The following is a 57,274-nucleotide window of genomic DNA, read 5'->3' as shown; positions in this document are numbered from 1 at the left end:
GATGTTTTTTATGGGCTAAATGAGCAATTTTAGAGGCTTTATCATAACCGATACTAGGGCTAAGGGCGGTAACTAACATCAAAGATTGATTAACTAATTCTTCAATTCTGGGGAGATTAGGAGTCATATCCTTAACGGTAAAGTCGGTAAAGTTATTACAGCTATCGGCTAAAATTTTGATAGATTGCAGAACATTGTAAACCATCATGGGTTTATAAACATTCATGTCTAAGATACCACTAGCACCAGCAAAACTCACCGCTGTATCATAACCCATAACTTGCACCGCCACCATAGCTAAGGCTTCGCACTGGGTGGGGTTTACCTTACCCGGCATTATAGACGATCCGGGTTCATTTTCTGGTAATTGTAGCTCATTAAATCCCGCCCTAGGTCCACAAGCTAACAAACGAATATCATTAGCTATCTTATACAATGAACAAGCAAGGGTTTTAAGGGTGGAGCTTAACATCACCATAGCATCATGAGCGCCCATGACGGTAAATTTATTTGGTGCTGTAACGAAGGGTAAACCCGTTAATTTGGCGATACATTCAGCAGATTTCGAGGGAAAACCCACTGGCGCATTGATACCTGTGCCTAAAGCTGTGCCCCCTAAGGCTAATTGATAAATGTGGGGTAAGGCTTGATTTATTCTAGTTAAATTATCGTCTAACATCCCTACATAGCCCGAAAATTCCTGCCCTAAACTTAGGGGTACTGCATCTTGTAAGTGAGTTCTTCCAATTTTAATAATTTCTTGCCATGCTTGGGCTTTTTCCTGCAATGCGTTTCTTAATTTTGTGACTTTGGGGATTAAACGCTCATGAATTGCGATCGAAACTGCTATATTCATGGCAGTAGGAAAGACATCGTTAGAAGATTGTGACTTATTGACATCATCGTTAGGGTGAATGGGGTTTTTACTGCCCAACTCTCCTCCTGCTATTTCAATGGCACGGTTAGCGATGACTTCGTTAACATTCATATTCGATTGTGTACCGCTTCCTGTCATCCATACATAAAGGGGAAAATGATCATCTAATTTTCCTGCGATAATTTCATCAGCGACTTGGGTTATCAGTTGGGTTTTTTCTGTGGATAATACTCCCAACTCGTTATTAGTCATAGCGGAGGCTTTTTTGACTATGGCAAGGGCTTTGATTACTTCTAGGGGCATTTTATCTTCCCCTATAGAAAAATAATGTATCGATCGTTGCGTTTGTGCGCCCCAGTATCGATCGCATTGTACCGCAATTTCCCCCATGCTATCTTTTTCGATACGAGTATTTTTATTTGTCTGAGTCATAATCTTGTTAATAAGGTAATAATTAATCCACTTATTTTAATTAATTATGACTTTTTAGTCCTTATATTGTTAAGTTATCATCGGGAATAGTAATAATTACCGTAATCGATCGACTTAGTATAATTAGCCTTAGCCTCCCCTAATCTTTTCTTCCCACTCAACCTCTGAAACTATTAATATCTCTTTTGACTGTGTAACATCAGTTAACAGAATAAATCATCAATAGTCACCTCATCAAAAACTCTTATAAATGTGTTCTGTAATTAAACATACATTCAAAAAAATACTGAAAAAAAGTAAAGAATTGTAAAAAAAAACCTTTAAATACGAAGATAAGTTTAAATTCAGTTCCAAAATCGAATAATGATCTTACTATGCAAATATAAGAGTAAAGAAGAAAGCAAACTTTGTAAACCTTGTAAACCTTTTGCTCCTGTGCGTGAAAAAATAAATCAAAATAAGAAAAGATTATGACAGCAACTCTCACCAACGAGAAACAAGAAATATCAAAAGTAACATCATTAAAAATAGCGATTCCCAAAGAAATTTACCCTAACGAGTGTCGAGTATCGGCAACTCCAGACACCGCCACGAAACTGCAAAAACTAGGTTTTACCGTGTTAGTAGAATCAGGCGCAGGGGAAAAAGCTAGTTTTGTCGATCGAGCTTACGAAGAAATAGGGTGTAAAATTGTTCATAATCGAGAAGAATTATGGCAGGAAGGGGATATTATCTTAAAAGTGCGCCCCCCCGAACCAGAAGAAGTAAACTTATTAAATGAACATAAAACCCTGATTAGTTTCATATATCCTGCCCAAAATGGAGAATTATTGGCACAATTAAAGGAAAAAGGCGCAACAGTTTTCGCTATGGATGCAGTGCCTCGTATCAGTCGGGCTCAAAAACTCGATGCTTTATCTAGCATGGCAAATATAGCAGGATATAGGGCAGTCATCGAAGCGGCTAACAACTTCGGGAGGTTTTTTACCGGGCAAATTACGGCAGCCGGAAAAGTGCCTCCCGCCAAAGTCTTAGTCATTGGTGCAGGAGTTGCAGGTTTATCCGCCATTGGTGCGGCTAAAAGTTTAGGTGCGATCGTACGAGCATTTGATACTAGACTGGTAGTAAAAGAGCAAATTGAGAGTTTAGGGGGAGAATTTTTAGAATTGGAATTTGCCGAAGACGGCTCAGGGGAAGGCGGTTATGCTAAAACCATGAGTAAGGAGTTTATCGAAGCGGAAATGGCTCTTTTTGCCGAACAAGCTCAAGAAGTTGATATAATTATCACTACCGCCCTAATTCCGGGGAAACCAGCACCCAAACTCATCACAGAAGAAATGGTGCGTAGCATGACTCAAGGTTCGGTAATTGTTGACTTAGCATCAGAACAAGGTGGTAACTGTGAGGTGACAAAACCCCACGAAATTTATAAATATGAAGGAGTAACGATTATCGGCTTAACGGATTTACCCAGTCGCATGGCAAGTCAATCTAGTCAACTTTATGGTACAAATTTATGGCATCTCCTCAAGGATATGGGAGGTAACGACAAGTTTACTGTTAACCTTGAAGACGAAGTAATTCGAGGTGCATTAGTCACCTATCAAGGAGATATTACCTTCCCCCCTCCCAAAATTGCGCAACCTTCTCCCACCACAACGGTAACTCCAGAAGCGAAAATCGTTACTTCTGAGAGTAAACAGAAGAAAAAAAGCAATAGTGGTTTATTATGGGCAATTTTAGCGGTTTTAGCTTTAATCGGAGTGGGTATTGGTGCGCCTGAGTCTTTCTTGTCTCATTTTACCGTGTTTATCCTTGCGGTTTTTGTGGGTTGGCAGGTGATTTGGAATGTAAGCCCTGCTTTACATACTCCTCTTATGAGTGTTACTAATGCTATCAGTGGCATCATTATCATCGGGGGAATGTTGCAGATTTCGGGGGAATCTGGCTCAATTACCAGTATCTTAGGTGCGATCGCCATTTTAGTTGGTACAATTAACATTTCAGGAGGATTTTTAGTAACCCAAAGAATGTTAAAAATGTTCCGCAGATAACCCAGAATTGAGAATCCTATCAAAATTCACCTCTCCCACAGGAGAGGGGTGAGTTTAAAATAGCTTTTACTCATTGTCCAATATTTTATATCGAACTCAGGTTAAGTTAATGCGAATAATGGGAATAACATTGTGACGCTCCATACACTCACATTCGTAGAGTGTAGGCTTCAATCAGTATAGTTTGTAATTTTCATTAAAAAATCTCTCCTTCTGGGGATATAACAATTTCAATATTTTCTTGATGCGCGATCGAACCTGATAGACTAATTACACCAGAAATATTGAAGCTCGATCGTTATAAGGTATTTTCTGATCGCTTTAAGAAAACATTTGAACTAAAATATCTAAAACTATTTGTAAATTGTGAAAGAAGTCTTAATTTTTGTAATAATCTGTATTTATCAACAGCCCGAATTTGATCTAATGTAATACTATACTTGGCGAGGGTATAACTTGAGTTTGGTGAAGGTAGGCAAAAGGCAAGTAGGCAAAAGGCAACTGTACATTTTGCAACATCAGATTATAACCTTGATGAGTATACCTTGTCGTGATTGAAAAAAAATTGAAACTCTCGTAGGATAATTTTTAATAGTACTGGTGAGTGGTGCAATAATGACAGTTTTGAGTAACCGATTAGTTTCATTGGGCGAAACAATAACACCGGGGCGAGTTTTTCTAATTTCTGAACCAATTGTAGGCTCTAAATTAACCAACCATATTTCTCCTGTTTTCGGATAAGCTACCAAGTCCATTCCTCCTCATCCCAACTATTTTCTAAAGCATCTTCTATTAATATTTCATCATCAACCCCCTCCCTCATAATTGCTTCTTCCCATCCCTGACGGGGATTTTGAGGAGAAACTAATAAACAATTATCTCTCACTTCAAGGTTAACTATGTCTTTGAATTTACACTGTTCAACAATATTTTTAGGGATAATAATTCCTTGAGAATTACCAATTTTTGTAATTTTTGTTTTCATTCTCAATTTACTCATAACTGTTATAACATTATAATAACAAAATACCATCAACAATGATGGATATATTAATTACACCAGAAATATTGAAGCTCGATCGTTATTTAGGTAGAGATATTTTTTCTATTCAAGTATCTACAGAAATTATTTTCATTGATTAAATAAATTTAAACAAAAACTTTATTTTCTGTTGATTTTTCAGTAACTAAAGATATTTGAGACTCAGAGACTTCTACAGTATCTTGATAAATTAATCCTTCAATACTATAGCCATCTTCCTGATTATCTCCCATGGGATAATGTTCGACAATGATACCAACACTACCTTTTTTTAAGTTATATTCTGGTATATCTTCCGTTAATTCTACTTGTGCAAATAATGGTAACAACATTCTAAAGCCTCCTTTTATGCTGGAAATAAAGCTACAAATTGAGTCAAAGATTCCCTAACTATCCAAATAGTTTTTATTTCTAATTGCTTTCCATTCAGACAATTTAATATCCCAACAATTTCATATTTTTGTCCATAGTTTGTCTTTTTTGTTGGATAAGCATTTAAAGTTAAAATTTGCTCTTTTAAATCTTTTTCTAATTGTTGCCAATTGTTTAAATTATAACCTCCTTTCTCTAAATATTTAGATTTATCATCTTTCGGTAAAAGAATTAATAGGTATTGAGTCGGTTTTTCTCTGGCAATAATTGCGTTTTTGTCTAATTGCATCGATCGTCAAACTCACCGATAATTATGTATGATATGATAGATTTCGTTATTTTCTTTGAGTATTCAAAGAATTTACATGATATTTCTGATAATATTTAAACCCCAACACTTTTTCATATTACATTTTAACAAGTTTATATAAATCTTTTAAACACAATTATATTATGTCGATCGAACCTAATCTACTAATTACACCAGAAATATTTAAACCCGTTCGTTATTTAAACATGAAATATATTAATAAAATCATTCATGGAGACTCTCTTAAAATTTTACAACAAATACCTGATCGAAGTGTTGATTTAATAATATTAGATCCTCCTTATTGGAAAGTAGTACAACAAAAATGGGATTATCAATGGCGTACAGAAGAAGATTATTTACAATGGTGTTTACAGTGGTTTCCTGATATAGCGAGAATCATTAAATTATCAGGTAGTTTATATTTATTTGGTTATCTAAGAAATTTATTTTATTTATACGAACCATTAATAAAATTAGGCTTTAATTTTAGGCAACAAATAATTATTGATAAAGGTATTCAAGCCATTAGTGGTAGAGCAACAAAAGGTTATAAAATGTTTCCTAATGTTACCGAAAGTTTGTTATTTTTTATTTATGATAGTCGTCCTTTTATTAAGAATCTTTTGAAAGAAAGACAAAAAAAGTTAGGTATAACAGCATTAGAAATTAATGAAAAATTAGGTGTTAAATCTAATGGTGGTGGTATGTGGTCACTTTATACTGGTAATAATATTTTAGCTCAAGTTCCGACGGAAGAAATGTGGGAAAAGTTACAAAAAATTCTTAAATTTGAATGTCCTTATGAAGATATTGCTCAAGTATTTAATATTGAAATGGGCATAACAGATGTTTGGAATGATTTGAATTTTTATCAAGAAAAACGCTATCATCCTACTCAAAAACCGATTAAATTAATGGAAAGAATTATTAAGGCTAGTACAAATAAAAATAACATAGTTTTAGATCCTTTTATGGGTTCAGGTTCGACGGCTTTAGCTTGTTTAAATCTTGAAAGAAATTATATTGGCATAGAGAAAGAAAAAAAATATATTGATATTATTAATCAAAGAATAACTGAACATAAATTAATTTTAGGACATGATCTTAATCAACAGGAAAAAAGCCAATTTATAAGTAATAATAATCAGCTAATCTTAGATTTTTCTGGTTAAATTGTAAATTTTATTGTTGATTTTGATTTGATGATCTTGAATATCTATCTTTTGGACTTTGACGAGTGAGTAGTTATCATCTTAAAGGTAAAATGTTTCTAGTATTCTCATCAATAAAAGAAGGTAACTTTTGACTATTCAAATAATTTTTAACTAGCTGTTTTTCCTCTTTACGCCATAAAAGTTTAATGGGCATCATCACTGAATCTAAATTACTTCTATCTACTTCTGGCTTGATATAATGATCGACAATAATTTCTGGATTAGTTGATGCTTTTTGTACGATACAAGAAAAAGTTAGAATAGGATTGCATAAATAAAATTGATAGCTATAAGGCCAAAAATTTTTGGGTGCGGGTGTTTCTTCAGGTTTTTTATTTTTATTCACCAGATAAATTTGATAATAATAATTAGTCATAATTTCTTTAAATCTTTTATGCCTATTACTATTTGTCCAAATCTCAAATGATTGAAATCTTAAGGTCTCATAATCTTGTTGATTAAAGTGAGGATAATCAGCTAATATTAAAAATACTCTTTTGACATCTTCCGTTAAAACTTTTAAGTCATTTTCATTTTTAATTGTGAATAACCATTTAGAATCTTTTTTTCTATTGATCTTATTTGAACCGCAATTAGAACAAGTTATTTCTATTCTAGCTACTGGTGAGTTACAATCTTTACACTTGTCCATTTGATCAATTCTAGAGCAAGATTTTACTTCTGTACCATCTTCTAAATCATCTCCTCTTGCCCCTGTTTTTCTCCCCCTAATTCCCGTTATTAAAGATGCTAAATGTTGCCCTGGATAACCGATTCTTAAATTAGGAGTTTGATGAGTAATTTTTGACCATTCTAAAGCCTTCATTCGAGGCTGTAAAACTAATTCTTCTAATAACTCTTTGATTAATTTTTCGTTATCTTTTATAGTAATTAAATTTAAATTAGGTTGCATTATTTTACATCAATAAATAAATCATATATATTCACTTCCAAAGCCTTCGCAATTTTTTCAATATTAATTAAAGTGATGTTTTTTTCAGCTCTTTCAATCATTCCGATATAAGTACGATGTACATTCGCTTTTTCGGCTAGTTTTTCTTGTGAAATATTCTGTTTTATTCTTAATTCTCTGACTTTTTTTCCAAATTGAATTAATACTTTTTCTTTCACAATGGACTTGGATAGAATACTGAACGCTAGTCTAAAAAGTTGTTAACCTTAAATCTACATACTATAGTTAGCATTTGTGGTTGATAAAATTTTGGGTTAAACAAGGAAAGTCTATAATGAAGGTTTAAGATAATTTTTATTGAGAAAATAATGGTTATTGCAACTGATACACTAATTACACCAGAAATATTTAAACCAGCCCGTTATTTAGGTAACGAATTAGGGGCAAAACATAAAGACTTCGACACCGCTAACGTTAGATGGGTGTTGACTTACCCCGAAGTTTATGAGGTGGGAGCGTCAAATTTAGGGCATATCATCCTTTACAATATCATTAACGCTCAACCAAGGCAAATGTGCGATCGAGCCTACTTACCTGCACCAGATTTAGCGATGAAGATGAGGGAGACGAATACCCCCTTATTTGCCCTTGAAACGAAAAAAGATGTTAAAGAATACGATATTTTAGGGTTTAGCTTGAGTTATGAATTGGGAGCGACTAATATCTTAGAAATGCTCAGTTTAGCTCATATTCCCTTAACTTGGCAAGAAAGAAAAGATACCGATTTCCCCTTGATATTTGCAGGAGGACAAACTGCAACATCAAATCCTGAGCCTTATGCAGACTTTTTCGACTTCGTGGCATTAGGTGACGGGGAAGAATTATTGCCCGAAATTGGTTTAGTTATTGAAGAAGGCAAACGAGACGGGTTAACGAGAACAGAGTTACTATTAGATTTAGCTCAAGTGCCGGGGGTATATGTGCCTCAATTCTATGATATGCAATCCGATGGTAGTGTTAAGCCTAATCGCCCTGATGTGCCTGAAAGGATTTTGCGACGAGTAGCTACACCAATCCCAGCTTATTCTATCGGTTTAGTGCCTTATGTGCAAACAGTCCACGATCGACTCACCATCGAGATTAGAAGGGGTTGCACGAGGGGATGTCGTTTTTGTCAACCGGGGATGTTAACGCGCCCTGCACGGGATGTTGAGCCAGAAGAAGTGGTAAATAGCATCATTGAGGGCATGAAACAGACAGGATTTAACGAATTTAGTCTATTATCTCTCAGTTGCTCTGATTATCTCTCTTTACCTGCCGTGGGCATCGAAATTAAAAACCGTCTCCATGATGAAAATATCTCCCTTGCGCTTCCTTCCCAAAGAGTCGATCGATTTGACGAAAACATTGCTAATATTATCGGAGGCACTCGAAAAGGCGGTTTAACTTTCGCTCCCGAAGCTGGTACACAGCGAATGCGTGATATAGTCAACAAAGGCTTAACTAATGAGGAGTTATTGCGCGGTATCCAGACAGCAGTAAGAGAGGGTTGGAATCAAGTTAAACTCTACTTCATGATAGGCTTACCCGGTGAAACCGATGAGGATGTTATCGGTATCGTGGAAACTGTTAAATGGTTGCGTCAAGAATGTCGTCATCTCAGCAATAAACGCCTAAATTTTAATATCACCATCTCCAATTTTACCCCGAAACCCCATACTCCTTTTCAGTGGCATTCCGTTTCTACTTCCGAATTTTTGCGTAAACGTAACATTTTGCGCGATGAATTTTACCCCGTTAAAGGCATTAAGGTTAACTATACCGATGTCCGTATTTCAGCTATAGAGGATTTTGTGGGGCGTGGCGATCGCACTTTAGCCTCCGTAGTGCGTCGGGCATGGGAATTGGGTGCAGGGATGGATTCATGGTGGGAAAGCATCGACAAGGCTTATAAAGCGTGGCAAACCGCCATTGACGAAGCAGGGTTAACTTGGAAATATCGTCAGGTTGAGAATGGAGAATGGAGAAGGTCGAATGGAGAAGGTCGAATGGAGACAATTGACTATCAACTACTAGCTAATATGTCGTTACCGTGGGATCATTTAGATACGGGTATTGACAAACAATGGTTGCTAGAAGACTTAGAAAGGGCGTTACAAGAAGCAACTGTGCCTGATTGTGCTTTTGATGGTTGCAGTAGTTGCGGTGTTTGTAGCCCTGATTTTGGACATAATATCGTAGTCACTCCTCCCCCAATTCCTGATTACTTGGGTGACTTTAAGCCTAATCAAGAAAAAGCCCAAAAGTTGCGCGTCTGGTTTGGTAAACAAGGGGATATGGCTTTAGTTAGTCACCTCGACTTAGTGCGTTTGTTCGATCGAGTTATCAGAAGGGCAGGGATACCTATATCTTATACGGGTGGATTCCATCCCGGTCCTAAAATTTCCATCGCCCTTGCCTTATCATTAGGCATGACGAGTAACGGGGAAATTGTGGATTTTGAAAATCATACTCGTATGGATATTGATGAGTTTACCGAAAAATTAAAAGCAAATTTGCCTCTCGAAATCCCCATTTTTAAAGTGGAAGAATTGCCAGTTAAATCTCCGAAAGCCACCCAAATTTTAGATACTGCTGAATATATAATTACGGTTTCAGCTGATAATAAATATAGTCTCAATCAGTGGAAAAATTGGATTGATAATGTTCAAAATACCTCAGAAATTTTAATGCAAAAAACTGCTAAAACTGGGAAGAAAAAAATGGTTAATCTTCGAGAAAACTTACTAAATATCTTGTTAGTTGATGATCATTTTGAAGAATCTAACACGGTGAAAATTAACTATGTTGGCAGTGCTAAAAACGATGGTAGTTTATTGACTCCTGATCATGTTTGCTTTATGTTAGAGCAAGTTAGTCAAGAGAAAATTAATTTAGTAAAAGCTCATCGAGAAAACATTATTTTAGCTGATTATATCACTCAGTAAAAGTGTGTAAAATTTGAATAATATTTAACTTTTACAGGCTTTACCTTTTTTTTTCATCTATAGCGATTGGTGGGCAATCCCCACCTTACATTAATAATAACCTTAATTAATGGCTTTATTTATATCTTCTAAAGACAAATCTAACGCCTCAGCAATTTGTCCATTGGTTAACCCTAAATTCTTTAATTTCTTAATAGTTTTGATGCTAACTTTTGACTCAAAATCTTCTTGATTATTACGGTTATTTTTATTAAAATCTAAATCTTTATTCTCATTTGTAGCGATATTTGAACAAAGATTAATTTCTGCAATTTGTACTGGATTAAATAATTTGCTATTATTATTTGCTATTCCTAATCTTTGAATAGTTGCCTTAAAATTGGACTTATTTAGATCTTCTCCTAATGCCTCAGAAAGTATTTTCCACAACTCATAAGCCTTATCTTTGGCATGATCATTACTACAGTGATAATCCTCAGCAATATCAGCATATTTTTGACCATTTAAAACACCTTTGAGAATCGATAATTGTAAATTGTCCAGATGTTTTCCTGTTTGAGAAAGCAATAACTCATCTAAATAATTAATTAAATCTTCTGTTTCCATAAAATACTTAATAAAAATATCAAAAAACAACCGTCTTTTTCCGTCTAAATCCGCTATTTATTCACAAAAATAACCGACTTTTTCCGCTTTACATATATTCTATTTTATTTCATACTAGATATAGTAAATCTTAAGAAAATATTAAATTTTAAGAAATCAATTATGAATACAGACAAAACAGTCACACGATTATTAATTATTGTAGTTGGATTTGGAGGGGGATATGTAGTGTTGGGATATTTCTTAGGATGGTTGAATTGACAAGAAACATAGATGAATACTAAAATACTTTTCGAAAAAAAGATTTTAATAAGAATTATTATTGTTATTTCATTTTTTTTATGTTTAATAAAACCTGTAAATGCTATGACAACAGAAATAACTGGTATCAATAATAACACAACCTCTATTATTTCTAAAACGATTGATAATTGCCAAAGATTAAATGATGAAATACAAGAAGCAAATACAGAATTAAAAGCTGAATTAAAAAGAGCAGACAAAAGGATAGATAATGTTATATTTTTTACTGGTTTTAAGTATGGAAAAGTACATAAAAGACAATTTCAAAAAATATTTATTTACAAATGCAAATAAAAAGTAATAAATAATTATCAATCAAGATTAATATGGAAAATATTATACACTTTCAAAATATATTTTTGTTTTTTATCCTATCAATAGTATCATCTTTTATTACCGATATTTATTCAATTAATATATTTGATTTATTTAAAAACAAAAAAAATAAGCTGACTATTTTCTACACTTTCTACTTATTAAATACTTATAATAATCCTCAAATAGCATTTTACTTTTTAAAAGATTATTTTGTGGTGACAAAATTTCCTCAATATGATTTTAGTGAGAAAAGACGTTTATCATTAATAGAAATAGTAAAAGAATCTCTACCTACATTTTTAATTTTATCAGCTTTATATTGGTTATTGACATAAATATTTTGTAAATGTTCACTCAATTTATACTCCAATAAGGAAAAAATAATCATCATGGAAAATAATAAGACTGACAATATAGAGAAAATAATTAGCTACCTACTTTTGACTATAATATTAATAGTTTTTGTTATTTATTTAATATTTTATTTTATACTATTTTTTTATAGTCCTTATAGTATTTTAATGAGAGATGCTTTTGGTATTGACATCTTTGTAAATTTTCAATTATCAGAAATTGTTAATCAGTTAAATGGCATATTTACAAATTTTCAATTATCAGAAATTTTTAATCAATTATCAGCAATTTTTAATCTGTTATTGGAAAATTTCACGAATTTCATCTTCTTTTTCATTAGTTATATATTGGCTATATTGGTGGTAAATCTTATCTATGGCTTTTTCTTCAATTTATTATTATTTTCTCGTTCTCATATAATTTATGATAATAAATTGGATAATATTAGTATAATAAGTCTAGTTTTTTGCACACTTTTTTTCTTTATAGCACCTACTCCCGATTCATTTTTTACTTATGAAAATTTTTTCTTGAACTTTTTAATATATTGTTTAGTAGCATTGTTTCAATCGTTAGCAATCATATATACAAAAAAGAACTATTACTTTATACTAATTGTTTCTAAATTTTTATCTAATCGCAAAAAATTAAATTCATACGCAGAAGAAGAATATCATCAAAAATCTAGTATATTTGACCTATTGATAGTATTATTATGTACCCCTATATTATTTTTTTTGGTTATATATTTTATGTTTATCCAAGATTTAAAACCGCTATATGAAGGCATAAAAGAATCACTAAAAAAAATAAGTTAAATGTATTTTTACATAGTATTTTATCACGGTTTATACAGATAATAAATATAGTCTATCTCAATGGCAAAATTGGCTTAATGAGATAGAAAAATCTAGCGAAATCTTAATGCAAAAAACTGCTAAAACTGGGAAGAAAAAAATGGTTAATATCAGAGAAAACTTAGAAAGAATTTCTTTAATAAATGATAACTTTGAGGAGTTCGATCGAGTTAAAATTAACTATGTAGGCAGTGCTAAAAACGATGGCACTTTATTGACTCCTGATCATGTTTGCTTTATGTTAGAGCAAGTTAGTCAGGAGAAAATTAATTTAGTAAAAGCTCATCGAGAAACCATTATTTTAGCCGACTATATTACTCAATAAAAAATGATTAAACAATCACTCTCTTAATTACTGGTATCGTGTATCTGCAAAAAATCTTTTTTAAGTTGAACCTTTTTTAATTATTGAAAGTCTAAAGGTATGAGTACAACAAAAAATAAAGATGATGAATGTCTTAGCAAATAATCCTGCGGAGATTACTGATTTGGAGTTAGTGCAAAAATGCCAACAGGGAGATACCAATTCCTTTCGTTTACTATACCAACGGTATGAACAAAAAGTGAGAGGAACTTTATATAAGTTGTGCGATCGAGAATTACTAGACGATTTACAACAGGAAGTTTTTTTGAAGGCTTGGAAATCTTTACCAAAGTTGCGCCATTGTCAGTATTTTTCCACTTGGCTTTATCGCATTTGTTGGAATGTAGCTTATGACTATAGTTTAGCCAAAAAGCGCGATCGAACTAAAATTTTACATCAGGCAAAGGAATCTCTACAGGATTTAGCAAGGGTAACAAATCACCATCAAACGGGATTATTACAATTACATTATCAGGATATAATCCAAAATGCGTTGCAAAATCTCAGTTTAGAACATCGTGCTGTCATTGTACTTCATGATTTAGAAGATATGCCTCAAAAGGAAGTCGCAGAAATTCTCTCTATTCCAGTAGGTACAGTGAAATCCAGATTGTTTAAAGCACGGAAAGGGTTACGTCAATTTTTGGAATTACAAGGAGTAAATTTATGAAACAAAATCAATCTAATACTCATGATGAAGAATTAGTCAATTTTTTGAAAACCTATTCTCCTACTCCTCCCCAAGAAAATAAGCCCTGTGAAGCATTGGTGATGAAATCTATTGAAACTACTTCACTTTCTTTAAATCAAGGATGGTTGAAAAAAGGATGGTTATTATCTGGCACACTCATCACTACTTTATTGATTATAGGGGGTTATTTCTGGAATGTAAACCTTCGATCGAACTCTCAGTTTGCCTCCGATGACGTAGAAAAGTTAGAAATCTTTATGGTTGAAACTTGGCACGGCTCAATGGGGACAGAATCAGAATTAAATTTTGTAACAAACAACGATTAAAATTAGAGTATATGACATCATGAAAAATCAAATTAAGTTTATTCTTTCTTTTGTCACCTTAGCGACACTTTCCTTTAGTGGCAATGTTATGGCATCAGAAACCCTCAAACAAGACTCTTTAAGTTTTGAAACTTCAAAACCTACCTATTTAGCACAAATGGGACAAAGAGGAAAACGGAAAGGAGAAAGAGGAGATTTTATGGAAAAACTCAATCTCACTACCGAACAACAACAAAAAATGCAGTCTATCCGCACTAAATATCAACCGCAAATGGATAGTATTCGACAAGAAATGCGCACAGAAAGAGAAACACTGCGTCAAATGATGACTAATAATAACTCCTCTGATAGTTTACGATCGCAACATAACAAAATTGCTTCCTTAAATCAAAGAATGGCAGATTTAAGATTTCAAAGTATGTTAGAAATGCGAGAGGTTTTAACTTCTGAACAACGTCAGCAATGGAATCAAATGATGGAGGAGAAAAAAGCCAACTGGCAGGAGAAAAAACCAAAAAATTAACAACTACCAATTAACAATTAACAATTAGTAGTTAAAAAATTTCTATTATTCATTATTTATTTGTTTTTGTGATTAAGATGAAGAATTTATTTAATACCATTGATAATAATTGTTGATTTAAAAGTATTATTGAGCCAACAACCAACTTCTATTTGCACATAAATATCTTGTCCAATTTTTTCTGTTTTATCAGCGATACGATACCAATAAGTTTCTTGTATTAGTTTTTTATTCTCATCTCCCACTGAAGCAAAACAACTATACTCAAAATCTAACATTCCGCCTAAATCCATATTAGAAATTCCCACTTGAATTTGATCAAAAGGAAAATATATCCAAGGGTGCCAACTACTCCAACCTTGTTCATTTTTCAGAGGAGGAGATAATTTTTCCTCTGTTATCTCCATCGAAAATATAGGAATATTTACCCCTATATTTAAAGTTAATAAGCCAAGCAAAAATAAATATTTCATCTAAACATAAATTAGGCTTTAAGTAAGGGTTTAAACCCTTATTTTATCAAATACAAAATTATTGAAGAAAAGGCGAGGGTAGTAAAAAAATAGAACTAATAATCCCTAAAAGTAAACCTACAACTACTTGAAAAGGGGTATGGCCTAATAATTCTTTTAATTTTTCCTCGCTAAAATCCTCATTATTAAGTAATTCATCCATGATTTGATTTAAAATTTTTGCCTGTTTTCCTGCCGCCTGTCTCACTCCTGCTGCATCATACATCACGATTCCTGCAAATATAGATGCGATCGCAAACTCAGGAGAAGACCAACCCAAAGTTTGACCTACTCCCGTAGCTAAAGCTCCCACAAGAGCCGAATGAGAACTAGGCATTCCTCCCGTACTAACAAGGTAGCGAAAGCTAAATTTCTTATTAGTAATAGTATCCACAGAAACTTTAATTACCTGTGCAAAAATACAAGCAAATAGGGGAATGGCGATTAAACGATTGGTGAATATTTCGATCAAAACTTGCATTGGTAATCACCTGTCTTCTAATTTTTACGCTGTACAATATATTGAGCAATGGCTTGTAAAGGTAAGGCTTTTTCTCCATATACCACTAACTGCTCGATCGCATCTTTCACTAATTCTTCCGCTTTAGCTTGAGAAGTTTCGATGCCCCAAAGTTTGGGATAAGTCGCCTTTTGAGCGGAAATATCTTTTCCTGCGGTTTTGCCTAATTCCTCACTGGTAGCGGTAACATCAAGAATATCATCAATAATCTGAAAAGCTAAACCAATATTTTGAGCATATATTGATAAACGAGTTAAATCATCGGAAGATGCACCTGCTAACACAGCACCACAAGACACACAAGCCTCTAATAAAGCACCCGTTTTACGGCGATGAATGAAAGTCAATGTTTCTGCGGTGACATCAGATTTACCCTCACAATCTAAATCCATTACCTGCCCCCCCACTAAACCTTCTGCACCAACGGCTTTACCTAAAATTGCCAAAACTTTAACAATTCTTTCGGCAGATATATTTTTAGTATTTTCTGCCACATATTCAAAGGCATAAGCCAGTAAACCATCTCCCGCCAAAATAGCTATATCCTCTCCATAAACTTTATGATTAGTTAACCTACCTCGGCGATAATCGTCATTATCCATAGCAGGTAAATCATCATGGATAAGTGACATGGTATGAATCATCTCTAAGGCACAAGCCGTTGGCATGGCGATTATTTTCTTTTCTCCTAATAATTGCGCCGTAGCAAGACAAAGAATGGGGCGCAATCTTTTTCCCCCAGCAAGGAGAGAATAGCGCATTGCTTCGTAAATTTTTTCGGGTTTTCCTAAAGGTAAAGATTCATCTAAAGCCTTTTCGACTAACTCTTTTTCCGTTGTTAAATAGGTTTTTAAATCAAAGTCGCTAATGGATGTTAAAAGGGGTTTTAATTCAGTTTGTATCATAATATTAATGTTACGATCGCTTATTATCATGGATCAATTATCAATGATTTATGAACAATGAGCAATGAACAATGAACAATGAACAATTATCAATAAACAATTAAGAGAATATTCCCTTGTCTTCCTGTCTTCCTGTCTTCCTGTCTTCCTGTCTTCCTGTCTTCCTGTCCACCTGTTTCCCTAACATCCCCTCTTAACCTTGATAATTTTCCTGATTGTTAATTGTACCTTATTAATGTTAGAGTAGATAATTGGCTGTTGTTAATTTGTGCTGTGTATAACAGACAAGGATAACAATAACAAATTCTTGATGCAAATCAAGAAAATCACCTTATTAGTCCACTTTTGTAACGATAGAGTAATATTATATAAAATAATCTATGTCTATCTAGTCAGTAACCTGAATCAACTTCAAGTTATTGAGGAGGGATGAAGAATTATCAAATTAACTAATAAAATTAATACAATTAAAAATAATGCCTATGGTCACTCAGACAGAAACTCTAAATAGTAATATTGGTTTTACCCATGAAGATTTTGCCGCCCTCTTAGATCAATATGATTATCATTTCAGTCCCGGTGACATCGTTGCTGGAACTGTTTTTAGTATGGAACCCCGTGGCGCACTTATTGACATCGGTGCAAAAACTGCCGCTTATATTCCCGTACAAGAACTCTCTATCAACAGAGTTGATGATCCTCAAGAAGTCTTACAAGCCAACGAAACTAGAGAGTTTTTTATTCTCACCGATGAGAACGAAGACGGACAATTAACTCTATCCATTCGCCGAATTGAGTATATGCGCGCGTGGCAAAGAGTTCGTCAATTACAAGAAGAAGATGCTACCGTTTATTCTAACGTTTTCGCTACTAATCGTGGTGGTGCATTAGTCAGAGTTGAAGGTTTAAGAGGATTTATCCCCGGTTCTCATATTAGTGCAAAAGATACCAAAGAAGATTTAGTAGGTCAAGATTTACCCCTTAAATTTTTAGAAGTTGACGAAGAACGTAATCGTCTTGTCTTAAGTCATCGTCGTGCTTTAGTGGAACGTAAGATGAACGGCTTAGAAGTAAGCCAAGTTGTCATCGGTTCTGTTCGTGGTATCAAGCCTTACGGTGCATTTATTGACATTGGCGGTGTTAGCGGTTTACTACACATTTCTGAGATTTCTCATGATCATATTGATACCCCTCACAGTGTATTTAATGTCAATGATGAATTAAAAGTGATGATTATTGACTTAGACGCTGAAAGAGGACGTATTTCTCTCTCTACTAAGCAATTAGAACCCGAACCGGGTGATATGCTCAAAAATCGTGATTTAGTCTTTGAAAAAGCCGAAGAAATGGCTCAGAAATTCAGAGAAAAATTATTAGCTGGGGAAAATGAAATTCCTCCTGTTGATCCTGCTGAATTAGAAGGCATTACAGCAGAAGAAGAAGTTGAAGTTACTCTCGAAAATGTATCTCCTGATGAAGATAACGTTTCTGAGGTAGATTCTGACACCGTAGCGGAAGAAAATCTTGTTTCTACTAATGCGTAGTTAACAATTTTCGCCATAAATTTATAAACGAGGGGTAATGTATCTATCCCTCTTTTTTTATTAGTTTGTAGTCAGGGTTTTAACCCTTCTTAAACCAAATATGGTCGAAGTCTAATGGCTAAAGCCATCACTACAAACTTTTTTAATATTTTTCATTTATATTTTGATTTCATGTCGAATAAAATAGGTACTCTTTTTGGGGTTAGTGTGGGTACGGGTGATCCAGAATTAATCACTGTCAAGGCTTTAAGAATTTTACAAAATACGAAAATAATTGCTTTTCCTGCGGGGATTAATGGCAGGTTGGGGGTAGCACAAAGGATTATTGAATCTTATTTACAACCTCATCAACAAATATTGCCTTTATGTTTTCCCTATACTTTCTCTGAGGAAATGTTAAATCAAGCATGGCATCGGGTGAGTTTGGAGGTGTGGGAATATCTAAAGAATGGGGAAGATGTGGCTTTTGCTTGTGAGGGAGATATTAGTTTTTTTAGTACTTTTACTTATTTAGCTTTAACTGTTGAAAAATTATATCCTGATGTCAAAATAGAGCGTATTGCGGGGGTTTCTTCTCCTATGGCTTCGGCTTCGGCTTTGGGTTTACCTTTGACGATACAAGGGGAGAAGTTGGTGGTTTTACCTACGGTTTATTCTCTGAAACAGTTTGAGGAGGCTTTGGATTGGGGGGATACGATCGTACTAATGAAGGTGGCTTCTGTATATGATCAAGTATGGCAAATTTTAGCACAAAGAAATCTGCTCGATCGAGCTTATGTGGTGGAAAAGGCGACTACAGATGAAGAAAAAGTTTATCATGGTTTACATGATTATCCTCATCTTAAATTAAGTTATTTTTCGATCGTGATTGTTTTTGTTAATCGGGATAACCGAAAATAAATCTGTCGGTGTGAATTTAATTAAAGTGGAAAAATATCAGTGATTAATTTCGGTGAGGGCATTATTAATAACCGTTTCTTCTACCCCTTGACGTTTCAAACTATCAATTAATGCCAAAAAATTACTTTGTTCAAGTTTCTCTAAATCTTGTCGTAATCCTTGCCCTATATAAGCCCTAATTAGAGATTGATAACCTGAAAATCCTAAGAGGGGTGCGGTCGTCTTCAAATCTTCCACTACATCTTCAGGCATATGGAGAGTAACGCTTTTCATGGGGCGATTTTTGTTTAGTCTCTGTTTCAAAGTCTCAATTTTCATAGTAATTACGTTCTTGATACTGAAGTTACTGAAAGAAAAAAAGATACAATATAATTGCTATAATCATATTATCATTATTGACATTTTAAAATATTATGGACGGTATTCAATATATTATTAATGAAGAAGGGGAAAAAAAAGCCGTTATTATTGACTTAGAAAAATGGGGTAATTTATGGCAAGAATTATCAGAAAAAATCCTCAAATCTAGTGATCAAATTGAAGAAAAAAAGAGAGAATGGCATGATTTTATTGAACAAACTTATGGTTGTTTAGCAGATGATCCTATTGTCAGACATTCTCAAGGAGAATATATTCAAAGGGAGACTTTAGAATGATTTATCTATTAGATACTAATTGCTGTATTGTTTATCTAAATGGACGTAATTTAACTTTAAAATCAAAGCTAGAAAGTCATCAAGATTCTGATATAACTGTTTGTTCCGTAGTAAAATCTGAGCTATTTTATGGATCACAAAAAAGTAAAAATCCAGAAAAAAGTTTGGCTAAACAACAATTATTTTTAAATAGATTTTATTCTTATCCTTTTGATGATAAATGTGCAGAAATTTTTGGAATTATTAGAAAAAAATTAGAAGAGAAAGGTACACCCATTGGGGCTTATGATTTACAAATAGGTTCGATAGCACTCAGGAATAATTTAATTTTAGTCACTCATAATACTAAAGAATTTTCTCGCATTGAGGGCTTAATTTATGAAGACTGGGAAATTTAATCTGTCGTTAAGAAACTATAGTAGATGTTGATAAAATCCTAATTATGATAGATCACGATCGACTCTTTAAAGAACTAATACAAACATTTTTTTGGGAATTTATCGAACTATTTATTCCCGAAGTTTTGCAATATGTATCAAAGGAAACTTTAACCTTTTTTCCCGAAGAAGTTTTTACTGATGTTACCGCAGGAGAAAAACGAAAAATTGATCTTTTAGCCCAAGTAAAATGGCAAGAAGAAGAAGGTTTTTTCCTCATTCATATAGAAAATCAAGCCTATAATCAAAAAGAATTTGAACGGCGAATGTTTCATTATTTTGCCCGTTTAGATCAAAAATATCGTTTACCGATTTATCCGATCGTTCTTTTCTCTTATGATAAACCAAAAAGGGAAGAAAAAAATCAATATCAAGTGGTTTTCCCTGACAAAAAAATCCTCGAATTTAACTTTACCACTATCCAATTAAATCGACTGCCTTGGCGACAATTTTTGTCTCAACCCAATCCCATTGCATCGGCTTTAATGGCAAAAATGGACTTTAAACCAGAGGAGAGAGTTAAGGTAAAATTAGAATGCCTGAGAATGTTAGCAACTTTAAGTTTAGACCCTGCTAGAATAAAGTTAATTTCAGGATTCATTGATACCTATTTAAAATTAAACCCAACGGAAAAACAAGAATTTGATACCGAATTAAAACAAACAGAAATAACCAAGGAGGAAAAAATTATGGAAATAGTCACCAGTTGGATGGAGGAAGGTATTGAAATAGGAGAAAAAAGAGGAAAAGAAACGGAGGGGAAAATACTAATTAAGCGTTTAATAAAAAGAAAATTTAATAGTCTTTCTGAGGAATTAGAAGAAAAAATTAATGGTTTATCTCTATCTCAAATTGAGAGTTTTGCGGATGCTATTTTTGATTTTCAATCTTTGAATGATGTGATTCATTGGTTAGAAATTAACACTTAATTTACTAAATCTTATGTAAGAAATTTCAATTAAATTCCCCCTTTTTTTAGAGGATGAGGGGGGATCGATCGGGTATAATTTCCAATTTTACTTATTCTTGAATAAAGATTTTGTAATAAATTAAAATTACGCATTAAACAATCATCTATTCTAATAGCTTAAATCTTTAATGTAAAAAAGACATACTTATTATGCAATAATTGCCAGATCGATAGGTTTCGGTATAAAAAATTACAAAAGGTAAAGAGTAAAATCAATAATCTGTTGTCAAAGTAACTAAGAAAAGTTTGAAGTTATCCATAACAACAACAACTTTTGAAAAAGTAATTAATTTTAATTCCTATTGTAAAGTTTTATAAAAAGAGGTTAAACCATGACGGTGGCAACGGTCAAAAAAGTTAAATTAAATAAGATAGAAAAAGTTAAAGCCGAAAAACACGGTTTAGATATTAAAGACGAGTTAACGAAATTTGCCGAAATGGGGTGGGAGGCAATGGAGGAGGATGATTTGATTGTCCGCTTAAAGTGGTTTGGCATCTTTTTTCGCCCTGTCACTCCGGGTAAGTTTATGTTACGTTTGCGCATCCCTAACGGGGTTTTTACTAGCGAACAAATGCGCACTTTTGCGGATATTATCGATCGATATGGCGAAGATGGTAGCGCAGATATTACCACCCGTCAAAATATCCAATTAAGAGGAGTCCATTTACAAGACATTCCAGAGATTTTCCAACGGTTAGAAGATGTGGGCATTACCTCCATTCAATCAGGCATGGATAATGTGCGTAACTTAACAGGTTCTCCCACGGCTGGAATTGATCCTGATGAATTATTTGATACTAGGGAATTAAATCAAAAATTGCAAGACGTTATCACCAATAAGGGTAAAGGAAGCTATGAATTTAGTAACCTGCCCCGTAAGTTGAATATTGCTATTGACGGCGCGAGGGATAATTCTATTCATGCAGAAATCAATGATATTGCTTTTATTCCAGCCTTTAAAGAAGGGGAATTTGGTTTCAATGTTTTAATCGGCGGTTATTTATCCGCACAACGATGCGCTGAGTCTATCCCGATGGATGTATGGGTAAAACCTAATGATGAAGTAATCGAACTTTCCACAGCAATCCTTTCTGTATATAGTGAGTGTGGTTTAGAGGAAGGTTTAAGGGAAAATCGAGGTAAAGCGCGGTTAATGTGGTTAGTGGATAAATGGGGGATGAATCGTTTTCGTTTGGAGGTGGAGAAAAAATTAGGTAAATCTTTACAATTTGCAGCGCCGACGGATGAAATTACCCAAGATAAAAAGGATCATTTAGGGGTATATCCTCAAAAACAAGAGGGTTATAGTTATATTGGCATTCATATTCCCGTAGGACATTTAGACGCTCAAGGAATGTATGAAATCGCGCGTTTAGCAGATATTTACGGTAACGGCGAAATTCGGGCAACGGTAGAACAAAATTTTATCATTCCCTATGTGCCTAATGATAAGGTTGAAGCATTTTTAGCTGAACCAATTTTACAAACCTATTCTATCAATCCTAGTACTTTAACTCGATCGCTTATATCCTGTACAGGTTCACGTTATTGTAATTTTGCCCTTGTGGAAACTAAACAAAGAGGCTTAAAATTAGCTCAAGAATTGGATGCTGAATTAAATATACCCGATCGAGTGCGCATTCACTGGACAGGATGCCCTAATTCTTGTGGACAAGCCCAAGCCGGAGACATTGGTATAATGGGTACAAAAGCCAAAAAAGACGGGCAAGTAGTGGAAGGAGTAAACCTCTTTTTAGGGGGAAAAGTCGGTAAAGATGCTCATTTAGGGGAAGTGAAACAAAAAAGTATCCCCTGTGATGATCTTAAAGAAGTACTAAAAGAGTTATTAATAACGGAATTTGGTGCGATCGTCAAATAATAAATTCGTAGGTTGGGTTAGCGACAGCGTAACCCAACAAAACACCCTCTACTTGATTTATAACAAATTTAACGAACCTGATAGAATTTAAGATTGCTTTAATTACGAGCAAAATAACTATTTATCAATTCATCTTGTTGGGCAATACGCTCATCTCTGGTGATTTTTATATATTCATCTAAAGGTGGCTCAAATACTTTTCCTTGTTTTTTGGTAAAACTTTTATCTTTAACTGGCTCAGGGATTTTTTGAGCGTTTTTATTTTGTTTATTAAGTTGTATTTTTAAGTCTAATAATTCTTTTTCTTCTGGAGTTAAAGAATCAATAATTGTTACAATAGAATCCACTAATTTTATATTCATAAATTTATTTATTTACAGCTATAAATATTTTGTATTTCTAGTATTTATATTTACTATTTATACATATCTCTTAACCAATAGAAGCAAAATTATTAGATGATTTATGGGGGAAAAATACCGATGGAGAAACATGAAAAAACTCTGCTAATTCTTGGATATGACGATTAGTAAATTGGCGTTTTCCTTTTAAAATATCCGAGACTATTGATTCAGTTTTAAAGATCGGCACGAGGTCTTTTTGTCTTAATTCATGCTCTTTCATTAGTACTTTTAACAAATCAACTCCATAAATATCAGGAATTAAATTTTCTTGTTTTTGCTCATAATCATAGACTAAAGTACCTAAAACGTCTAAATAATCCTCTTCATCTTGGGTAAGTTGAGGTTTATCAATTAGTTGATTAATTATTTCTTGAGTAGATATTAAATCGGCATCAGTAACAATAGGGCGAGGAGGAAATTGATAAAGAAGTTCGAGATATTGTTTAGTTATTTTCATAGATACTAATATTATAAATATTCAGAAAAAATTGAGTAATTTCAATGGTACTGAATTAAGGCATAAAGGAAAACAAAATGATAAATTTAGATATAACTTAATGTTTATCTAACTGGATTTTTACTTGGAAAACCAAGAATCTTTTTTCCATAGATTCCTATCATATTCTGCATGAGTTAACACTGCTCTAATATAGACTTTTCCTGTCCTAAAATTAATTTTAGTGATCAATCTATAATTGTTTCTACAAATATTAAAAACCGTTAGTTGCCCAACAAAATCAGCTTTATCAAAAGTTTGACGAACATCTTGAAAACATTGCCATTGACTTTTGCTTGTAATTTTGTACCAAGATATTAAAGCGTCTTTTGCATAAGGATTTTTTTCCCAAAATTCCTTCAAGGCGGTTTTACTAATAATGTGCATAAGCAAGTTAATTTGAAGATAAGGTTTACTATTATCATTTGTTTTCCTTTATTGTTGATTAACAACCCTTCAATCTTAGCAATTTGCGAAGTCGATCGTCAATAAGCTAAAACGCATTTAACTTGCATTTTTTACTAATTTTTAAAATGGCTACAACTCTTAATTATTGCCTCTTGCCTTTTGCCTACCGTTATCAGTAAACTTAGATGCGTCCTAGCTTAGACATTGGGAGAATGGGAAAATAAGGGTTAAAACTCCTACTACGAACAAGAGCTTTTAACTGTTAACTAATAGTTTATTATAGTTGTTTATACCTACTCACGGGATAAAGGTTGACATTTTTTTTAAAATATGTTAGCTTTTAATGAAGTCGATAACCAAGACTGTTAAAACTATTTAATTTAAAGATTAAATTAAATAAAAATTAGTTATTATTCAAGATTAATCAATTAATTAGAATAATAAAAGTAGGGTGGGTTACACCCGAATCAACGCTTGTGGACAGTATCAAGCCGACTTGACTGGTAGAAGCAAGAAGTAAACGTCATAGGTAACTATGAGTAAGTTTTATATAACAGTAAGTATTTTTTCTGGAGAAGTCTAATAACCTACTCACTATTCACTATTCACTATTCACTATTCACTATTTCATTTTGTCTTTGAGATTGCTGATCGAGCGTTTAATTTGCTCAAAACCAGTGCCACCATAGCTATTTCGAGCGGATACCACTTGTTTAGGAGCGATCGCACTATAGATGTCAGACTCAAAGGCAGGATGCAAAGCCTTCCATTCTTCAAGGGTTAAATCCTTGAGGAGTTTTCCAGCAGAGAGACTGGTTTTAACTACTTTACCGACTAGATTATAGGCTTCTCGGAAGGGTACACCTTTAGAGGCTAAATAATCCGCAACATCGGTGGCGTTTGAGAAATCTTCGTTAACGGCTTCCTCTAGGCGACTGGTACGAAATTCTAAGCCTTCCGACAGTAAAATTGTCATGGCAGTAAGGCAACCTTTGACGGTGTTAACGCTATCGAAAATGGCTTCTTTGTCTTCCTGTAAGTCTTTGTTGTAGGCAAGGGGTAAACCTTTCATGATGGTTAACAAGCCTTGTAAATGCCCAAAAACTCGCCCTGTTTTGCCTCGCACTAATTCGGGTATATCAGGGTTTTTCTTCTGAGGCATGATACTTGAACCCGTAGAGCAGTTGTCTTTTAGAGTAATAAAGCTAAATTCTTGGGAAGCCCACAAAATCATTTCTTCACTGATACGGCTAAGGTGTACCATAATCAAGCTAGAAGCGCATAAAAATTCGATGGCAAAATCTCGATCGCTCACACCATCTAGGCTATTCTCATATACACTAGCAAATCCTAATTCCTGAGCACTGAAATGTCGATCGATAGGAAAAGTAGTACCTGCTAATGCTCCACAACCAAGGGGAGAGATATTGGTTCGATCGTATATTTGTCCTAGTCTTTCCCAATCCCGTTGCGCCATTTGACAATACGCCATGAGATGGTGGGCTAAACTAATGGGTTGTGCCCGTTGTAGGTGAGTATAACCCGGTATGAGGGTTTCAATGTGGTTTTCTGCGTGGTTTAATAACGCTTTCTGCCAATCTCTCAATAATCCTCTAATTTGCTCAATTTGATCCCGTAAATATAGACGAATATCTGTACCAACTTGATCATTTCTCGATCGAGCGGTGTGTAATTTTTTCCCTACATCTCCCACAATTTCCGTTAAACGTCTTTCTACGGCAAAGTGTACATCTTCTTGATCAACACCGGGGTTAAAATTGCCGTCACGGTATTCTTGACGAATTTGTGCTAAACCATCGATTAAAGTTTGAGCTTCTTCGGGGGTAATAATTCCCGTATGACCGAGCATTTTAGCATGAGCAGTCGATCCAGTGAGATCATATTCAATTAATTCAATATCAAAGCCGATACTAGCGTTAAAAACGGCAATAACTGGATGTAAAGAGGTTTCAAATCGATCGCTCCAAGTTTGTTTTTTAGTCACGGTGAGTTATATATGATAGTTACTATCGATATTTTTTGCTGAAAATGGTTGATTAATGGTATTATTTGTTACATTATCCTGAGACATTTAAAAACGGGTAAAATTAGCAAAGAAATAGCCAATAAAGACACCAATTAATAAAGCCCAACTTTGTCCAGTTTCTACAAAATTTTTCCAAGCCTCAGTCACTTTACCCATAAGATCAGGATCTTCGATCATTTGTGCAAATAATAAACTATGATTGATAACATCATGAATAGATAAATCCATAGGAAAAAAGTACGGTTCTACATTAATTTATTCATCTCTAATTATAAGCATAAAAGTAAAAAAGCCCTTTAATTTTATCTAAAGTTAAGGACATTTAGAGATAATTACTTTTATTTTGGAAAAGTTACCTATAAATAAAACCATAGAAAAAAAATCAATAATTTTGTAGTGGTTAAATAATATTCAATCCATCTGGGTTAATATCTTTTTTTTACCCATTTTTTCCAAATGTCTAAGGGAATGAATTTCATTCCTCACCACAAAAGTTAACTTTCTTTAACTATATTTTTACAAAAATGATCAAATTCTCAATTCTCAATTCTCAATTCTCAATTCTTAATTTTTTTATATGATGATTAAGTCAGCTTATATTCACATTCCTTTTTGTAAAAGGCGATGTTTTTATTGTGATTTTCCCATAACAGTTTTAGGGGATAATAGTGGTAATAATTACTCTCCTTGGCAAACAGAATATGTTGATTTTCTCTGTCAAGAAATTATAGCTACTTCTTCCGAAAATACCTCTAGTTTAGAAACAATTTTTTTTGGCGGAGGTACTCCTTCTCTCCTTGCGGTTGAAGGTTTAGAAAAAATTTTAATTACTTTAAATGAACATTTTAGTATTAGTAAAAATGCAGAAATTTCTTTAGAAATTGATCCAGCAACTTTTGATTTAACTAAACTCAAACAGTATCAAAAATTAGGTATCAATCGAGTTAGTTTAGGAGTCCAAGCCTTTCAAAATAATTTACTAGAAATCTGTGGTAGAACACATAGAATAGCAGACATAAATCAATCGATCGAATGGATTCATCAAGCAGGTTTTGACAATTGGAGTTTAGACTTAATTTCGGGTTTACCTCATCAAACTATGGAAGATTGGTTAGAGTCTTTAGAAAGATCGATCGAACTGCAACCAAAACACCTATCCTGTTATGATTTAGTGTTAGAATCCGTCACGGCTTTTGGTAAAAAATATGTTGACGGGGATAACCCATTACCCCCCAATGAAATCACCGCAAAAATGTATTGTTTAGCCTCAGAAAAATTGAGGGAAGCAGGATATAATCATTATGAAATTTCTAACTATAGTAAAGAAGGTTATGAATGTCGTCATAATCAAGTTTATTGGCATAACGAATTTTATCACGGTTTTGGCATGGGAGGGGCTAGTTATACGGAAAATCAACGTTTTACTCGCCCTCGTACCCGAAAAGAATATTTTACATGGGTTAAAATCTATGAAGAAAATAAAGGAAAAATAGATATTTCTCCTACTACTAATAATGAGAAATTATTAGAAACTTTAATGTTAGGTTTAAGACTCAAAAAAGGTGTTGATTTAGCCTTAATTAAAACTAATTTTGGTCAAGAAATTTACGATCGAATCCTATCATGCCTCAAAACTTTTTTAGATGACGGTTTAGTAATTTTTAATCAACAACTCGATCGACTTAGTTTAGCAGATTCTCAAGGCTTTTTGTACTCAAATACAATTTTAACCGCATTATTTGCCGAATTAGAAATAGAAAATTAACGAAAAACCACAGTTTAACCAAATCATAACTTACGACTCGATCGACTCAGGATAAGATATGAACAAGGGGTAATAAAAAGTATTTTGATTAAGATTAGGTGTTAGGTATCAGGTAAAATCTATTTTAGGGTGGAAAATGTAAATTTCTTAACTTATTACTTATTACTCATTACTCATTACTCGATTTCTATATCCTAAATTAATTATTAACAATGAAAGATCAAACCATTAATTTAAAAAATCCTCAGTATTATTTTAATAGAGAATTCAGTTGGTTAGAGTTCAACTATCGAGTATTACAAGAAGCCTTAAACGAAAAAACCTTACTCTTAGAAAGATTAAAATTTACTGCTATTTTTAGTGCGAATTTAGATGAATTTTTTATGGTAAGAGTTGCCGCTTTAAAACGTCAAATAGAAGCGGAAGTAACAAAATTAACCCCTGATGGTAGAACTCCATTACAACAAATTAAAGAAATTAATCAAAGATTACGCCCCTTAGTAAAACAGCAAGTAGAAAACTTTGAATATAACCTCAAAAAAGAGTTAATTAATCATGGAATACACCTCATTAATTTTGTTGACTTAAATCAAGAACAACGAAATTATTTACATCAATATTTTGATAATAACATCTTTCCTGTACTTACTCCCCTTGCCGTTGATCCTAGTCATCCTTTCCCCCATATGTCTAATTTGAGCTTAAATTTAGCCGTATTAGTCAAAAATCCTGATACGGGGGCAGAATTATTCGCTAGAGTCAAAGTACCTAAGACACTCCCCCGTTTTGTCACTTTTCCTGCTGAATTACAACAAGCTGGAAATACAGATGAGAATATGCTCTGGGTTGGTGTACCCCTTGAACAAGTGATGGCACATCACTTAGAATCCTTATTTCCGGGCATGAACGTGCAAGAATGCCATAATTTTCGTTTGACAAGGGATGCGGATTTAGGGGTACAAGAAGACGAAGCAGACGATTTATTATTAGCAATACAACAAGAACTACGAAAACGCCGTTTTGCAGGTTCGGCAGTACGCTTAGAGATTCATCCCTCCATGCCTGACACCATGAAAGAAATGTTGATGCAAGGCTTGGGTTTAGAGGATATGGATATTTACGAAATCGATGGTTTATTGGGTTTAAGTGATTTATTTGCTTTGACTGGTTTACCCTTGCCACATTTAAAAGATGCCCCTTGGAATGGCATTATACCTCCTCCTTTTGATCAATTTCAAAAGTTGGAAATGGCGACAGAAAATGACGATGACAACAATGTCAGTGAGGAATTTTTTGCCATGATTCGCAAAGGGGATTTAATGCTACATCATCCCTATCACTCTTTTACCGCTACTGTACAACAGTTTATCACTCAAGCAGCGCACGATCGAAATGTCATGGCGATAAAAATGACGCTGTATCGTACTTCGGGGGATTCTCCTATTATCAAAGCCTTGATTGATGCCGCCGAAAATGGTAAACAAGTAGTGGCATTAGTCGAATTAAAAGCTCGTTTTGATGAAGAAAATAACATTCTTTGGGCGAGAAAATTAGAAAAAGCGGGAGTCCATGTTGTTTATGGTTTAGTCGGTTTAAAAACCCATACTAAAGTTATTTTAGTGGTGCGAAAAGAAAAAGAGAAAATTCGCCGTTATGTCCATATAGGTACTGGAAATTACAATCCAAAAACAGCTAAACTTTATACTGATTTAGGTTTAATTAGTTGTCGGGAAGATTTAGGGGCGGATTTAACGGATTTATTTAATTTTTTGACAGGTTATTCTAAACAAAAAGTATTCCGTAAACTCTTGGTTGCACCTGTAACTATGCGCGATCGAATGATTGCGATGATTGAAAGAGAAGCCGAACATTGTCGTAATGGTAGTACGGGGAGAATTGTGGCAAAAATGAACTCTTTAGTCGATGTACCTGTGATTCAAGCCTTATATAAAGCATCTCAAGCGGGGGTAAAAATAGACTTAATTTTGAGAGGAATTTGTAGCCTAAGACCAAATGTTGAAGGTATCAGCGATAATATTAGAGTAATTAGTATTATCGGTCGTTTTCTCGAACATTCTCGGATTTTCTATTTCCATAATAACAGTGACGAGGAAATTTATATCGGTAGTGCGGATTGGATGGGAAGGAATCTCTCTCGTCGAGTGGAAGCCATTACTCCCATTGACGATCGAAATTTGCTCAAACAATTACAAGAAATTCTCGGAATTATGTTGTCTGACAATCAACAATCTTGGGAATTACAAAGCGATGGTAGTTATATTCGCCGTCAATGTAAACCCGAAGAAAAACCCATCAATACCCATCAAATTTTAATGGATATGGCGATGGAATCTGTCAGTAATAATTAATAATCAAGAATTAAGAATTAACAATTAAGAATTAACAATTAACAATTTTGTAATGTAACCCTAACTCCCTAACACCTAACACCTAATACCTAATACCTAATAATTATGATTTCTACATTTTTACTTACTCTTTTATTAATGATTGGTTTGTTTTTTTTCATCAGAGGAAGCATCAAAGATCGTACTGAAATTGTTACTATTTCTTGTGAAGATAGTCAAGATAATATATTAAGTTATTTAAGGGATTATTTTCAAAATCGCTCCTATAAAGTAAGCTCGATCGAGCCTGAAACAAATAAAGTTAGTTTGGAGGGTTTTGTTTCTCCTAGCATCTTTTTAGCGGTTTTTTTGAGTTTTTTAGCTGGTTGTGGATTATTCTGTTTTGCGTTAGTTTTATCGATGTTATTTGACACCGAAACCTATCTATTTATTTGGTTATTAATTTTTTGTCCTTTAGCCGGTTTTTTTTACTGGAAAGGTGCAGGAAGAATCGAAAAAATAGTCTTTCGTTTAGATAATAATAATTCATCTACAGATACTTTAATTACGATTCAAGCTCATCGTGATGAGTTAATACAATTACAGAGTAATTTTCCTTTTAATTATTCTGTTAAAGAAGGTTAAAAATAATCAGAAATTACTCTAGCATTCTTAATTCTTAATTCTTAATTCTTAATTCTTAATTGTCTTGCTCCCAAAGGGTACTATTTTGACGAATACTGCGATAATCACCATTGCCGATAATCAAATGATCGAGAATGGGAATACCAACTATTTTGGCACATTGCAATAATTGTTCGGTTAAGGTTAAATCTTCGATCGAAGGTTCAAGATTACCTGAAGGATGGTTATGGGCAATAATTATGTTTGTGGCAGAATGTCTTATGGCTTCCCGGAATAATTCCCGTGGATGAATAAGGGTTTCCGTAGCAATGCCGATGGTGATAACTTGGGTACTAATTAAGCTATGTTTCGTATCTAATAGCAATACAGCAAAACGTTCTTGACACTGCCACATCAATTCATGACTAAAAGCCGCCGCTGCAGCCGTTGGGCTGTCGATGATAGCTTTAGCAGAGGGGCGAAATTGAAAGGTGCGTTTTCCTAACTCTACTCCTGCTAATATTGTAGTGGCTTTAGCCGGTCCTATTCCCTGAATTGCCATTAATTCTAAGGGTGAAATTTCTCGCAATACATCTAAGGGGTCTCGTTTATTTTCGCTGAGTTGAGTAAGGATATATTGGGCTAATCCTACGGCGGATAATTTGCCTTTTCCCTGCCCTGTACCCAATAAAATGGCGATTAACTCCGCAGAGCTTAAATTTCTAGCCCCTAGCTCTAATAATCTTTCTCTAGGGCGTTCGCTTAAAGGTAAATCGGCAATTCTGAGATTATAAACCATCGTTTTATTCTGCAAAACAATCTTTTTATTTATTGTAAATGTTTTTATTACAGATTACTCAAATAATTTTAAAATTGGCAAGTTCGATCGCGCAGCGCCACTTTTAGTGATCGAGCAGCGCCACTTTTAGTGATCGAGTTTTTTTGCTACAATTATATAGTCGTTTCAAAATCCTAGTTTGTTTATGGCTACTTCTTCCCATGATTCCCAAGCATCTATTACACCGATTCAACATTTAAAAAATTTCGGTAATAACTTAGTTAAAACTACTTTATTTATCAGTATTCCCATTGGTATTGTCTATATTCTTAATTTGCCCTATCCTGCCATTCGTCGCCCTGTATCAGAAAAAGCACCATTATTATTATTACCGAGTCAAATTAGCACGGAATATCACTTTAAAAAGTCGGTTAATTTAGTCGAACAAAGTGAACAATTAATCGATAATGCCACTAGCATTGATGATATATTACTAGGAGAACAAAAGCTACAGGAAGCAAAAAATAGTCTCAATAAAATTCCTTTAAATTTTCGTAGTGATTTATTTGGGGGGCATTCGGGGCGCTATGGTTACGGTTGGAGCTATTCTCCTATGGATTATCAGGATATGCGAGGAAAAGTTGGGAATTTGGAAGCTAAAGTTTTTCAAGAAAAAAATGCTCAAACTCTCTTACAACAAGCTGAATCAGCTTTGAATCAGGCTAAAAATGATTATCAAAACAAGAATAATCAAGAAGGTGCGATCGCACAATGGCAACAGGCAATTAACCAATTAAAAGAGATACCATCAACTACTTTTGCAGGTCAAAAAGCAGAAGTTAAGGTTAATAACTATATCGCAGAATTGGAGAAAATAGCAGGTATTCAATCAAATACAGACAAATTTAACACTTTTATCGTTTCTGCTCAACAATTTTCGGCGAAAGCAGTACAATTAGGAGAAAATCCGCCCCATAGTCTCGAAAAATGGACAGAAATTGAGGGATTCTGGGCAATGGCGATCGAGGAGTTACAACAAGTATCATCAGAAGATGGTCAAGGTTATATTAAAGCGAGGCAATTAATTGCTGAATATAAAGGAAATTTAGCAGAAATAAAACTCAGAAAAACTGAGGAAGAAAATGCCCTTAATAGTTTAAATTTAGCTCAAGACAAAATCCAAATTTTAATACAAAATCCTCCCACAGATATAAATAATGGCATTGCTCAAATTCAAGATATTATTAACCAATTAAACAAAGTTAAAAATGGCACAACGGTTTATAGCGAAGCTCAAACATTAAAATCTTTTGCTCAAAATAAATTAACAGAATTTAATGCTAAAAAGTAGTTATTTATCTAGCTAAAGAAGGAGGAATTTCTAGGTTATTTTCCCTCATTAAATCATCATTACTCATAATTTCCCTAGGGTTGCCATCGGCTACTATTTTACCTTGATTCATTACTAAAACTCGATCGCACACCTCCAAAATTAACTCCAAATCATGGGAAGATATTAAAATTGTTTGGGAAGAAGATTGTAAAAAATTGATTAATCTACGCCTTGCTTTTAAGTCTAAATTAGCACTAGGCTCATCATATAAAATAATTTGAGGATTCATAATTAATACAGAAGCGATCGCAACCATACATTTTTCTCCTCCTGATAACTCATGGGGGATTCTATTTTGTAAATGTTCGATACCTGTTGCGTGTAAAACTTCCTGCAATTTTTTTTCGATTATGTCAGGAGAAAAACCTAAATTTTCAGCACCAAAAATAATATCATCTTTAACTGTTGGACAAAATAATTGATCATCAGGATTTTGAAAAATTAAACCAATTTCAGGGTAAAAATTATGAGAAATAATCTTTTTATCAAACAATTTAATTTCCCCTTGATGGGGACTTAAAACACCACAAATAGACAAAAATAACGTAGTTTTTCCTGCACCATTTGCACCAATTAAACCTACCTTACTTTTATCCTGCACCGTTAATGATAAATTATCAAATATTTTTTTATTATTGTATTGAAAACACAAATTGTTTATATATATAGCTGTCATTGATTAAAAAAATGAGAAAAATTATTATGACTATTCTACTTTAATTATAATAAATTATTTTTTTAGATAATTACTAGATTTTAGGTGATAAATATAGCAATTTTTATTTTGGGGAAAAATTTAATATTAGTAAATAATTTTGAATTGTTTATTAATTATCAATTCTCAATTTTTCTCATCTAAAATTGCGATATTATCTATATTATAACTTTTAAAATTGTTCGTAAGTAATAAGTTATTTTTATCTCAATAATTTACTATTACTATATGATAAATTAAGATGATTTAAAAATAGCTCTATAATTCTTTAAACAAGTAACATTTTAGATAATATGAACATAATAATTTGTGGAAAAAACTAAAATTAATTCATTATTTTAGTTAAAATAAATTTAAACTAAAAACGTACAGTTATGGTATCATAAAACTGAATATAAGTATATAAAAATCTGCTCAATGAGGTAAATTGGACATGAGAAACATAAATCATGATCCTTGGGATCAAATTAAAGAGGAAATAATCCTATTATGTGTTCAGTGGTATCTAACAGAAAGATTAAGCTATTCTCAATTAAAGACGGTGATGCAACAAAGAGGTTTTAAACTTGATCCCCGCACGATTAATAATCTGGTGACAGAATATTCTACCTTAGCAATGAAACGATTTAAAGAAACAGAAAGAAGAAGAAAAAGAGGCTGGAGAATTGTACAAATACCTTTTAAAATGAAAGGCAGAAAAAAATACTTATATCGTGCTTTAGATGCTCAAGGAAATACTTTAGACTTTATCATTAGCAGTAAAAGAAATAAAGAACAAGCTAAACTTTTTTTTCAAAAAACTATTTCAAAAAATCCGCAAATTAATTCTAATAAAGTTTTATCTAAAAAAGAAAAAGCCTCTATTCAAAAAAATAATATATTTCAAAAATTTATCATTATTTTTGTTCTTTCATCTTTAGGTATATTTGTTTTTAATCAAGTAGCTAAATATACGGAAAATAATAATAATATTTTACCCAATAATTCTTCTCAATTCGTTAATTAATCTTGTTAAATTAATGTTTTTACAATTCGATCGAACCGCTCCAGATTTTTCATTAAAGCTATTATTTATTAGTCTCTTAATTTTACCTTTTCAAACATTTTTCGGTATTTTACTTCTATTTTTTATTATTTGTAAAGCATGGCAAAATAATTATAGCTCGATCGTCCATGACAAGTTAACTTATTATTTTATGGGTTTAACAGGATTAATCATAATTTCTTGTTTTTTTGCCTATAATGTAGCGGAGGCTTGGTTAGGAATTATCCATTTAATTCCGTTTTTTTTCATGTTTTTAGCCCTGAAAAGTATTATAACTAATTATAGTCATTTATATTATATAATACTGCCAATTATTTTTAATTCAATTATCATCAATTTTTTAGGGATTGGAGAAGTAAAATTAGGTTGGCAAACACCACTTTTTATCTATAAAACGTTGGGATGGCAATTAATCGCCTATGGCACACCCGAAGGGCGGATGTCTTCAGTTTTTCCCCATGCAAATCCATTGAGTTTATACTTAGTTACCGCTTTATTTTTTGGATTAGCTTTATTAGTTGAGAGATGGAAAAATAATCAATATGGCAAGATAAATATTATTTTATTTTTAACTATTATACTAAATATTATCGGCTTAATTTTAACCAGTTCTCGTAATGGGTGGATTATCACTTTATGCGGTTTTTTAGTCTTTGCTTTTTATTTTCGTTGGTATTTTCTCTTAATATTATTAACCGTGAGTAGTGCCTTAATCAGCTGGGCATCTTTTGGTAATTTACCTCTACAATCTTTAGTAAGAAAAATCATTCCTAGTTTTTTATGGGCAAGATTATCCGATGAAATGTATCCCGATCGACCCTTATCTACGCTAAGATCAACACAATGGGATTTTTGTCTTGATTTGATCAATAATCGACCTTTTTTTGGATGGGGATTAAGAAATTTTAGCATTTTATACGAAGAAAAAACAGCTACTTATTTAGGGCATCCTCATAACTTTTTTTTGATGATGAGTGCAGAAACTGGATTAATTACTACGATCGTAATGATAGTGATTATTGGTAAAATTTTGTGGGAAGGAATCGTTAGTTTAATTAAGAGTAAATCAGAGAAAAAAGAGGGTATTCTTTTATTAAGTTATATTGTTATTTTTTGTGGTTATGGTATTTTTAATTTATTCGATGTCAGTCTTTTTGATTTAAGGTTAAATATTTTAGCTTGGGTAATTCTTGCATCTATTTCTGGGGTTAGTAATAATGAAAAAAATTACAGTATATCTAAATAGGGTTTGCCTCATAGTCTTTATCGATTAGGGAGATAGGAGTTAGGAGATAGGAGATAGGAGAAATACTGAAACATCAAGGTTTTGATGCTGTTAATAGATAGAATGAGTATAGTTGTATTTTAAAAAATAAGGTTAAAAGTGTTGAATTTTTGAATAAAAATCCTTCAAACGGAGCACTTTTTCACTAATGTATTATATCTAAACCATTCATTTTAATAGCTTTCTGATTTATTCAGCAAACCTTAAATAATAGAAAATATAAAATAATACTTAAATGTTTTCAGCAAACTCTAATTGTCAATAATATAAAAACGCTTTTTATCATCATCAAAAAAGATACCATATTCTATAAGTTCATCCCCTGTAGCTTTTAAAAAACTATCATAACCAGCATATTTAATATAGTCAGTTTTTTTCAATCTTTGCCATACTTGTTGACGAGGTAAATAAACTCTTTTACTAATATCTTCTTGAGATAAATCTGCTGTTACTGATGGATATAAAAACTTATTTGGTTTAAATAAATCATCATTTTTAATTTTTAATTGTGATTCTAAATCTTCAATTCTCTTGATAAAAGGTTGTAGAGATTTACTAAGAATTGAGTTGATTTTTTCTTCAAGATTCAAGTTATCTTTCTTGTTAATAATTTCTTCAATAATCACAGGATTATTTTCTAAACAAGCATCAATTAATTTATCAATAATCACTAAATAGTTAATCTTATTTTTGACACACCATTCCTGAAATTTTAGTAACTTTGTTCGATCGCACAAAGCCATTTCACGATCGAACTCTAAAGATTTTATCTCATTATGATCATCATTAGGCATATCAAATTAACCTTTATTTATTTCAGTAACTAAATGAGTTAATTCAGGAATAATCAATTTTTCTAAACCTAGTTTAACAGCATTACTAGAACCGGGCAAAGAAAAAACTATTTTACCATTATACAATCCTGCGGTTGCTCTGGAAGCCATCGATCGAGAGCCAATTTCTTGATAACTTAAATAGCGAAAAATCTCCCCAAAACCAGACAAAGTTTTTTCTAACATTTGACTGATTATATCATAGGTATTATCCCTAGAAGAAATCCCCGTTCCTCCTGTAAAAATGACACAATTTAATAGTTGATTAGATGCTAAATTAATTAGTAAAGATTTTATCTGTTTAGGTTCATCTTTAATAATCTCATAATGAATAACTTTATGACGGGCATCTATCAACATTTCTTGAGCAATTTTACCACTAATATCTGTATCAAAAGTGCGAGTATCACTAACAGTTATCACCGCACAATTAACGCTTTTTATGTCAGAATTTTCATGAGGAATAACCATAAGAATTAATGGAGAATTGAAAATGGAAAATTGAAAATTAAAGAGTATGAAATTAATGGAAATTAGGAGTATGAAATTAATAAGATATGGGAATGAATAGGAGTTGAGAATAAATAGAAGTTATTAATATCACCCGCATTGAAATAAAATTATAATGCTAACAGCACAAATCTCTCTTAGCGATTCAACAATTAATTCTTAATTCTCCATTATCCATTCTCCATTATCCATTCTTCACTATTCGGATTTAGTAAAACCTAAATCATGTTCTTGAGCGTAGCGTTCCATAAAACGCATAAATCTATCCCATTCTTGAGAAGATTTTATCAAATAAATGGCTTCGATCGCTTTAGGTTCACCGTTGATAAATTTACATTTTACCTCACGAGTGACCAATTCCCCTTCTTCATCAATCAAATACATTCCTGTAACTTCTTGATTATTACCGCTTTCTAGTACCTTTGAACTTTCAAAACGAAATGTTGCGGTGCCGTTACTACCGTCACGAGAGCGAGTTAATTTAACATCAGGGATAGATTCTTCGATGATGCCTCTAGCAAATTCAATTTGAGCCATGATGATATTTCCTATGATTTTGATTAAACTATAACTTTACCTATCTTCTCATAACATTGAATCATCAACAGTAAAATTTGAGAATTGCAGTTTAAAGCTAATGATTAACTATTATATAACTATTTAGCGATGTTAGAAGTCGAAGTACATTCGGAGTTACGAAATTTTTTACGTCAAAAATCGCAGTTTAGTTGGATACATCATCTAACTATGGCGAGAATGGTGGCTCGTGGGTTAAGATTAGGTCGATCGACTATCATTCAAACTGGGGCAAATTATAACCAATATTATCCTAGTTATTTAACTCCAGCTTTATTGTCAGCAAATTCTCTGATTATCGTAGCGACAAAAGAGATTCAACAGCTATTGGTTAAGGAAAAAATACCCTGTTTACAGCAATGGTTAGATACCGATAAATTTGTTACGACTAACTATCAACAAAACACGGTAAAAAAATCTACCTTATATGTAATTACCTATGAGGATTGGTTAGACTTAGTGATGAATAATTTAGTAGAGAATGAAATGGTTACTATTATTGAAGAAGCGGAAAATTTACCTGATATTATCACTGAATATTTAACCCTAGAAATTACCTCTCAAGATTGGTATAATTTACAGTTATTTTTTCCTCAACATCAAGATTTTATTAGGGAAAAGTTAGCTAAATTAACAAAACTCATTTATTCTCATCCTTCTAATCCTTATAATAGCTATTTGTTAGAGGAAGAAGAAATTATTATCATTGAAGAATTATGTAATTTAGTCAAGGAAAAAACATCCTATGATCAAGTTTTAGCAAAATTTATTTATTTATCTCAAGCATTGTCACAAAATGATCAGTATATCAACTATTTTACTATGGATCGATCGAAAGGTTCTTTTACCCTTAAATCATCCCCTTTAGAATTAAAATCATTAATTAATCATATTTGGCAAAATCGTGCTTTAATTTTATTATCTAGTTATTTAGAACCTGATAAATATCCAGTGGATTATAGTCAATATTTAGGCTTAAAATTAGATGATGTGACGTGCTTAAAATTCTCTCCTGATGGACAAAATCAAAATCTAAACCTCTATTTTCCCAGTAATTTTCCCTTTCCCAATAATCCTCAATTTCAAAGTAAAGTTATCCAAGAAATTTTAGCCTTAGTTAACAGTATAAAAATTAACCATCATCCCATTATTATTATAATAGATGATGTCCCATTACAAGGACAAATTACATCTAATTTAGCAGGTTATTTTGGTTCAAGAGTACAATTAAACTCCTTGAATATAGGAAAAAATAGTATCTTAGTTTGTGATATAAAATTTTGGTTAAATTATCAAGCTCAAATCTTAACTCCCATACTATTAATTTTTGCTACTTTGCCAATTCCTTCCCTAGAAAATCCTTTAATTGCCGCTCAAGTTACCCATTATAAAAATCAGAAAAAAGATTGGTTTCGTCTTTTTCTGTTACCCTCTGCCATAAAAATTTTACAACAATCAACTATGTCTATTAGAAAAAATCAAGGCATAATTGCTTTATTAGATAATCGAGTTAATTATCGTAGTTATGGTATTAATATTTTACGATCGTTAGAACCCTATGCAAAAATTAATTATATCGATATATATTCAGCAGGATAATAATTTGATATTGATGAAAACGAGGAATAGGCAATAGATAATAGTTATTTTGTAAAACTCAATTATTATTTTAAAAAGTATATTATTAATGATGATTAAAGTTGTTGGTATTGGTTTAGAAGGAGAAAAAAGTTTAACTAATTTGGTGTTAGAAATAGTTAATCAAGCCACAGTTTTAATTGGAGGAGAAAGACACTTACAATATTTTTCTAATCACTCTGGAATTAAAGTAAAAATAAATAATTTAGAAACAGTTATTTATGACATTAAAGAATATCAAAAACAAGGAGAAAATATCGTTATTTTAGCATCAGGTGATCCTTTATTTTTTGGTATCGGCAGAATTTTATTAAATAATTTTATTCCTGATGAATTAGTCTTTTATCCCCATAGTAGTTGTGTGCAGTTGGGTTTTAATAAATTAAAAATCCCTTGGCAAGATGCACAATTTATTAGTCTTCATGGTAGGAATATTGACTCTTTAATTCAACCCTTAAAAAAAGGCTATGAAAAAATAGGTATTTTAACAGATAATATCAACAATCCCTTAATTATTTGGCAGGTTTATCAACAGTTAAAAACCAGTATCAAATATGATTTTTGGTTGTGTGAAAATCTTGGTAGTCAAGAGGAGAAAATTACCTTAATAGATAAGAATGAAGATATAAAACTAGAAACAATATCTCCTTTAAATATAGTTATTTTAATCAAAAAATCTGAGTTTTATAGAGCTATTTTAGACTTAGAAAAGTTACCGATAATAGGATTACCAGATAATCTATTTAAAACCTTTCCAGATCAACCCGGTTTAATGACCAAAAAAGAGGTAAGATTAACCATATTAGGGGCATTATCTTTACAAGAAAATCAAGTAATTTGGGATATAGGAGCTGGTACTGGTAGTGTTTCGATCGAGATAGCTAGACTGGTGAAAAATAGTCAAATTTATGCTATAGAAAAAACCGCTATGGGAGCAAATTTAATTAAACAAAACTGTCATCAATTTCAAGTTAATAATATTGAAATAATCCATGATAAAGCAGAAAATATGATTGAAAATTTACCAAATCCTCACCGCATTTTTATCGGCGGAAGTGGAAGTAATTTAACCTTTTTATTAAACATAATCGAAACAAAAATTTATCCTGAAAGTAAAATAGTTATCGCCCTAGCCACGATCGAAAACCTCCATGAAGCCTTACAATGGTTTAAAGATCATAATTGGACTTATGAGATTATTCATGTACAAATATCCAAATCTTTAGCGATTGCTAAAAATACCCGTTTTTATCCCCTTAATCCTGTGAATATTATTACCGCAATAAAAGCATAATTTATTAAATAACATAACAATTAATCTGATAGGGGAATAAATAAGCTCGATCACTAATAGTTAATTAATCTCATAAAAAATTACTGTATTATTATACATTATAATATTAAAAATCGATCGAACTCTTAACTAACAAGAAAAAGCGATCTCAAAATATCAGTAGATCGAAAAAGAGATTTTAGATACTATCTATTTCATTTTGTATAAAAAAATGGTATAAGATATTCTTATTATTAATCTTGATTTTATTGGGTCGGAATAATGAAGGGTATATCCAATACCTTTAACCATCTAATTATTGGCATACTAAAGAACTCTCTATCCAAATATAATTTTTCAACTCGGATATTTAAACTAGATAATTCTGATAATAAATAGGTTAAAATACAAACCTTGGTTTCTTTACGTCTAATGGCTCTAATGGCTAAAATTACTCGTTTTCCCTTTTTGATGACATATAGCCAGCGCATATCCATAAAAAGAACAAGTTCCATTTTTGGCTTGTGAACGACATTATCACCCAAGATTTACTATTTATATTAGTTCTTATGAACTATTTGTCTATGAGTTTTCTCTTCTTTTCGATCTACTGAAAGTTGATTTTCTGTTTCTAATTTTTTAACTTTCTGATTAAGTTCTTCTACCAGATTGAGTAGCATTTCTACTGATATACGCAAATCATCATCGGCAATTAATTGAGGTTCAATCCTTTGCAGTAATTGTGATATTGACAACAAATGAACTGATTTTGTTTGCGTCATATTTTATATTCTATGACAGATGATCTATATTGTAAACTTTTTTCTTTTTTCCCACAAACCACTAATTATTGAGCTGATACTTTTAAAATAAGGTTATGTTATCAAATATTATGTTCGATCGTTACAAATTATGACTTCATTAAAAGATACAATTCATGGGATTATTAGCTTAGGGGAAAATCAGGGAATCGCTAATAATATCTTTAATTTTATTCACAAGTAATGTTAATTAATTTAATTAAAATATAAATAATAAAAAAATGTTTAGACACATCAGTAATTTTATCGGTTTATTTTTTCGTAAATCAAGAAATATTAATAATGAACCTGTTAATAAGGTTAGTTTAACAGTTATTATTATCATTGATTTGTTTATTCTCTTTAATGTTTTTGCAGGATTGGATGATATTAGTCGATGGCATTTAAGCCCTTCTCAAGCCTATTCTTGTTATTCTTCATGGCAAAGGTACAATGAAGATACTAGGCTCGATCACGAAGTGGCGCTGCGCGATCGAGATTTTCACATAGTTAGTGAAACCTTAAATCAACGTCTTGATATTCCAGAAAATCCTGAAGAAAATTATCGAGGAAAATTAGGAAAAGTATCAGAAATTTGTCTCAATTTTAATAATATTAAAAATCAGGTAAATCAACCAAATAATCAAGCAATTTTTACCAAGATACAAAATAATATCACACAAGTAAAATCTCTCCAAGAAAAAAATCGTAATATTCGCAGTCAATATGATTCTACTTTATTGGAAAAAATTGCAGGACAACCAAGTAATTTATCGATAAATCAAATACAGGCACAACAAGCGAGGCAAGAATTAGAAAAAAATGATCTTACTATCACTAATTTAACGAAAGAAATTGCTCAATTAAAACAACAATTAATAACTACTGCTGAAAGTACTAATTTTATTAAATTTTTAAACTCTGAATCTGAATTTCAACAAGTAAAAAAAGGTTATGAATCTGCTAATTTTTGGTATCCCACAATCCAAATATTTTTACAATTTTTATTCTTAATTCCTCTGATTACTATTGCCTTATTTATCCATAACTTTGCTTTGGAAAAAGGCTATGGATTAATGGCTTTAATGAGTTGGCATTTATTAGTTATCTTTTTTATTCCTTTATTAATTAAAATATTTGAGTTTTTACAAGTAGGAATAATTTTTGAATTTCTCGTTGATATTATTACGGTTATTTTTGGAGGATTATTATTTTTAATTAGTTATATTTATATATTATTAATTCCTGTTATTGGTTTTGGTATTATCAAATTTTTTCAACAAGTTGTTTTTAATCCTAAAAGTCAAGCTAGTAAAAGAATCGAAAAATCTCGTTGTTTAAATTGTGGTAAAAAAATTAATAATAATCATCAACATTGTCCTCATTGTGGTTATTATCAATATATAGAGTGTGCAAATTGTCATAATTTAACCTATAAACTGATGCCCTATTGTTATCATTGTGGAAGTCCTCAAAATTAGGGTTGGGAAATTGTCTGGACTATGATTTTTATGATTAAAGGATTATTATGATTAATGAAAAATATAAATATTCTGATCTGACTTCTAAAATTATAGGATGTGCAATGACGGTGCATTCTGAATTGGGCAATGGATTTCAGGAAGTTATTTATCAAAGAGCTTTGAAAATTGAAATGGATTTGCAAGGAATACCATTTTCTCGAGAACACGAAATGCCTATTTACTACAAAAAACATCAAATCGGCACCAGAAGAGTCGATTTTTTGGTTGAAGAAGTTGTTTCGGTGGAATTAAAGGCAACTATTGAATTACAAGATGTGCATCTTGCCCAAGCCATTAACTATCTCGAAGCGTATGATCTCGAAGTAGGTTTACTCATCAACTTCGGTGCAAAATCATTGCAATTTAAAAGGTTAACGAACAAATCATTTAAACAAAAAAATCAAGGTAATCCAAAAATCAAATAAATCATAGTGCATACACGTGGTACACACAGGCTACAATCAAGACGATCGCCAAATTTCATCGAGGATGAACCAAGAATCGATTATCATAGAAAAAGTATATTTATATGAAAAATTAAATTAACGTGAGTCAGACTAACTTAGAATTTTTAGCCGATACAGACCCAGCTATAGCTGAAATTATTGCGAACGAGTTGCAACGCCAAAGAGGACATTTAGAATTAATTGCCAGTGAAAATTTCACCTCTCCTGCGGTAATGGCTGCCCAAGGTTCAGTTTTAACCAATAAATATGCGGAAGGTTTGCCCGGAAAACGTTATTATGGTGGTTGTAAATTTGTTGATCAAGCGGAAGATTTAGCGATCGATCGAGCAAAACAGCTATTTGGGGCGGAAATGGCGAATGTTCAACCCCATTCGGGCGCACAGGCTAATTTTGCGGTGTTTTTAACCCTGCTCAAACCGGGGGATAAAATTATGGGCATGGATTTGTCTCACGGTGGACATTTAACCCATGGCTCTCCTGTCAACGTTTCTGGTAAATGGTTTGAAGTGTGCCAATACGGTGTCAGCAAAGAAACCGAGCGTCTCGACTATGATCAAATTCGGGAATTGGCATTAAAAGAACGCCCCAAACTCATTATCTGCGGTTACTCTGCCTATCCTCGTACGATCGAATTTGACAAATTTAGACAAATTGCGGACGAAGTGGGAGCATATTTATTAGCAGACATTGCTCATATCGCTGGTTTAGTGGCGACTGGTTTACATCCTAATCCCGTGCCTTATTGCGATGTGGTAACAACTACAACTCATAAGACATTAAGAGGACCAAGAGGCGGTTTAATTCTTACCCGTGACGCAGAATTAGGTAAACAACTCAATAAAGCCGTATTCCCCGGTACACAAGGAGGCCCCCTCGAACACGTTATCGCAGGTAAAGCGGTGGCTTTCGGAGAAGCCTTAAAACCCGAATTTAAAACCTACTGTCAACAAGTTATCCTCAACTCTCAGACATTAGGTAATCAATTAGTCAGTCGTGGCTTTAAGTTAGTTTCAGGAGGTACAGATAATCACCTCAACTTAGTGGATTTACGATCGATCGGTATGACTGGTAAACTAGCAGATCAGTTATTAGGTAAAACTAGCATTACAGCTAATAAAAATACTGTACCCTTCGATCCCGAATCTCCCTTTGTTACAAGTGGATTGAGATTAGGTTCACCTGCGGAAACCACCAGAGGCTTAAAAGAAGCGGAATTTACCGAAATTGCCAATATTATCGCCGACAGACTCTTAAACCCCGAAGATGAAGCCGTGAGATTAGATTGTATTAAACGTGTTGAAACATTGTGCGATCGATTCCCTCTCTATCCTCATTTAAGAATCCCTGTACCAGCTTTAGCTTAACGGCGAGAAGCCCCACACTTTGTTTTCAACAAAAAAAATAATTAAACAAGTGTGGTTGGTAATCGCCTGTGACGTGCTATCATAAAAACAGGCTAACCACCTCGCCACTTGACACAAACGTACAGCTACCTTGCTGGTGAACAGTGCATAGCGTGGGTCTAAAAGGTTAAAAAGTTGAAGCCGATGGGCAGTCGGTAACAAGTTTGCGGAGGGCAATGAATCGGGGTTGTCGAGCAATCGATGGCTAGAAACACCCGTTGAAACAGAAAATCCAAGTAGCGATATTTGGAAGCCCACGTCTGTATCCGTAGGATCAGCGCGGGAGGATGTCACCATAATATACTTAGTAGGGTGGGCATTGCCCACCGATAATCATTATAAACTAACCCTAATTTATTAAATTTGAGGTGCGATCGCATTTTCCAGTTTGTTTTAACGATCATCTCTATAAACTTCTCTGCGATGCTTACACTGTAATATTTTGATTTGATGATTGGAATCATCAATTTCATAACGAATACGATAATTTTCCACTCTAAGTCGATATTGATTATCATATCCTTTAAGTTTGATCACTCCTTGCAAACGAGGTTCTGTTGATAATACTTTAAGTTTTTCCACGATACGCAATACAATTTCATTCGGTAATTTATCAATCTGCTTTTGTACTGACTTAGAGATGATAAGATCGTAATTCATTAATTAATATTGCCTCTTTGTTCAAGGTATTGATTAAGGTTCAAATATTCTTCGTTTTCATATTCTTGTTGAACTAACTTAATTTCATTGATTGTATTTTCATCCTCTTGATAATTAGCTTCTTCTAACTCAAATATTTGTTGCTCTAATATTTCTAAAAGTTGCTTTTTACTTTCCAAAGATAATGGGAGAATTGCTTTACTAATTAATTCTAAATTTTCCATATTTCGATTCAAAATCTATTACATTTACTTTTTATTTTACCACTTACAAAACTCGATGCCAAAGGCACGCTGCTCGCCCACGAAGTGGTGCTGCACGATCGCACCACAGAAAAAGGAAGAAGATATAAAAGATATAGTAATTTTTCTATTGGTTTAACCTGAGTTCGACATAAAATCATCGGTTAAGATAAGGTGTTAGGTATCAGGTAAAGATAAGGTGAAAAAGTTATTCAAATTGATTTTATCGAAATTAAATTAAGTAATTAATTGATCCAAACAAAGAAATTGTTAACCTGCAACCTGCAACCTGAAACCTGCCCTTATCAAACATTTTTGCATCGAACTGAGGTGATATTAAGTTTGATGAAAGTACCAGAGTCTATTTATACCAGCCTAGCTCATGATTCTGTTTCAACCATCTCATTATAATTATTGTAATAATTACGCTAATTGTTTCTTTTTTTGTAGCCCCAATGTTGGTAATTTTTATTTTGCAAGTAAGTTATAGTATGAAAACTGCTAATATAGTTAACCTCCCTTACACATTATGCTTAATAAGTACTCTTTGAGCTAAAACATTTATAGGTTAAAGATTAGAAGCTATTTTACTCATTTTTACATTTTCAAATAAGCGAACGATGAGTTAATAATCATTATCAGCCACACAAATCCCTTTACATTTAATCCCATTAGTAGCGGTACGTTTACAGTGATCACATAAAATGGGATCATTCATCTCTTGATTAGGTTGATTATTCTTGATATTTTTATCTTGTTCGATCGTACTTTTCATCATGATATTTGTTGATTAATTTTTTCTAGTAAATCCATTAGTCGCAAACGTACAGATTCATGACTATATTCATCATCTGGATGTGCGGTTTCTCCTACATTTTGAAAGTAAGGACGTTCACCATTCATTTGTCCCCATTTTAAATCAACTTGTTTCACAAAATCATAGTATTTATGTTCATTACTGAGAATATCCTCAATAATCAAAGTTAACGCATTCAGAGGTTGTGTATCATGACAACTAATTTTATCATCTCCACCATTCACTAAATCCGTTAAAACTGCTTGTAAAGCACCCGACAAATCTTTAAGGTTATTCCCAATGAAATTATTTATTTCTGTTTTTATTTGAATTATTATAGGTACAGGAGATTCTCCTTTCAAAAAACCTCCTCCTTCCCTAGCGATTAAGTCTGCAAGGGTAAATTTTCTCCCCTGTAACGCATCCCTCATTATTTCTAACTCTCTTTCTTCATCTTCTTTTGATGTCATGAAATCTCTCTCCTCATATTATCTTTATAGTTTCAGTAGTAAATTTTTAATCCCTACTATCTATTTTTATCACAATTTTTCATTAGACCGATAAAAGTATGAAAAAATAAAGATCAATAACCAATAAATAATTATATTGAGATTTTATGATCGATTCCTCAGATTTAAAAAGTAGATTACACCCCTTAATTAATCAATTAGCCGATGCCATTATTGCTATTTGGCAAGAAAATTTAATTTTATCACCCTATCAACTTCCCGAAGAATTAGGATATGTGGAAGGGAAATTAGAAGGGGAAAGACTCACTATTCAAAACACTTGTTATCAAAGTCAACAATTTCGGAAAATGCACTTGGAATTAGCGAAAGTGGGTAACAATTTAGATATTCTTCACTGCGTTATGTTTCCTTATCCTCAATATCCTTTAGCGATGTTTGGTTGTGATATTGTGGCAGGAAAGGCGGGAATTAGTGCGGCGATTGTGGATTTATCCCCTACCAGTGGCGATAAAACTCTATCTTCTGATTATCAAGAAAAATTGTCTAGTTTAGCAGAAATTACTTTTCAAGATAAACGAGATTTACCTCCTTGGGGCGATATTTTTTCTCCTTTTTGTTTATTTATTCGCCCTTCCAATGGTGAAGAAGAAATGTTATTTTTGCATAGAGTTAAAGATTTTTTAACAATTCATTGTCAAATAGCTACGGCATCCCAAGAGGTTTCTGCTTCAGAAAAATTAGTCTATTTGCAAGGGCAAAAAAATTACTGCACTCAACAGCAACAAAATGATAAAACTAGACGAGTTTTAGAGAAGGCTTTTGGGGTAGAATGGGCTGAAAATTATATGACTTCTGTTTTGTTTGATTTACCTAATTTTTAATACAAAGTTTACTCAGTAATTTCGGTAATTTTAGTTAAATTAAACAGAAAAAAAAGCTAATATTTAAAATTATTTAATTCTTTAGACATCTCCCGAATAGATTTTTAATAAGTTTGTAGTGAGGGTTTCAACCCTTCTTCAACTTATGTCTATTAAGAAATGACTAAAGTCATCACTACGAACTTTTTTATGTCAAAATTAAGTAATTCAGGTTATACTTTACCCGTTTTTGCTACGGCTTCAGCAGTGGCAAGTTTGCAATATTTACAAAATAGTTATCAAGAAAATCAGGTTATTATCGATTTAATTAAACCGTCAGAATTGGCAACTATTAATATTGAACAAATAGCTAAAATTAGTGATAATCAAGCCTTAGCTATTACCCGTTCAAATCCGGGTGATAATTTAGATTTAACCCGTGATACTCCTATTTGGTCGATCGTAACTTTAACACCACATTACGAAACTAAATTAATTATTGAGGGGGGGGAAGGCATTGGAAAAATTACTAATTTAGATGGAAAATCTGCTATTTATTCCTATGCACAAAAACTATTAGAAAAAAATTTATTAGACAACTTAAAAAGTCCTAGTATTGTGGAAGTAAAAATTATTTTACCCGAAGGAAAAAAACTGGCTCAACGTACTTCTAATTCAGCTTTTGGAGTGATTGAAGGGTTATCTTTATTGGGTACAACAGGAATTTCTCAACCTTTAACCAGTCAAAAACAGTTAGAATTATATCAACAAGAGTTAGCAGAAAAGGCGAAAAAATTTGATAATTTAGTGTTTTGTATCGGGGAAAATGGTTTAGATTTAGCTGTTAAATTAGGTTATAATTCTGAGCAATTAGTAAAGACTGCAAACTGGTTAGGCTCAATGTTAGTAAAGAGTTCGATCGAGCAAGTTAAGTCAATTATATTATTAGGTTATCATGGAAAGTTAATTAAATTAGCAGGAAATATTTTTCATACTCATCATCATTTAGCTGATGCAAGATTAGAAATTTTAACGGCAATTTGTGCTAATTTTAATTTACCTCATGGAATTATTCAACAAATATTTACGGCGGAAACCACAGAATCAGCTTATCAAATTTTACTAGCATTTGACAGAGAAAATAAGAGTAATTATACTGATCAAATTTATCAATTTATGGCGAATAGAATTGCTAATAATTGTGAAAAATATATTTTAAAACATTCTGAACATTTTGTCAAAATATCAGTTATTTTGTTCGATCGAAATCGTGAAATAATTGCTAAAGGAAGTAGTGAATAAAACTATGTTAGTTGTAAAATTTTGCCGCCTAACTCCCCAAAATTGTCACCCACTAACCCCCAAAGTTGGGGGAATAAAAGGGGGATTGTTCACAAATCATTGAGGACTGTTATAATAAGATTTTAAATCATGATGATCGGTTCGATCGAACAGTATCATTAAATATTCTTTAAGGTTTTAAATTATGATCAATCAAAAAAAAATATCTCGTATAATAGTCTCATTTTGTTTATTTTCTTTACTATTTTTATCCGCTTGTAATCCTCAACCGCCTTCTCGTTTTGAATCGGCACAACAAGAAAGTTTAGACGCAGGAAATAGAAATACTGCCGTTGATAAAGATGCGGTAAAAGGTGCTAGTTTTAATCAATTTTTTCCTGTTAGTAGTGGAGAATATGAAAGAGTTTTTACCCAAGAAAAATCAGGATTTGTTCAAGCAAAATTAAAGCGTAATGGAGAAGATTTAGCAGTTTTAGCTATTTTTGATACTATTAGCAATCCCTCAGCTAAAGAAGACTTTAAAAATTCTACGGATAAAATTAACGGTTTTCCAGTGGTAGAAAAAGGCACAAATAATACTGCTGTTTTAGTGGGCGATCGTTATCAAGTTAGTATAAAATCAAGTAATGTAAATTTTGATTTAAAACAAAGAAAAGAATGGTTAAGTAAATTCGATTTAACTAACTTAGCAAATTTAAACTAAATAAAATTTATACCATTTCAAATAATCTTAAATAGTCCATTAATCATTCCACATAATATCACAAGAGAATAGAATATGAGTAAAGCAATTTTTGAATTAGTCGATAATTTACCAAAAAATAATATTACCACCATGGTATTAAAATCCCTCGATTTCGCTATTCCGGGGCAATGGCAAAATACTACTAATTTTGAGCAAATGATTCGAGAAGTGACGGGAGAAACTGACGAACAAATTATTCAAAAAATTGGCGATCGTGCGGTATGGTTATTTAATGATAAAACCCAAGGCTATCAAAATGCGTTATGGTTATATCAAACCGTTGACAAAGCCGATTATGCTTTAGGGGCAGCAGCTTTAGCCAATAAAGTAGGCTCAAAAATAGGTTTATTAAGTTTTCTTAACCGCCTCACCCCTAACAACGAAAAAGCCCAGGCGCTAGACTTAGCCATCAAATTAGTAGTAGAAGTCGTTGCCTTTTGTCAAATCAACGGTTTACCCGGAGACAGTATCGGAGATTTCGTCAAAGCCTTAGGAGAATATGAAGGAGACGCTTTAACACGCATGGCGGCTTTAGTCTGTTTTGATGGTATCGTGCCTTTTGGTGCAGATTTTATCTTAACAGTAGAGTCAACTATTAGTAACCTATCGAGTAAAGAATTAACTAATAATGCAGGGTTTTCCAGTGTCAGTCGCTTTATTCCGGGAGGAAATCCAGCAGGGCAATTACAGTTTATCGGCAATAGTTTCTCTGCCGTTAAGGGATGGATGACAGGATTTGTCGCCAGTCACGCCATCACCCAAAATAAAGTAGTAAAAAATCTCCATAGTTTTGTCGAATTTTCTGAAGATCAATTAGATTATGTCGCCGCCTTCCTCGATATGTCAACCAACTACTTTGAACATACAGGCATACAGTCCATCGGACGCAGTTTGATCTCTCGTGCTATGATGGAAATTTAAAAGCCCGTTTTGTCTCTAGGAGTAAAGGTATCAATTAAATTCACCATCCTGTAATTTTATTGAATTGCGGGATAGTGATCATAGTTTTAAAATCAATAGTTAAAAATAATAGCTCATTTTTCCTATGCCTAAAATACCATTAATCAATATTCCCCAAGGTATCCCCAAGGAAATCAAATTTATGAGCGTCAATGGCGAGATATTTTAGGGGTGCTAAAAGTTCAATCCCATGATTTAGATTTTAATTATTTAACATCATGGGCACAAAAAGAAAATTTGGCTGATTTGTTAACAAAAGCCCTAGAGGAATCAGGTTTATAATTAATAAAATTAATGATTAAAAGTTGCTAAATACTATTAAAATTAGCCTTAATTAAAATAAATAATTCGATCGACTTTAGATATTAGACTTCTCCAGAAAAAAGTTTAAATAATTTTGGAATGAAAATTTTACCATCTAAATAAACTTTGACTCAAAGAAAACTCACGTTAGAATAGAAAGATAAATAAATCCAGTATCAGTAATCAACGTTTATGACACAAGCAGTAATGTCCAATAGCGGTATTCAATTAACAGAAAATGCTCTTAAACACGTTTTAATGTTAAGACAACAACAAGGTAACGAAAATCTCTGTTTACGGGTAGGCGTTAGACAGGGAGGGTGTTCTGGTATGTCTTACATGATGGATTTTGAAAATCTTAACAATGTCACCGAACATGATGATATTTTTGATTATGAAGGTTTTAAACTAGTGTGCGATCGAAAAAGTCTATTATATTTATATGGCTTAGTCTTAGATTACAGTAACGCTATGATTGGAGGCGGTTTTCAATTCACCAATCCCAACGCTAATCAAACCTGTGGTTGCGGTAAATCCTTCGCTACCTAAATAGTCAAATAGTGCATAGTGAATAATGAATAGTTTTCAATCACCTACTCCTCTCATTCCTAATTTCTCATTCCTCATTAATTATTATGTTTCCCTTTTATGCGAAAAAACCCGAACGAAAACCCCTATTAAGCCCCGTTTTAAGTACCCCTATTATACCTAAAAAACCTCAAACACCTAAATTTAAAATTCCTTATCATTTTCAAAAAAATAGTATTATTACCTATTCCCAATCCCAGATTAAAAAAGAGTTAAAAAAATATCCCGGATTATTAAAAACTCTTGGTCATGCTTATCAATATCAAATCATCTTTATCGATGAAGATCAAGAAAAACAATATTGGTTTTGTCGTAATTTAGAGATGATGATGCCATTACTTAAATATTTGAAAGAAAAAAATTGGTCTGTAGATTGGCAAGAAAAACCCTTTATTGTTAAAGATTCTCCTATCTATTATTCTCCTCGCAATCAGTGGTATTAATATTTGTTAAGATCAACGCTATTTTGTGACTATTATTACCAATTCCATCGTAAAATATAATATCAGACTAAACAAAAAAAGTTAACTTTTAAAAGTGCTTATTTTTGTGTTAATCATATTATGTTGTAAAGAAAATGCTATACAAACAAGACATTATTGCAGACTCAATTTTGATGGGTAATAATTCTTGGAAAATTTTGTTTGTCGGGCAAAATAATCGACTTTGTCAACAGTTAAAAAATTATTGTCAAAATATCGTTTTTCTTCATCGTAATTGTTCTTTATCAGAAACAAATTATTCGATCGATACAGAGAATTTTTTTGTTGAATATGATAAAGTTCCTTTAATTTTTTTATTCGTAAAAAATCTGAAAAATTTTAAATTTTCTTTACCTAAAGAATTTATAAATATCAAAAATTATCATCCGCCAAAAGTGATTGTCTTTTGTTCAGAAAAACAATATTTATGGAAACAAAAAATTATCGACAATTATGATATTTTTGATTATATAGAAATAGAAAAATTAGACTTTTCTATTTTAGAAAATAAAACAATAACTGCCTTAAAAAGTTATCAACAAGAAATTAAGTATTTAAACCAGCAACATCAAATTATTAACAAAAAAAATAATAACTATGGCGGAGATTTTTGGCAGAAATTATTATATATATTCCCTATTGCTTTATTTATCAAAAATGCCAGAATCAATAGTATTAATCGCCAAATTTTATGGAAAAATACTAGCAAAATATTATTTGGGATAAATGCCGATCGAAATGTTAATAATACGGCTTTTGATCTCTTTTACGTCATGGTAAAAAATATCAAAGAAGGTATTTGTATTTTCTCAGAAAAAGGAGATATTTGTTTTGTTAATGAATCCGTAATAAATCTACTAGGTTGTCAGGAAGAAGAACTTATGGGAAAATCTTGGTTAAAATTTCTGAAAACCCATATCAAAAATCGAGATTTTTTAATCGAAAATTATCAGTCTTGGCAACAGTTAGAATATGAATTTAAAAGAGATGATGGCAAGATTATTTATTTAACAATTTCTTGTAATCCTATCTATGATTCCGATACAAATTATATGGGAAATTTAGCTATTATCACAGAGATAAAAAATGTAAAAAAAATGGGAGATCATCTTTTAAAGAGTGAGATACAATTAAGAGAAATAACAGCTTTAGTGCCGGGAATGGTATTTCAATTAGGTTGTGATTTTGAAGGAAAATATTTTATAACTTTTGCAAGTAATGCCGTTAAAGATATTTTTGAACTGACTCCCGAAGAAGTTATCCAAGATGTGAATAAAATTTTTAATTTAGTCGATCGAACTCAATTATCAGAATTATATCAAGTAATAGAATTATCCCGTCAATATTTAACAGAATTTCATTATGATTATCAAATTCAAACCCCTAGCGGTAAACATAAATATATTCGAGTTAATTCTTTACCCCAAAAATTACCCGATGGTAGCGTGATTTGGAATGGTATTGCTATTGATGTAACGATCGAAAAACAAAGAGAAGTTGCCTTAAGAGAAAATGCTTTATTACAGCGTGCCATTAACTCTATTATGCGCAAAATGCGAGAAAGTATTGATTTTCAAGTAATTTGTGATACTACCTGTGCAGAAGTAAGAAATATTTTAGATTGTGATCGAGTGGCAGTGTATAAATTTGACTCAGATGGGGGGGGGAATTTTGTTGCTGAAAACATTAAATCTGAATCAATTTCTATGGTTAATGACAAGATAAAAAGAATCTGGAATGATACTTTTTTAAAAACTAATCAAGGAGGAAGGTATCGTGAAGGAGAAAGTTTTTCGGTAAATGATGTCAACTTAGCTAATTTTTCTCAATGTCATTTAGAATTATATCAACAATTTGGAATTAAATCTTTTTCGATCGTGCCGATTTTTTGCGGTAAAGAATTATGGGGTTTATTAGGTGCTTATAATCATCAAGTTTTTTCTTGGCAATCTCGACAGATAAATCTTTTAAGAAAAATATCAACTCAATTAGGTATCGCCATCGAACAAGCGGAATTGTTTTTACAAATTAAACGACAATCTCAAGAATTAAAATTAGCAAAAGAATCCGCAGAAATGGCAAATATTGCTAAGAGTGAATTTTTAGCAAATATGAGTCATGAAATCCGTACCCCCATGAATGCTATCTTAGGTTTTTCTAATTTATTACAAGATTTAATTACAGATAATAGAGCAAAAAGTTATCTTAATTCTATTTCTTCTAGTGGTGAAACTTTAATGGCATTAATTAACGATATTTTAGACTTATCTAAAATTGAAGCAGGAAAAATGCCCATACAATATGAGGTGGTAAATTTATTACATTTATTGCAAGAAGTTGTGAATATTTTTTATCTCAAAGCTCAAGAAAAATCCTTAGATTTACTCTTAGAAATAGATGATTATATTCCCGAAATAGTTATTTTTGATGAAGTAAGATTGAGACAAATTCTATTTAATTTAATCGGTAATGCCATTAAATTTACTGATCAAGGATATGTCAAAATTATTGTCAGGAATAGTCAAAATATTGATCCTAATATCTCTAATTGTGGTTTTTCTATTTCGATCGAAGACACAGGAATAGGTATTATCCCCCATGAGATCGATCGAATTTTTGAATCCTTTACTCAACAAGATGGACAAAGTACTCGTAAATATGGTGGCACAGGCTTAGGATTAACCATTACCAAAAAATTAGTCACCATGCTTAACGGTAACATAAAAGTAGAAAGTCAAGTAAATAAAGGTAGTAAATTTACTGTAGAATTTCCCTCAGTAGCTTGTAGTATTTTGCCGTCAGAAAATACCGTTATTTCTACTGATCATAACCTAGATCAATTCAATCCTAGTCGAATTTTAGTAGTCGATGATATTCAATCTAATTTAGACTTAATGGACGCTTATTTTACCGATACATCTCATCAATTAATCTTTGCTCATAATGGTAAAGAAGCAATACAAATAGCCGTTACATATCGTCCAGATGTCATCTTTTTAGACTTAAAAATGCCCGATATTGACGGAAAAACTATCATTAATTTATTACTAGATAATGAAGTCACAAAAAAAATCCCAATTATTGTGATTACAGCATCAATAAATCCCGAAGAAAAAAAAGAATTAAGTAATTTTGTGGATGGTTTTTTATATAAACCAATTAGTCGCCATCAGTTAGTAATAGAATTAAAAAAAGTATTAATTTCTGAAGAAATAATCCCTCTTCAATCCTCTATAAAACCTTCTGAAAGTCATGAGATAACTGTATGTAAAACTAATCAAGATTTATTTGAATTAATTATTAAATTAGAAGAACAATATATGGAGCAATGGGAAATCATACAACAAACAAAAATAACCTCTAAAATTAGAAAATTTGCCCATAGTTTAGAAGAAGAAGCATTACAGTATAATTGTGGAACTTTATTAGATTATGCTTTAGTTGTACAGGATCAAATTAATTGTTTTGAAGTAGAATTATTAGAAAAAACCTTAACTAAATTTCCTGATGTCGTCCAAAAAATTATCCTTTCTTGTTAGCGAGAAAAGGCTAAAGCCATTACTACAAACTTATTTAATAATTCTTTATTAGTTCGTAGTGAGGGTTTTAACCCTTATTTCACAAATTATTGAGATAAGTATGTTAATTATTGACAAGTATAATCGGGACGGTGGCATTTTCTAAAACCCCTTGAGAAATTGAACCAACAAATAATTCATCGAAAGAGTTATAAGTATGTTTACCCATGATAATTTCTGTAACTTGATATTCTTTAGCTATACGCACAATTTCTTCAGTAATAACTCCAGAAGTAATAATTAATTGATGGTTAATATCCATTAATACTTGTTTAATTTTTGTCTCTATTTCCCTCAAAATTTCTGAGTTTTCTTCATCGGTGACATGAAGCACAATCACTTCACTATCGCTTTTTCTGGCTATCTCTGCGGTTTTGAGTAAAATTCCCGTTAAAGTTGCATCGGCAGGAATAGGGGTTAATAAGATACTTTTTTGAGTAAGATTAATTTTAGTGGGATCAATTTCACCTTTTTCTAATAACTTGGGGGCAAAAGTGGGAATACCCCACGCCCCTAAAGGCGCTGTTATTAATATTGATAGTGCCGCTATAGCTAAAATAGTTTCCCCTCCTTCGATGCCTTGGGCTAATGGAATGCCCCCGATAGCCGCCTGTACTGTGGCTTTAGCGGAATTTCCGGGTAACAAAAATAAACGCTCTTTCCATGTCCAATTACTACCCCATGTTGACAAAAACCACCCGATACCACGTCCAATTAACGTTCCGATCGATAATAATAATATCCCCAGTAAAAGATAATTTGTCAATACACCTAAAGGAATAGTTGCACCTAAAAGCACAAACAAAATAATTTCCGCCACAATCCATAAATTATCAAATCCCTTCCTCAAATTTCGAGCTAAAGGTGCATCCAATTCAATCAGAAAAAATCCCGTTGCCATAACAGCTAAATAACCAGAGAAAAAAGGATAATTTTCCGCACTAACCACTAAAAATAAAGCAATTATCACGGTAATTAAAGCATCTTGAGTACTGTTTTGCGTCCATTTTTGACGGCGTAATAAAGAGACTAAAATGTGAGCCGTTGCCCACCCCATTAAAATACCTAAAGAAATTTGTATGATTAT

The 57,274-nt window shown here is 32.5% G+C and carries 63 protein-coding genes (2 of these 63 only partly in view); 34 read left to right on the top strand and 29 right to left on the bottom strand.

Annotated features, from left to right (window positions below):
- Positions 1–1,309 carry the 5' portion of a class II fumarate hydratase gene (fumC, locus tag SYN6308_RS00665; RefSeq protein ID WP_017292495.1) on the bottom strand. It extends 98 nt beyond the left edge of the window, so the window shows 1,309 of its 1,407 coding nt (coding positions 1–1,309); the start codon lies at positions 1,307–1,309; the stop codon falls past the left edge of the window.
- A gap of 470 nt (positions 1,310–1,779) precedes the next feature.
- On the opposite strand from fumC, the gene pntA reads away from it, so the two are divergent.
- Positions 1,780–3,363, top strand: a complete 1,584-nt coding sequence (gene pntA / locus SYN6308_RS00660) for a Re/Si-specific NAD(P)(+) transhydrogenase subunit alpha (RefSeq protein WP_017292494.1) — start codon at positions 1,780–1,782, stop codon at positions 3,361–3,363.
- 518 nt (positions 3,364–3,881) lie between these two features.
- On the opposite strand, the gene SYN6308_RS21320 is transcribed toward pntA, so the two are convergent.
- The 4 genes from SYN6308_RS21320 to SYN6308_RS00635 form a co-directional block, all read right to left on the bottom strand.
- Entirely contained in the window at positions 3,882–4,118 is a 237-nt protein-coding gene (locus tag SYN6308_RS21320) for a type II toxin-antitoxin system PemK/MazF family toxin (RefSeq protein WP_017292493.1), read from the bottom strand.
- The gene (locus SYN6308_RS00650) at positions 4,106–4,348 is read right to left on the bottom strand and encodes an AbrB/MazE/SpoVT family DNA-binding domain-containing protein (protein ID WP_017292492.1); all 243 of its coding nucleotides are present in this window, start codon (positions 4,346–4,348) and stop codon (positions 4,106–4,108) included. Before SYN6308_RS00650 ends, SYN6308_RS21320 begins: the two co-directional genes overlap by 13 nt.
- A 164-nt stretch (positions 4,349–4,512) precedes the next feature.
- Positions 4,513–4,737 (bottom strand): DUF4926 domain-containing protein, encoded by a 225-nt coding sequence (locus SYN6308_RS00640; RefSeq protein WP_017292491.1) that lies wholly within the window; start codon positions 4,735–4,737, stop codon positions 4,513–4,515.
- A 14-nt stretch (positions 4,738–4,751) separates the two neighbouring features.
- Positions 4,752–5,066 carry a DUF6883 domain-containing protein gene (locus tag SYN6308_RS00635; RefSeq protein ID WP_017292490.1) on the bottom strand — a complete coding sequence of 105 codons (315 nt, stop codon included), beginning with the start codon at positions 5,064–5,066 and terminating at the stop codon, positions 4,752–4,754.
- A gap of 164 nt (positions 5,067–5,230) precedes the next feature.
- On the opposite strand from SYN6308_RS00635, the gene SYN6308_RS00630 reads away from it, so the two are divergent.
- A complete protein-coding gene (locus tag SYN6308_RS00630) occupies positions 5,231–6,262 on the top strand; it encodes a DNA-methyltransferase (RefSeq protein ID WP_017292489.1) in 1,032 nt (343 codons plus the stop codon).
- A 76-nt stretch (positions 6,263–6,338) separates the two neighbouring features.
- Here SYN6308_RS00630 and SYN6308_RS00625 read toward each other — a convergent pair whose 3' ends face one another.
- Positions 6,339–7,217, bottom strand: coding sequence for a MamI family restriction endonuclease (locus tag SYN6308_RS00625; RefSeq protein ID WP_017292488.1), 879 nt, complete (start codon positions 7,215–7,217; stop codon positions 6,339–6,341).
- Positions 7,217–7,435 carry a helix-turn-helix domain-containing protein gene (locus tag SYN6308_RS00620; RefSeq protein WP_017292487.1) on the bottom strand — a complete coding sequence of 73 codons (219 nt, stop codon included), beginning with the start codon at positions 7,433–7,435 and terminating at the stop codon, positions 7,217–7,219. The genes SYN6308_RS00625 and SYN6308_RS00620 overlap by 1 nt, the downstream gene beginning before the upstream one ends.
- 150 nt (positions 7,436–7,585) lie before the next feature.
- Here SYN6308_RS00620 and SYN6308_RS00615 point away from each other — a divergent pair, with 150 nt between their 5' ends.
- The gene (locus SYN6308_RS00615) at positions 7,586–10,204 is read left to right on the top strand and encodes a TIGR03960 family B12-binding radical SAM protein (protein WP_017292486.1); all 2,619 of its coding nucleotides are present in this window, start codon (positions 7,586–7,588) and stop codon (positions 10,202–10,204) included.
- 102 nt (positions 10,205–10,306) lie between these two features.
- On the opposite strand, the gene SYN6308_RS00610 is transcribed toward SYN6308_RS00615, so the two are convergent.
- Positions 10,307–10,810 (bottom strand): hypothetical protein, encoded by a 504-nt coding sequence (locus tag SYN6308_RS00610; RefSeq protein ID WP_017292485.1) that lies wholly within the window; start codon positions 10,808–10,810, stop codon positions 10,307–10,309.
- Positions 10,811–11,083: 273 nt separating this feature from the next.
- Between SYN6308_RS00610 and SYN6308_RS00605 the strand changes: the two genes are divergently transcribed.
- The 6 genes from SYN6308_RS00605 (at position 11,084) to SYN6308_RS21315 (ending at position 14,546) form a co-directional block, all read left to right on the top strand.
- Positions 11,084–11,407, top strand: coding sequence for a hypothetical protein (locus tag SYN6308_RS00605; protein ID WP_017292484.1), 324 nt, complete (start codon positions 11,084–11,086; stop codon positions 11,405–11,407).
- Positions 11,408–11,820: 413 nt separating this feature from the next.
- On the top strand, positions 11,821–12,603 hold the full coding sequence (locus tag SYN6308_RS00595; protein ID WP_017292482.1) for a hypothetical protein: 783 nt from the start codon (positions 11,821–11,823) through the stop codon (positions 12,601–12,603).
- Positions 12,604–12,625: 22 nt separating this feature from the next.
- A complete protein-coding gene (locus SYN6308_RS00590; RefSeq protein WP_158412775.1) occupies positions 12,626–12,967 on the top strand; it encodes a DUF2344 domain-containing protein in 342 nt (113 codons plus the stop codon).
- A 124-nt stretch (positions 12,968–13,091) separates the two neighbouring features.
- Positions 13,092–13,676, top strand: coding sequence for a sigma-70 family RNA polymerase sigma factor (locus SYN6308_RS00585; protein ID WP_017292480.1), 585 nt, complete (start codon positions 13,092–13,094; stop codon positions 13,674–13,676).
- Positions 13,673–14,023 (top strand): hypothetical protein, encoded by a 351-nt coding sequence (locus SYN6308_RS00580; RefSeq protein ID WP_017292479.1) that lies wholly within the window; start codon positions 13,673–13,675, stop codon positions 14,021–14,023. The genes SYN6308_RS00585 and SYN6308_RS00580 overlap by 4 nt, the downstream gene beginning before the upstream one ends.
- Positions 14,024–14,042: 19 nt before the next feature.
- Positions 14,043–14,546: a Spy/CpxP family protein refolding chaperone gene (locus tag SYN6308_RS21315; RefSeq protein WP_017292478.1), complete on the top strand. Its 504-nt coding sequence runs from the start codon at positions 14,043–14,045 to the stop codon at positions 14,544–14,546.
- 86 nt (positions 14,547–14,632) lie between these two features.
- Here SYN6308_RS21315 and SYN6308_RS23190 read toward each other — a convergent pair whose 3' ends face one another.
- From SYN6308_RS23190 to crtE, 3 genes are read right to left on the bottom strand one after another with little or no spacing between them, the layout of a single operon-like run.
- Positions 14,633–15,019, bottom strand: coding sequence for a hypothetical protein (locus SYN6308_RS23190; RefSeq protein ID WP_017292477.1), 387 nt, complete (start codon positions 15,017–15,019; stop codon positions 14,633–14,635).
- 58 nt (positions 15,020–15,077) lie between these two features.
- Positions 15,078–15,539: a divergent PAP2 family protein gene (locus tag SYN6308_RS00565; RefSeq protein WP_017292476.1), complete on the bottom strand. Its 462-nt coding sequence runs from the start codon at positions 15,537–15,539 to the stop codon at positions 15,078–15,080.
- 17 nt (positions 15,540–15,556) lie between these two features.
- Entirely contained in the window at positions 15,557–16,483 is a 927-nt protein-coding gene (crtE, locus tag SYN6308_RS00560; RefSeq protein ID WP_017292475.1) for a geranylgeranyl diphosphate synthase CrtE, read from the bottom strand.
- A gap of 482 nt (positions 16,484–16,965) precedes the next feature.
- Here crtE and SYN6308_RS00555 point away from each other — a divergent pair, with 482 nt between their 5' ends.
- Together SYN6308_RS00555 and SYN6308_RS00550 are read left to right on the top strand one after the other, a co-directional pair.
- Complete coding sequence (locus tag SYN6308_RS00555; RefSeq protein WP_040466908.1) at positions 16,966–18,027, top strand: 30S ribosomal protein S1; 1,062 nt, start codon at positions 16,966–16,968, stop codon at positions 18,025–18,027.
- A 171-nt stretch (positions 18,028–18,198) separates the two neighbouring features.
- Positions 18,199–18,927: a precorrin-2 C(20)-methyltransferase gene (locus SYN6308_RS00550; protein WP_026101838.1), complete on the top strand. Its 729-nt coding sequence runs from the start codon at positions 18,199–18,201 to the stop codon at positions 18,925–18,927.
- 36 nt (positions 18,928–18,963) lie between these two features.
- Here the strand turns inward: SYN6308_RS00550 and SYN6308_RS00545 are convergent, their stop codons facing one another.
- Entirely contained in the window at positions 18,964–19,245 is a 282-nt protein-coding gene (locus SYN6308_RS00545) for a hypothetical protein (RefSeq protein ID WP_017292472.1), read from the bottom strand.
- Positions 19,246–19,340: 95 nt separating this feature from the next.
- Here SYN6308_RS00545 and SYN6308_RS21305 point away from each other — a divergent pair, with 95 nt between their 5' ends.
- The 4 genes from SYN6308_RS21305 to SYN6308_RS00520 all read left to right on the top strand — a co-directional run bounded on the left by SYN6308_RS21305 (position 19,341) and on the right by SYN6308_RS00520 (position 22,870).
- On the top strand, positions 19,341–19,583 hold the full coding sequence (locus SYN6308_RS21305; protein ID WP_017292471.1) for a hypothetical protein: 243 nt from the start codon (positions 19,341–19,343) through the stop codon (positions 19,581–19,583).
- Positions 19,580–19,981, top strand: coding sequence for a type II toxin-antitoxin system tRNA(fMet)-specific endonuclease VapC (vapC, locus tag SYN6308_RS00535; RefSeq protein WP_017292470.1), 402 nt, complete (start codon positions 19,580–19,582; stop codon positions 19,979–19,981). Before SYN6308_RS21305 ends, vapC begins: the two co-directional genes overlap by 4 nt.
- A 44-nt stretch (positions 19,982–20,025) precedes the next feature.
- Positions 20,026–20,949 carry a DUF4351 domain-containing protein gene (locus tag SYN6308_RS00530; protein WP_017292469.1) on the top strand — a complete coding sequence of 308 codons (924 nt, stop codon included), beginning with the start codon at positions 20,026–20,028 and terminating at the stop codon, positions 20,947–20,949.
- A gap of 373 nt (positions 20,950–21,322) precedes the next feature.
- Positions 21,323–22,870: a ferredoxin--nitrite reductase gene (locus tag SYN6308_RS00520; protein ID WP_017292467.1), complete on the top strand. Its 1,548-nt coding sequence runs from the start codon at positions 21,323–21,325 to the stop codon at positions 22,868–22,870.
- Between the two features lie 98 nt (positions 22,871–22,968).
- Here SYN6308_RS00520 and SYN6308_RS00515 read toward each other — a convergent pair whose 3' ends face one another.
- The 5 genes from SYN6308_RS00515 to SYN6308_RS00495 all read right to left on the bottom strand — a co-directional run bounded on the left by SYN6308_RS00515 (position 22,969) and on the right by SYN6308_RS00495 (position 26,453).
- On the bottom strand, positions 22,969–23,232 hold the full coding sequence (locus tag SYN6308_RS00515; RefSeq protein WP_017292466.1) for a hypothetical protein: 264 nt from the start codon (positions 23,230–23,232) through the stop codon (positions 22,969–22,971).
- Between the two features lie 70 nt (positions 23,233–23,302).
- Positions 23,303–23,731, bottom strand: a complete 429-nt coding sequence (locus SYN6308_RS00510) for a helix-turn-helix domain-containing protein (RefSeq protein ID WP_017292465.1) — start codon at positions 23,729–23,731, stop codon at positions 23,303–23,305.
- 120 nt (positions 23,732–23,851) lie between these two features.
- The gene (locus SYN6308_RS00505; RefSeq protein ID WP_017292464.1) at positions 23,852–24,157 is read right to left on the bottom strand and encodes a type II toxin-antitoxin system HigB family toxin; all 306 of its coding nucleotides are present in this window, start codon (positions 24,155–24,157) and stop codon (positions 23,852–23,854) included.
- 643 nt (positions 24,158–24,800) lie between these two features.
- A complete protein-coding gene (gene argH, locus SYN6308_RS00500; protein ID WP_017292463.1) occupies positions 24,801–26,183 on the bottom strand; it encodes an argininosuccinate lyase in 1,383 nt (460 codons plus the stop codon).
- A gap of 87 nt (positions 26,184–26,270) precedes the next feature.
- Complete coding sequence (locus SYN6308_RS00495; RefSeq protein WP_017292462.1) at positions 26,271–26,453, bottom strand: hypothetical protein; 183 nt, start codon at positions 26,451–26,453, stop codon at positions 26,271–26,273.
- Positions 26,454–26,802: 349 nt separating this feature from the next.
- Here SYN6308_RS00495 and hemW point away from each other — a divergent pair, with 349 nt between their 5' ends.
- The 3 genes from hemW to SYN6308_RS00480 all read left to right on the top strand — a co-directional run bounded on the left by hemW (position 26,803) and on the right by SYN6308_RS00480 (position 30,983).
- On the top strand, positions 26,803–27,990 hold the full coding sequence (gene hemW, locus SYN6308_RS00490; RefSeq protein WP_017292461.1) for a radical SAM family heme chaperone HemW: 1,188 nt from the start codon (positions 26,803–26,805) through the stop codon (positions 27,988–27,990).
- 212 nt (positions 27,991–28,202) lie between these two features.
- Complete coding sequence (ppk1, locus tag SYN6308_RS00485) at positions 28,203–30,359, top strand: polyphosphate kinase 1 (protein WP_017292460.1); 2,157 nt, start codon at positions 28,203–28,205, stop codon at positions 30,357–30,359.
- 105 nt (positions 30,360–30,464) lie between these two features.
- Positions 30,465–30,983 carry a cofactor assembly of complex C subunit B gene (locus SYN6308_RS00480; RefSeq protein WP_017292459.1) on the top strand — a complete coding sequence of 173 codons (519 nt, stop codon included), beginning with the start codon at positions 30,465–30,467 and terminating at the stop codon, positions 30,981–30,983.
- A gap of 55 nt (positions 30,984–31,038) precedes the next feature.
- On the opposite strand, the gene radC is transcribed toward SYN6308_RS00480, so the two are convergent.
- On the bottom strand, positions 31,039–31,761 hold the full coding sequence (radC, locus tag SYN6308_RS00475) for a RadC family protein (RefSeq protein ID WP_017292458.1): 723 nt from the start codon (positions 31,759–31,761) through the stop codon (positions 31,039–31,041).
- A 184-nt stretch (positions 31,762–31,945) separates the two neighbouring features.
- Here radC and SYN6308_RS21300 point away from each other — a divergent pair, with 184 nt between their 5' ends.
- Entirely contained in the window at positions 31,946–33,091 is a 1,146-nt protein-coding gene (locus tag SYN6308_RS21300; RefSeq protein WP_017292457.1) for a hypothetical protein, read from the top strand.
- A gap of 4 nt (positions 33,092–33,095) precedes the next feature.
- Here the strand turns inward: SYN6308_RS21300 and SYN6308_RS00465 are convergent, their stop codons facing one another.
- A complete protein-coding gene (locus SYN6308_RS00465) occupies positions 33,096–33,809 on the bottom strand; it encodes an energy-coupling factor ABC transporter ATP-binding protein (protein WP_026101837.1) in 714 nt (237 codons plus the stop codon).
- A gap of 472 nt (positions 33,810–34,281) precedes the next feature.
- Between SYN6308_RS00465 and SYN6308_RS00460 the strand changes: the two genes are divergently transcribed.
- The gene (locus SYN6308_RS00460) at positions 34,282–34,854 is read left to right on the top strand and encodes a DDE-type integrase/transposase/recombinase (protein ID WP_017292455.1); all 573 of its coding nucleotides are present in this window, start codon (positions 34,282–34,284) and stop codon (positions 34,852–34,854) included.
- Positions 34,855–34,867: 13 nt separating this feature from the next.
- Positions 34,868–36,139: an O-antigen ligase family protein gene (locus tag SYN6308_RS00455; protein WP_017292454.1), complete on the top strand. Its 1,272-nt coding sequence runs from the start codon at positions 34,868–34,870 to the stop codon at positions 36,137–36,139.
- Positions 36,140–36,429: 290 nt separating this feature from the next.
- Here SYN6308_RS00455 and SYN6308_RS00450 read toward each other — a convergent pair whose 3' ends face one another.
- The 3 genes from SYN6308_RS00450 to psb28 all read right to left on the bottom strand — a co-directional run bounded on the left by SYN6308_RS00450 (position 36,430) and on the right by psb28 (position 38,058).
- Positions 36,430–36,972, bottom strand: coding sequence for a hypothetical protein (locus tag SYN6308_RS00450; protein WP_017292453.1), 543 nt, complete (start codon positions 36,970–36,972; stop codon positions 36,430–36,432).
- Positions 36,973–36,978: 6 nt separating this feature from the next.
- Complete coding sequence (locus tag SYN6308_RS00445; protein WP_017292452.1) at positions 36,979–37,482, bottom strand: MogA/MoaB family molybdenum cofactor biosynthesis protein; 504 nt, start codon at positions 37,480–37,482, stop codon at positions 36,979–36,981.
- Between the two features lie 237 nt (positions 37,483–37,719).
- Positions 37,720–38,058: a photosystem II reaction center protein Psb28 gene (gene psb28, locus SYN6308_RS00440; RefSeq protein ID WP_017292451.1), complete on the bottom strand. Its 339-nt coding sequence runs from the start codon at positions 38,056–38,058 to the stop codon at positions 37,720–37,722.
- Positions 38,059–38,187: 129 nt separating this feature from the next.
- Here psb28 and SYN6308_RS00435 point away from each other — a divergent pair, with 129 nt between their 5' ends.
- Together SYN6308_RS00435 and cbiE are read left to right on the top strand one after the other, a co-directional pair.
- Positions 38,188–39,696: a helicase C-terminal domain-containing protein gene (locus SYN6308_RS00435; RefSeq protein ID WP_017292450.1), complete on the top strand. Its 1,509-nt coding sequence runs from the start codon at positions 38,188–38,190 to the stop codon at positions 39,694–39,696.
- Between the two features lie 91 nt (positions 39,697–39,787).
- On the top strand, positions 39,788–41,029 hold the full coding sequence (gene cbiE, locus SYN6308_RS00430) for a precorrin-6y C5,15-methyltransferase (decarboxylating) subunit CbiE (RefSeq protein ID WP_017292449.1): 1,242 nt from the start codon (positions 39,788–39,790) through the stop codon (positions 41,027–41,029).
- Positions 41,030–41,274: 245 nt separating this feature from the next.
- Here cbiE and SYN6308_RS00425 read toward each other — a convergent pair whose 3' ends face one another.
- Complete coding sequence (locus SYN6308_RS00425) at positions 41,275–41,523, bottom strand: hypothetical protein (protein ID WP_026101836.1); 249 nt, start codon at positions 41,521–41,523, stop codon at positions 41,275–41,277.
- Between the two features lie 45 nt (positions 41,524–41,568).
- Complete coding sequence (locus SYN6308_RS21295; protein WP_017292448.1) at positions 41,569–41,790, bottom strand: hypothetical protein; 222 nt, start codon at positions 41,788–41,790, stop codon at positions 41,569–41,571.
- Between the two features lie 260 nt (positions 41,791–42,050).
- Between SYN6308_RS21295 and SYN6308_RS00415 the strand changes: the two genes are divergently transcribed.
- The 4 genes from SYN6308_RS00415 to SYN6308_RS24780 all read left to right on the top strand — a co-directional run bounded on the left by SYN6308_RS00415 (position 42,051) and on the right by SYN6308_RS24780 (position 45,562).
- Positions 42,051–43,289, top strand: a complete 1,239-nt coding sequence (locus SYN6308_RS00415; protein WP_017292447.1) for a hypothetical protein — start codon at positions 42,051–42,053, stop codon at positions 43,287–43,289.
- A gap of 47 nt (positions 43,290–43,336) precedes the next feature.
- A complete protein-coding gene (locus SYN6308_RS00410) occupies positions 43,337–43,756 on the top strand; it encodes a GxxExxY protein (protein ID WP_017292446.1) in 420 nt (139 codons plus the stop codon).
- Between the two features lie 122 nt (positions 43,757–43,878).
- Positions 43,879–45,162 (top strand): serine hydroxymethyltransferase, encoded by a 1,284-nt coding sequence (gene glyA / locus SYN6308_RS00405; RefSeq protein ID WP_017292445.1) that lies wholly within the window; start codon positions 43,879–43,881, stop codon positions 45,160–45,162.
- A gap of 226 nt (positions 45,163–45,388) precedes the next feature.
- A complete protein-coding gene (locus SYN6308_RS24780) occupies positions 45,389–45,562 on the top strand; it encodes a hypothetical protein (RefSeq protein WP_158412739.1) in 174 nt (57 codons plus the stop codon).
- Positions 45,563–45,594: 32 nt separating this feature from the next.
- On the opposite strand, the gene SYN6308_RS00400 is transcribed toward SYN6308_RS24780, so the two are convergent.
- The 4 genes from SYN6308_RS00400 to SYN6308_RS00385 all read right to left on the bottom strand — a co-directional run bounded on the left by SYN6308_RS00400 (position 45,595) and on the right by SYN6308_RS00385 (position 47,369).
- On the bottom strand, positions 45,595–45,861 hold the full coding sequence (locus tag SYN6308_RS00400) for a type II toxin-antitoxin system RelE family toxin (RefSeq protein ID WP_017292444.1): 267 nt from the start codon (positions 45,859–45,861) through the stop codon (positions 45,595–45,597).
- Positions 45,861–46,085: a hypothetical protein gene (locus SYN6308_RS00395; protein ID WP_017292443.1), complete on the bottom strand. Its 225-nt coding sequence runs from the start codon at positions 46,083–46,085 to the stop codon at positions 45,861–45,863. The genes SYN6308_RS00400 and SYN6308_RS00395 overlap by 1 nt, the downstream gene beginning before the upstream one ends.
- Before the next feature lie 643 nt (positions 46,086–46,728).
- Positions 46,729–46,881, bottom strand: a complete 153-nt coding sequence (locus SYN6308_RS24775; protein WP_017292442.1) for a hypothetical protein — start codon at positions 46,879–46,881, stop codon at positions 46,729–46,731.
- On the bottom strand, positions 46,878–47,369 hold the full coding sequence (locus SYN6308_RS00385) for a hypothetical protein (RefSeq protein WP_017292441.1): 492 nt from the start codon (positions 47,367–47,369) through the stop codon (positions 46,878–46,880). The genes SYN6308_RS24775 and SYN6308_RS00385 overlap by 4 nt, the downstream gene beginning before the upstream one ends.
- Before the next feature lie 146 nt (positions 47,370–47,515).
- On the opposite strand from SYN6308_RS00385, the gene SYN6308_RS00380 reads away from it, so the two are divergent.
- From SYN6308_RS00380 to SYN6308_RS00345, 7 genes are all read left to right on the top strand, one after another.
- Positions 47,516–48,250: a phycocyanobilin:ferredoxin oxidoreductase gene (locus SYN6308_RS00380; RefSeq protein ID WP_017292440.1), complete on the top strand. Its 735-nt coding sequence runs from the start codon at positions 47,516–47,518 to the stop codon at positions 48,248–48,250.
- A gap of 159 nt (positions 48,251–48,409) precedes the next feature.
- Positions 48,410–49,531 carry a cobalt-precorrin-5B (C(1))-methyltransferase CbiD gene (gene cbiD / locus SYN6308_RS00375; protein WP_017292439.1) on the top strand — a complete coding sequence of 374 codons (1,122 nt, stop codon included), beginning with the start codon at positions 48,410–48,412 and terminating at the stop codon, positions 49,529–49,531.
- Between the two features lie 184 nt (positions 49,532–49,715).
- Complete coding sequence (locus tag SYN6308_RS00370) at positions 49,716–50,234, top strand: hypothetical protein (RefSeq protein WP_017292438.1); 519 nt, start codon at positions 49,716–49,718, stop codon at positions 50,232–50,234.
- Between the two features lie 75 nt (positions 50,235–50,309).
- The gene (locus SYN6308_RS00365; protein WP_017292437.1) at positions 50,310–51,197 is read left to right on the top strand and encodes a hypothetical protein; all 888 of its coding nucleotides are present in this window, start codon (positions 50,310–50,312) and stop codon (positions 51,195–51,197) included.
- A 534-nt stretch (positions 51,198–51,731) separates the two neighbouring features.
- Entirely contained in the window at positions 51,732–52,088 is a 357-nt protein-coding gene (locus SYN6308_RS00355; RefSeq protein WP_017292435.1) for an iron-sulfur cluster assembly accessory protein, read from the top strand.
- An 86-nt stretch (positions 52,089–52,174) separates the two neighbouring features.
- On the top strand, positions 52,175–52,570 hold the full coding sequence (locus SYN6308_RS00350; RefSeq protein WP_017292434.1) for a hypothetical protein: 396 nt from the start codon (positions 52,175–52,177) through the stop codon (positions 52,568–52,570).
- 134 nt (positions 52,571–52,704) lie between these two features.
- The gene (locus SYN6308_RS00345) at positions 52,705–56,148 is read left to right on the top strand and encodes an ATP-binding protein (protein ID WP_017292433.1); all 3,444 of its coding nucleotides are present in this window, start codon (positions 52,705–52,707) and stop codon (positions 56,146–56,148) included.
- A 103-nt stretch (positions 56,149–56,251) separates the two neighbouring features.
- Here SYN6308_RS00345 and SYN6308_RS00340 read toward each other — a convergent pair whose 3' ends face one another.
- Positions 56,252–57,274 carry the 3' portion of a cation:proton antiporter gene (locus SYN6308_RS00340; RefSeq protein ID WP_017292432.1) on the bottom strand. The gene runs 588 nt beyond the window's last position, so 1,023 of the gene's 1,611 nt are visible here — the last part of the coding sequence; its start codon lies off the right edge, out of view; its stop codon occupies positions 56,252–56,254.

This window comes from Geminocystis herdmanii PCC 6308, assembly GCF_000332235.1.
Taxonomy (GTDB): domain Bacteria; phylum Cyanobacteriota; class Cyanobacteriia; order Cyanobacteriales; family Cyanobacteriaceae; genus Geminocystis; species Geminocystis herdmanii.
The sequence above is the reverse complement of the archived record's forward strand: the minus strand, read 5'-3'. Positions and strand labels throughout refer to the sequence as shown.

Bases quoted from the DNA above. Each gene is read 5' to 3' on its own strand.
- SYN6308_RS21295 (WP_017292448.1), bottom strand. From the start codon at position 41,790: ATGACGCAAACAAAATCAGTTCATTTGTTGTCAATATCACAATTACTG.
- SYN6308_RS00530 (WP_017292469.1), top strand. From the start codon at position 20,026: ATGATAGATCACGATCGACTCTTTAAAGAACTAATACAAACATTTTTT.
- hemW (WP_017292461.1), top strand. From the start codon at position 26,803: ATGATGATTAAGTCAGCTTATATTCACATTCCTTTTTGTAAAAGGCGA.
- SYN6308_RS00545 (WP_017292472.1), bottom strand. From the start codon at position 19,245: ATGAAAATTGAGACTTTGAAACAGAGACTAAACAAAAATCGCCCCATG.
- SYN6308_RS00635 (WP_017292490.1), bottom strand. From the start codon at position 5,066: ATGCAATTAGACAAAAACGCAATTATTGCCAGAGAAAAACCGACTCAA.
- SYN6308_RS21315 (WP_017292478.1), top strand. From the start codon at position 14,043: ATGAAAAATCAAATTAAGTTTATTCTTTCTTTTGTCACCTTAGCGACA.
- SYN6308_RS00380 (WP_017292440.1), top strand. From the start codon at position 47,516: ATGATCGATTCCTCAGATTTAAAAAGTAGATTACACCCCTTAATTAAT.
- SYN6308_RS00480 (WP_017292459.1), top strand. From the start codon at position 30,465: ATGATTTCTACATTTTTACTTACTCTTTTATTAATGATTGGTTTGTTT.
- SYN6308_RS00610 (WP_017292485.1), bottom strand. From the start codon at position 10,810: ATGGAAACAGAAGATTTAATTAATTATTTAGATGAGTTATTGCTTTCT.
- SYN6308_RS00395 (WP_017292443.1), bottom strand. From the start codon at position 46,085: ATGGAAAATTTAGAATTAATTAGTAAAGCAATTCTCCCATTATCTTTG.
- psb28 (WP_017292451.1), bottom strand. From the start codon at position 38,058: ATGGCTCAAATTGAATTTGCTAGAGGCATCATCGAAGAATCTATCCCT.
- SYN6308_RS00350 (WP_017292434.1), top strand. From the start codon at position 52,175: ATGTTTCCCTTTTATGCGAAAAAACCCGAACGAAAACCCCTATTAAGC.
- SYN6308_RS00625 (WP_017292488.1), bottom strand. From the start codon at position 7,217: ATGCAACCTAATTTAAATTTAATTACTATAAAAGATAACGAAAAATTA.
- cbiE (WP_017292449.1), top strand. From the start codon at position 39,788: ATGATTAAAGTTGTTGGTATTGGTTTAGAAGGAGAAAAAAGTTTAACT.
- crtE (WP_017292475.1), bottom strand. From the start codon at position 16,483: ATGATACAAACTGAATTAAAACCCCTTTTAACATCCATTAGCGACTTT.
- SYN6308_RS00445 (WP_017292452.1), bottom strand. From the start codon at position 37,482: ATGGTTATTCCTCATGAAAATTCTGACATAAAAAGCGTTAATTGTGCG.
- SYN6308_RS00495 (WP_017292462.1), bottom strand. From the start codon at position 26,453: ATGGATTTATCTATTCATGATGTTATCAATCATAGTTTATTATTTGCA.
- SYN6308_RS00460 (WP_017292455.1), top strand. From the start codon at position 34,282: ATGAGAAACATAAATCATGATCCTTGGGATCAAATTAAAGAGGAAATA.
- ppk1 (WP_017292460.1), top strand. From the start codon at position 28,203: ATGAAAGATCAAACCATTAATTTAAAAAATCCTCAGTATTATTTTAAT.
- SYN6308_RS00615 (WP_017292486.1), top strand. From the start codon at position 7,586: ATGGTTATTGCAACTGATACACTAATTACACCAGAAATATTTAAACCA.
- SYN6308_RS00410 (WP_017292446.1), top strand. From the start codon at position 43,337: ATGATTAATGAAAAATATAAATATTCTGATCTGACTTCTAAAATTATA.
- SYN6308_RS00555 (WP_040466908.1), top strand. From the start codon at position 16,966: ATGGTCACTCAGACAGAAACTCTAAATAGTAATATTGGTTTTACCCAT.
- SYN6308_RS00565 (WP_017292476.1), bottom strand. From the start codon at position 15,539: ATGCAAGTTTTGATCGAAATATTCACCAATCGTTTAATCGCCATTCCC.
- radC (WP_017292458.1), bottom strand. From the start codon at position 31,761: ATGGTTTATAATCTCAGAATTGCCGATTTACCTTTAAGCGAACGCCCT.
- SYN6308_RS00640 (WP_017292491.1), bottom strand. From the start codon at position 4,737: ATGTTGTTACCATTATTTGCACAAGTAGAATTAACGGAAGATATACCA.
- SYN6308_RS00605 (WP_017292484.1), top strand. From the start codon at position 11,084: ATGAATACTAAAATACTTTTCGAAAAAAAGATTTTAATAAGAATTATT.
- SYN6308_RS21305 (WP_017292471.1), top strand. From the start codon at position 19,341: ATGGACGGTATTCAATATATTATTAATGAAGAAGGGGAAAAAAAAGCC.
- cbiD (WP_017292439.1), top strand. From the start codon at position 48,410: ATGACTAAAGTCATCACTACGAACTTTTTTATGTCAAAATTAAGTAAT.
- SYN6308_RS00425 (WP_026101836.1), bottom strand. From the start codon at position 41,523: ATGGAACTTGTTCTTTTTATGGATATGCGCTGGCTATATGTCATCAAA.
- SYN6308_RS21300 (WP_017292457.1), top strand. From the start codon at position 31,946: ATGGCTACTTCTTCCCATGATTCCCAAGCATCTATTACACCGATTCAA.
- SYN6308_RS00450 (WP_017292453.1), bottom strand. From the start codon at position 36,972: ATGCCTAATGATGATCATAATGAGATAAAATCTTTAGAGTTCGATCGT.
- SYN6308_RS00355 (WP_017292435.1), top strand. From the start codon at position 51,732: ATGACACAAGCAGTAATGTCCAATAGCGGTATTCAATTAACAGAAAAT.
- SYN6308_RS23190 (WP_017292477.1), bottom strand. From the start codon at position 15,019: ATGAAATATTTATTTTTGCTTGGCTTATTAACTTTAAATATAGGGGTA.
- SYN6308_RS00585 (WP_017292480.1), top strand. From the start codon at position 13,092: ATGAATGTCTTAGCAAATAATCCTGCGGAGATTACTGATTTGGAGTTA.
- vapC (WP_017292470.1), top strand. From the start codon at position 19,580: ATGATTTATCTATTAGATACTAATTGCTGTATTGTTTATCTAAATGGA.
- SYN6308_RS00385 (WP_017292441.1), bottom strand. From the start codon at position 47,369: ATGACATCAAAAGAAGATGAAGAAAGAGAGTTAGAAATAATGAGGGAT.
- SYN6308_RS00550 (WP_026101838.1), top strand. From the start codon at position 18,199: ATGTCGAATAAAATAGGTACTCTTTTTGGGGTTAGTGTGGGTACGGGT.
- SYN6308_RS24775 (WP_017292442.1), bottom strand. From the start codon at position 46,881: ATGATGAAAAGTACGATCGAACAAGATAAAAATATCAAGAATAATCAA.
- SYN6308_RS00630 (WP_017292489.1), top strand. From the start codon at position 5,231: ATGTCGATCGAACCTAATCTACTAATTACACCAGAAATATTTAAACCC.
- SYN6308_RS00415 (WP_017292447.1), top strand. From the start codon at position 42,051: ATGTTTAGACACATCAGTAATTTTATCGGTTTATTTTTTCGTAAATCA.
- SYN6308_RS00365 (WP_017292437.1), top strand. From the start codon at position 50,310: ATGAGTAAAGCAATTTTTGAATTAGTCGATAATTTACCAAAAAATAAT.
- SYN6308_RS00345 (WP_017292433.1), top strand. From the start codon at position 52,705: ATGCTATACAAACAAGACATTATTGCAGACTCAATTTTGATGGGTAAT.
- SYN6308_RS00650 (WP_017292492.1), bottom strand. From the start codon at position 4,348: ATGAAAACAAAAATTACAAAAATTGGTAATTCTCAAGGAATTATTATC.
- pntA (WP_017292494.1), top strand. From the start codon at position 1,780: ATGACAGCAACTCTCACCAACGAGAAACAAGAAATATCAAAAGTAACA.
- SYN6308_RS00595 (WP_017292482.1), top strand. From the start codon at position 11,821: ATGGAAAATAATAAGACTGACAATATAGAGAAAATAATTAGCTACCTA.
- SYN6308_RS00505 (WP_017292464.1), bottom strand. From the start codon at position 24,157: ATGCACATTATTAGTAAAACCGCCTTGAAGGAATTTTGGGAAAAAAAT.
- SYN6308_RS00465 (WP_026101837.1), bottom strand. From the start codon at position 33,809: ATGACAGCTATATATATAAACAATTTGTGTTTTCAATACAATAATAAA.
- SYN6308_RS00400 (WP_017292444.1), bottom strand. From the start codon at position 45,861: ATGAATTACGATCTTATCATCTCTAAGTCAGTACAAAAGCAGATTGAT.
- SYN6308_RS00580 (WP_017292479.1), top strand. From the start codon at position 13,673: ATGAAACAAAATCAATCTAATACTCATGATGAAGAATTAGTCAATTTT.
- SYN6308_RS00370 (WP_017292438.1), top strand. From the start codon at position 49,716: ATGATCAATCAAAAAAAAATATCTCGTATAATAGTCTCATTTTGTTTA.
- SYN6308_RS00510 (WP_017292465.1), bottom strand. From the start codon at position 23,731: ATGAAAATAACTAAACAATATCTCGAACTTCTTTATCAATTTCCTCCT.
- SYN6308_RS00455 (WP_017292454.1), top strand. From the start codon at position 34,868: ATGTTTTTACAATTCGATCGAACCGCTCCAGATTTTTCATTAAAGCTA.
- SYN6308_RS21320 (WP_017292493.1), bottom strand. From the start codon at position 4,118: ATGGACTTGGTAGCTTATCCGAAAACAGGAGAAATATGGTTGGTTAAT.
- SYN6308_RS00515 (WP_017292466.1), bottom strand. From the start codon at position 23,232: ATGAATATAAAATTAGTGGATTCTATTGTAACAATTATTGATTCTTTA.
- SYN6308_RS00435 (WP_017292450.1), top strand. From the start codon at position 38,188: ATGTTAGAAGTCGAAGTACATTCGGAGTTACGAAATTTTTTACGTCAA.
- SYN6308_RS00520 (WP_017292467.1), top strand. From the start codon at position 21,323: ATGACGGTGGCAACGGTCAAAAAAGTTAAATTAAATAAGATAGAAAAA.